At 39.4% G+C, this 57,671-nt stretch carries 49 protein-coding genes (1 of these 49 running past the window's edge); 35 read left to right on the top strand and 14 right to left on the bottom strand.

From position 1 onward, the window contains the following. Positions 1-453, bottom strand: partial view of a phosphoribosylanthranilate isomerase gene (gene trpF, locus OB69_RS05035; protein ID WP_053222614.1) — the 5' portion only. The gene continues 147 nt to the left of window position 1, outside the view; 453 of the gene's 600 nt are visible here — the first part of the coding sequence; it begins with the start codon at positions 451-453; its stop codon lies off the left edge, out of view. A gap of 166 nt (positions 454-619) precedes the next feature. On the opposite strand from trpF, the gene OB69_RS05030 reads away from it, so the two are divergent. The 5 genes from OB69_RS05030 (at position 620) to rpe (ending at position 4,287) form a co-directional block, all read left to right on the top strand. Next, positions 620-937 carry a thioredoxin family protein gene (locus tag OB69_RS05030; protein WP_053222613.1) on the top strand — a complete coding sequence of 106 codons (318 nt, stop codon included), beginning with the start codon at positions 620-622 and terminating at the stop codon, positions 935-937. Position 938: 1 nt separating this feature from the next. Then, entirely contained in the window at positions 939-1,181 is a 243-nt protein-coding gene (locus OB69_RS05025) for a DUF6952 family protein (RefSeq protein WP_053222612.1), read from the top strand. 117 nt (positions 1,182-1,298) lie between these two features. Then, complete coding sequence (locus tag OB69_RS05020; protein WP_157608493.1) at positions 1,299-2,018, top strand: hypothetical protein; 720 nt, start codon at positions 1,299-1,301, stop codon at positions 2,016-2,018. Beyond that, positions 2,011-3,615, top strand: coding sequence for a S8 family serine peptidase (locus tag OB69_RS05015; protein ID WP_053222610.1), 1,605 nt, complete (start codon positions 2,011-2,013; stop codon positions 3,613-3,615). The genes OB69_RS05020 and OB69_RS05015 overlap by 8 nt, the downstream gene beginning before the upstream one ends. Positions 3,616-3,630: 15 nt before the next feature. Further along, the gene (gene rpe / locus OB69_RS05010; protein ID WP_053222609.1) at positions 3,631-4,287 is read left to right on the top strand and encodes a ribulose-phosphate 3-epimerase; all 657 of its coding nucleotides are present in this window, start codon (positions 3,631-3,633) and stop codon (positions 4,285-4,287) included. Positions 4,288-4,295: 8 nt separating this feature from the next. Here the strand turns inward: rpe and OB69_RS05005 are convergent, their stop codons facing one another. Next, entirely contained in the window at positions 4,296-4,643 is a 348-nt protein-coding gene (locus tag OB69_RS05005) for an arsenate reductase family protein (protein ID WP_053222718.1), read from the bottom strand. Between the two features lie 255 nt (positions 4,644-4,898). On the opposite strand from OB69_RS05005, the gene OB69_RS05000 reads away from it, so the two are divergent. The 5 genes from OB69_RS05000 (at position 4,899) to greB (ending at position 11,369) form a co-directional block, all read left to right on the top strand. Continuing rightward, positions 4,899-5,363, top strand: coding sequence for a hypothetical protein (locus OB69_RS05000; protein ID WP_053222608.1), 465 nt, complete (start codon positions 4,899-4,901; stop codon positions 5,361-5,363). 108 nt (positions 5,364-5,471) lie between these two features. Next, positions 5,472-6,587: a hypothetical protein gene (locus OB69_RS04995; RefSeq protein WP_157608492.1), complete on the top strand. Its 1,116-nt coding sequence runs from the start codon at positions 5,472-5,474 to the stop codon at positions 6,585-6,587. A 90-nt stretch (positions 6,588-6,677) separates the two neighbouring features. Further along, positions 6,678-9,224 carry a DNA gyrase subunit A gene (gene gyrA / locus OB69_RS04990; RefSeq protein WP_053222606.1) on the top strand — a complete coding sequence of 849 codons (2,547 nt, stop codon included), beginning with the start codon at positions 6,678-6,680 and terminating at the stop codon, positions 9,222-9,224. A gap of 29 nt (positions 9,225-9,253) precedes the next feature. Continuing rightward, positions 9,254-10,423 (top strand): tetratricopeptide repeat protein, encoded by a 1,170-nt coding sequence (locus tag OB69_RS04985; RefSeq protein WP_053222605.1) that lies wholly within the window; start codon positions 9,254-9,256, stop codon positions 10,421-10,423. A 430-nt stretch (positions 10,424-10,853) separates the two neighbouring features. Then, entirely contained in the window at positions 10,854-11,369 is a 516-nt protein-coding gene (greB, locus tag OB69_RS04980; protein ID WP_053222604.1) for a transcription elongation factor GreB, read from the top strand. Between the two features lie 108 nt (positions 11,370-11,477). Here greB and OB69_RS04975 read toward each other — a convergent pair whose 3' ends face one another. From OB69_RS04975 to OB69_RS04950, 6 genes are all read right to left on the bottom strand, one after another. Then, positions 11,478-14,051 carry a M1 family metallopeptidase gene (locus OB69_RS04975; RefSeq protein WP_053222603.1) on the bottom strand — a complete coding sequence of 858 codons (2,574 nt, stop codon included), beginning with the start codon at positions 14,049-14,051 and terminating at the stop codon, positions 11,478-11,480. Further along, the gene (locus tag OB69_RS04970; protein ID WP_053222602.1) at positions 14,048-14,638 is read right to left on the bottom strand and encodes a hypothetical protein; all 591 of its coding nucleotides are present in this window, start codon (positions 14,636-14,638) and stop codon (positions 14,048-14,050) included. Before OB69_RS04970 ends, OB69_RS04975 begins: the two co-directional genes overlap by 4 nt. 32 nt (positions 14,639-14,670) lie before the next feature. Next, positions 14,671-15,417 (bottom strand): SDR family NAD(P)-dependent oxidoreductase, encoded by a 747-nt coding sequence (locus tag OB69_RS04965; RefSeq protein WP_053222601.1) that lies wholly within the window; start codon positions 15,415-15,417, stop codon positions 14,671-14,673. A 301-nt stretch (positions 15,418-15,718) separates the two neighbouring features. After that, positions 15,719-16,453: a type IX secretion/gliding motility protein PorT/SprT gene (gene porT, locus OB69_RS04960; protein ID WP_053222600.1), complete on the bottom strand. Its 735-nt coding sequence runs from the start codon at positions 16,451-16,453 to the stop codon at positions 15,719-15,721. Beyond that, positions 16,402-17,124, bottom strand: a complete 723-nt coding sequence (ubiE, locus tag OB69_RS04955; RefSeq protein ID WP_053222599.1) for a bifunctional demethylmenaquinone methyltransferase/2-methoxy-6-polyprenyl-1,4-benzoquinol methylase UbiE — start codon at positions 17,122-17,124, stop codon at positions 16,402-16,404. Before ubiE ends, porT begins: the two co-directional genes overlap by 52 nt. Positions 17,125-17,695: 571 nt before the next feature. After that, positions 17,696-18,502: a M48 family metallopeptidase gene (locus OB69_RS04950; RefSeq protein ID WP_053222598.1), complete on the bottom strand. Its 807-nt coding sequence runs from the start codon at positions 18,500-18,502 to the stop codon at positions 17,696-17,698. A gap of 173 nt (positions 18,503-18,675) precedes the next feature. Here OB69_RS04950 and OB69_RS04945 point away from each other — a divergent pair, with 173 nt between their 5' ends. The 7 genes from OB69_RS04945 to OB69_RS04915 all read left to right on the top strand — a co-directional run bounded on the left by OB69_RS04945 (position 18,676) and on the right by OB69_RS04915 (position 25,400). Beyond that, entirely contained in the window at positions 18,676-19,284 is a 609-nt protein-coding gene (locus tag OB69_RS04945) for a fumarylacetoacetate hydrolase family protein (RefSeq protein WP_053222597.1), read from the top strand. Further along, positions 19,271-21,166 carry a M23 family metallopeptidase gene (locus OB69_RS04940; RefSeq protein WP_185096864.1) on the top strand — a complete coding sequence of 632 codons (1,896 nt, stop codon included), beginning with the start codon at positions 19,271-19,273 and terminating at the stop codon, positions 21,164-21,166. Before OB69_RS04945 ends, OB69_RS04940 begins: the two co-directional genes overlap by 14 nt. A gap of 2 nt (positions 21,167-21,168) precedes the next feature. After that, positions 21,169-21,618 carry a thioredoxin-dependent thiol peroxidase gene (gene bcp, locus OB69_RS04935; RefSeq protein WP_053222595.1) on the top strand — a complete coding sequence of 150 codons (450 nt, stop codon included), beginning with the start codon at positions 21,169-21,171 and terminating at the stop codon, positions 21,616-21,618. Positions 21,619-21,642: 24 nt separating this feature from the next. Beyond that, positions 21,643-22,491, top strand: a complete 849-nt coding sequence (locus OB69_RS04930) for a transketolase (protein WP_053222594.1) — start codon at positions 21,643-21,645, stop codon at positions 22,489-22,491. A 9-nt stretch (positions 22,492-22,500) separates the two neighbouring features. Continuing rightward, positions 22,501-23,454 carry a transketolase family protein gene (locus OB69_RS04925; protein ID WP_053222593.1) on the top strand — a complete coding sequence of 318 codons (954 nt, stop codon included), beginning with the start codon at positions 22,501-22,503 and terminating at the stop codon, positions 23,452-23,454. A gap of 149 nt (positions 23,455-23,603) precedes the next feature. Continuing rightward, the gene (locus OB69_RS04920) at positions 23,604-24,170 is read left to right on the top strand and encodes a hypothetical protein (protein WP_053222592.1); all 567 of its coding nucleotides are present in this window, start codon (positions 23,604-23,606) and stop codon (positions 24,168-24,170) included. 117 nt (positions 24,171-24,287) lie between these two features. Continuing rightward, positions 24,288-25,400 (top strand): hypothetical protein, encoded by a 1,113-nt coding sequence (locus OB69_RS04915; RefSeq protein WP_053222591.1) that lies wholly within the window; start codon positions 24,288-24,290, stop codon positions 25,398-25,400. A gap of 1,128 nt (positions 25,401-26,528) precedes the next feature. On the opposite strand, the gene OB69_RS04905 is transcribed toward OB69_RS04915, so the two are convergent. Continuing rightward, positions 26,529-26,978, bottom strand: coding sequence for a ferritin-like domain-containing protein (locus tag OB69_RS04905; protein ID WP_053222589.1), 450 nt, complete (start codon positions 26,976-26,978; stop codon positions 26,529-26,531). A 367-nt stretch (positions 26,979-27,345) separates the two neighbouring features. On the opposite strand from OB69_RS04905, the gene OB69_RS04900 reads away from it, so the two are divergent. The 8 genes from OB69_RS04900 to OB69_RS04865 all read left to right on the top strand — a co-directional run bounded on the left by OB69_RS04900 (position 27,346) and on the right by OB69_RS04865 (position 34,379). Continuing rightward, a complete protein-coding gene (locus OB69_RS04900; protein WP_053222588.1) occupies positions 27,346-28,206 on the top strand; it encodes a poly(ethylene terephthalate) hydrolase family protein in 861 nt (286 codons plus the stop codon). Beyond that, entirely contained in the window at positions 28,203-28,736 is a 534-nt protein-coding gene (locus OB69_RS04895; protein ID WP_245620782.1) for a DUF1648 domain-containing protein, read from the top strand. The genes OB69_RS04900 and OB69_RS04895 overlap by 4 nt, the downstream gene beginning before the upstream one ends. Positions 28,737-28,872: 136 nt before the next feature. Then, entirely contained in the window at positions 28,873-29,412 is a 540-nt protein-coding gene (locus OB69_RS04890) for an HD domain-containing protein (protein ID WP_053222587.1), read from the top strand. Beyond that, a complete protein-coding gene (locus tag OB69_RS04885) occupies positions 29,412-30,104 on the top strand; it encodes an SIR2 family NAD-dependent protein deacylase (RefSeq protein ID WP_053222586.1) in 693 nt (230 codons plus the stop codon). The genes OB69_RS04890 and OB69_RS04885 overlap by 1 nt, the downstream gene beginning before the upstream one ends. A 262-nt stretch (positions 30,105-30,366) precedes the next feature. Beyond that, positions 30,367-31,776, top strand: a complete 1,410-nt coding sequence (locus tag OB69_RS04880) for an MATE family efflux transporter (protein WP_053222585.1) — start codon at positions 30,367-30,369, stop codon at positions 31,774-31,776. 122 nt (positions 31,777-31,898) lie between these two features. Further along, the gene (locus OB69_RS04875; RefSeq protein ID WP_053222584.1) at positions 31,899-33,200 is read left to right on the top strand and encodes a hypothetical protein; all 1,302 of its coding nucleotides are present in this window, start codon (positions 31,899-31,901) and stop codon (positions 33,198-33,200) included. Further along, a complete protein-coding gene (locus OB69_RS04870; protein ID WP_053222583.1) occupies positions 33,197-33,874 on the top strand; it encodes an XAC2610-related protein in 678 nt (225 codons plus the stop codon). Before OB69_RS04875 ends, OB69_RS04870 begins: the two co-directional genes overlap by 4 nt. 13 nt (positions 33,875-33,887) lie before the next feature. Then, positions 33,888-34,379 (top strand): hypothetical protein, encoded by a 492-nt coding sequence (locus tag OB69_RS04865; RefSeq protein WP_157608491.1) that lies wholly within the window; start codon positions 33,888-33,890, stop codon positions 34,377-34,379. On the opposite strand, the gene OB69_RS04860 is transcribed toward OB69_RS04865, so the two are convergent. After that, positions 34,380-35,687, bottom strand: a complete 1,308-nt coding sequence (locus tag OB69_RS04860; RefSeq protein WP_245620781.1) for a M20/M25/M40 family metallo-hydrolase — start codon at positions 35,685-35,687, stop codon at positions 34,380-34,382. A 166-nt stretch (positions 35,688-35,853) separates the two neighbouring features. Between OB69_RS04860 and OB69_RS04855 the strand changes: the two genes are divergently transcribed. Further along, complete coding sequence (locus tag OB69_RS04855; protein ID WP_053222581.1) at positions 35,854-36,741, top strand: dienelactone hydrolase family protein; 888 nt, start codon at positions 35,854-35,856, stop codon at positions 36,739-36,741. A 238-nt stretch (positions 36,742-36,979) separates the two neighbouring features. Here OB69_RS04855 and OB69_RS04850 read toward each other — a convergent pair whose 3' ends face one another. After that, on the bottom strand, positions 36,980-37,561 hold the full coding sequence (locus OB69_RS04850; protein ID WP_221404853.1) for a hypothetical protein: 582 nt from the start codon (positions 37,559-37,561) through the stop codon (positions 36,980-36,982). A gap of 5 nt (positions 37,562-37,566) precedes the next feature. Continuing rightward, complete coding sequence (locus tag OB69_RS04845) at positions 37,567-38,061, bottom strand: RNA polymerase sigma factor (RefSeq protein WP_053222579.1); 495 nt, start codon at positions 38,059-38,061, stop codon at positions 37,567-37,569. A 167-nt stretch (positions 38,062-38,228) separates the two neighbouring features. Between OB69_RS04845 and OB69_RS04840 the strand changes: the two genes are divergently transcribed. Further along, on the top strand, positions 38,229-39,776 hold the full coding sequence (locus OB69_RS04840) for an SDR family NAD(P)-dependent oxidoreductase (protein ID WP_053222578.1): 1,548 nt from the start codon (positions 38,229-38,231) through the stop codon (positions 39,774-39,776). A gap of 73 nt (positions 39,777-39,849) precedes the next feature. Here OB69_RS04840 and OB69_RS04835 read toward each other — a convergent pair whose 3' ends face one another. Together OB69_RS04835 and OB69_RS04830 are read right to left on the bottom strand one after the other, a co-directional pair. Continuing rightward, on the bottom strand, positions 39,850-42,255 hold the full coding sequence (locus tag OB69_RS04835; protein WP_053222577.1) for an ABC transporter permease: 2,406 nt from the start codon (positions 42,253-42,255) through the stop codon (positions 39,850-39,852). Positions 42,256-42,276: 21 nt separating this feature from the next. Continuing rightward, positions 42,277-44,658 (bottom strand): ABC transporter permease, encoded by a 2,382-nt coding sequence (locus OB69_RS04830; protein ID WP_053222576.1) that lies wholly within the window; start codon positions 44,656-44,658, stop codon positions 42,277-42,279. Between the two features lie 224 nt (positions 44,659-44,882). Here OB69_RS04830 and OB69_RS04825 point away from each other — a divergent pair, with 224 nt between their 5' ends. The 8 genes from OB69_RS04825 to OB69_RS04790 all read left to right on the top strand — a co-directional run bounded on the left by OB69_RS04825 (position 44,883) and on the right by OB69_RS04790 (position 57,530). Continuing rightward, positions 44,883-46,253 (top strand): sigma-54-dependent transcriptional regulator, encoded by a 1,371-nt coding sequence (locus tag OB69_RS04825; protein WP_053222575.1) that lies wholly within the window; start codon positions 44,883-44,885, stop codon positions 46,251-46,253. Then, positions 46,243-47,616 carry a sensor histidine kinase gene (locus OB69_RS04820; RefSeq protein WP_053222574.1) on the top strand — a complete coding sequence of 458 codons (1,374 nt, stop codon included), beginning with the start codon at positions 46,243-46,245 and terminating at the stop codon, positions 47,614-47,616. Before OB69_RS04825 ends, OB69_RS04820 begins: the two co-directional genes overlap by 11 nt. Positions 47,617-48,302: 686 nt before the next feature. Continuing rightward, on the top strand, positions 48,303-48,494 hold the full coding sequence (locus tag OB69_RS04815; RefSeq protein WP_053222573.1) for a helix-turn-helix transcriptional regulator: 192 nt from the start codon (positions 48,303-48,305) through the stop codon (positions 48,492-48,494). A gap of 1 nt (position 48,495) precedes the next feature. Beyond that, positions 48,496-51,843: a helicase-related protein gene (locus OB69_RS04810; RefSeq protein ID WP_053222572.1), complete on the top strand. Its 3,348-nt coding sequence runs from the start codon at positions 48,496-48,498 to the stop codon at positions 51,841-51,843. A 1-nt stretch (position 51,844) separates the two neighbouring features. Beyond that, positions 51,845-55,177: an Eco57I restriction-modification methylase domain-containing protein gene (locus OB69_RS04805; RefSeq protein ID WP_053222571.1), complete on the top strand. Its 3,333-nt coding sequence runs from the start codon at positions 51,845-51,847 to the stop codon at positions 55,175-55,177. 11 nt (positions 55,178-55,188) lie between these two features. Beyond that, positions 55,189-56,667 carry an ATP-binding protein gene (locus tag OB69_RS04800; RefSeq protein WP_053222570.1) on the top strand — a complete coding sequence of 493 codons (1,479 nt, stop codon included), beginning with the start codon at positions 55,189-55,191 and terminating at the stop codon, positions 56,665-56,667. After that, entirely contained in the window at positions 56,660-57,070 is a 411-nt protein-coding gene (locus OB69_RS04795; protein WP_053222569.1) for a winged helix-turn-helix domain-containing protein, read from the top strand. The genes OB69_RS04800 and OB69_RS04795 overlap by 8 nt, the downstream gene beginning before the upstream one ends. 13 nt (positions 57,071-57,083) lie before the next feature. Continuing rightward, the gene (locus OB69_RS04790; RefSeq protein ID WP_053222568.1) at positions 57,084-57,530 is read left to right on the top strand and encodes a hypothetical protein; all 447 of its coding nucleotides are present in this window, start codon (positions 57,084-57,086) and stop codon (positions 57,528-57,530) included. Positions 57,531-57,671: the final 141 nt, after the last annotated feature.

Below are 57,671 nucleotides of genomic sequence, written 5' to 3'. Positions count from 1 at the left end.
TGTAAACCCAGAGGCCAATACTACTGGAATATCTTTGGATAAAGTATTAAGCATGGCTTGGTCAATCTCAGAAGCATCGAGAAGTATATAAGCCAATTTTTTACCTGAAGTTTCCCAAGCTGCTTTTACCGAATCCATATCATGGGCTAAAAAGCTTACTGCCAATCCAGTTTCTAGTGCTTCATTAATCTGATCAATATGTTCAACTTGGATGGCGTCCAACTGATAACCTTCAATTACCGCTTTTATAACACTATGGGCTGAGGATATTTCACCTACATATTCTACACCAGAAAGCCATTCAGTAATTTCTTTATATTTCTGAATATCAGTGTAATTAGATGCGTTCTCTTCAATTTCAAATCCAAGCTGATTTACTTCCATGCCTGCACAATAGCGAGCATCGCTCAGGTTATTTATACCGCTTACTTTTACAAAAGTTCTTAATGCCATGCCTATTGAGTTTTTCTATAATCAATTGATTGTTTGAATTCGGAATGCTGGCAAAACTAATAGAATTAATGCTGTTTTGCATACAATTTTAAAGCTTCTGATTACTTTGCAGAGACAGTATCAGAATTCGATTTTTAAGCATATTTAACAAAGAACAATATATCAAATGGCAGTTGTATTAGTAAACGACACGAGTTTTGAAAAGGAAATTCAAGAAAATGAGAAAGTGGTAGTAAAGTATTTTGCTGGCTGGTGTGGTAGCTGCAGATTGTTTTCACCGAAATTCAAAAGACTATCAGCAGATGAGCGTTTTGATGGTATTAAATTCTTAGATGTAGATGCCGAAGAAAGCCCAATTGCTCGTAACCTAGGTAAAGTATCTAATTTACCTACTTTCGCTATTTTTAAGAATGGTGAGTTGGTAGAAACCATTGCTTCCAACAAAGAAGATCAAGTAGTAGAAATGATTTCGAAATTGAATTGAAATGAAGATTCCGGTAATAAAAAAATTAGTTGAGGAAGTAGCCTTAGAAGATTTAAAAGCAGCTGAAGAAGCTTTGATGGAAGAGCAGAAACCAGCCATAGAAATTCAAGGAGATGATGAGGGTGAGCAACTTACACATGTGTTTGCGGCCATTTTCATATTAGAGAAAATGGAAAAAAATGGGGTTGATTTTAAAACAGCCTTGCGTGAATACACTCAAAAAGTGAGGACATCTATAAGCTAAAGCCTTATATTTGTTCGGGTAAAAAGAGAAATGGTAGTGCAATACTTTTTGCAGTACCATTTTTTTTATACTGATTCTATTGATATTTCGTTTGTTTTGAAGTTCTATATTTGTCCTATGTGGAAAAAAGCCTGCTTATCCTTTTTCATTGTCATTCTTGCACTTTCATCTTGCCAAACAGGTGAAGCCCCAATTCCTGCACCGGATGCCGACCAAGGAAAGAGTTATTTCTTTATGGTGGAGAATAAGTATCGCGAATATAATGTACGTGAAATCAGGTATTCAGCAGTAGATATCAGCGACACACTTGTGTACCAATTGAGAGAAGAGGTTCATCAATCTTTTGTCAATAGTCAAGGAGAGGAATCGAGAATCATCCATCGCTTAACCCGCGACAACGATACTCAACCATGGGTTTTAGATTCAGTTTGGACAGCTAGGATAGAAAAGGATAGGGCCGTTTCGATCGAGAACAACATTTCAATCGTAAAAATGGTATTCCCTTCGCAGGCCGAACGCGTTTGGGATGGGAACATTTTTAATACTAAAGAAGCCGATCAGTTTAAGATATTGAACTTTGGGGTGCTCACCAATATAGCGGTGAATAATGACCTGGAGACTACCTCTACCATGACCATAGAGCAAGAAAATGATGAAGATGGAATTACCTTCAGAAACATAAGACGAGAAATTTATGCCGATAGTATTGGTTTAATTTCTAAGCTCTATAATGTAGTGAAGATATGTTCTCGCCAAGAATGCTTAGGCGAAGAAAAAATTGAATCAGGGCGATTTTACAGAGAAACCATTTATGCACATGGTTTTATAAATGAGTAGAAAGACTAAGCTAATTGTAATATTAATCTTTATTGGTTTTAGCCTTTCGGCCCAAGACCGATACATGGTTTTCTTTACCGATAAGTTAAACTCTCCATATTCCATTAGCAATCCAAGTCAATACCTTTCCCAAAGATCAATTCAAAGAAGGGAAAAACAGCGTATCTCTATTGTTGAAAACGACCTGCCCGTAAACCAAACTTATATAGATGCCTTAAGCAACTTAGGCATCAAGGCAATTCACCGAAGCAAATGGATGAATGGCATTTTGGTTGAAATGGAAACTTCCTCTGTGAACCTTGTGGAAGCCTTAAGTTTTGTGGAAAGAGTAGAATATGTTGCGCCAGGCCAAGTTCCCTCTGGTGGCATAGGCGGTAATGAAGCCAACAGTAAGTTTGCTAACGCAGGAGCGGCAGACTTTCAAAACAACATGCTAGGTATCGATGAAATGCATGAAGATGGTTTTGAAGGACAGGGAATGTTAATAGGAGTGTTTGATGGTGGTTTTCAGAACATGAGTCAAATTGCGGCATTGCAACATTTATTTACTTCCAACAAAATTGTAGCACAGAAGAATTATGTTACGAATACAACTACTGTTGAAAACAATGAATCACATGGCACAAGGGTTTTATCCATTCTAGCAGCCAACAACCCAAATGAATATATAGGGGCAGCACCAGCCGCCAATTATATTTTATGTGTTACCGAAGCTCCAGGAGAGTATCGAGTAGAAGAATATAATTGGCTTTTTGCTGCAGAAATGGCTGATAGTGTCGGAGTAGATCTTATCAATACATCACTGGGTTACAGTGTGTTTGATGATGCTACCATGAGTTATACTTATAGCGATATGGATGGCAAAACAGCAATTATCACCAAAGCCGCTAACATTGCAGCTACTAAAGGCATAGCATTGATCAACAGCGCAGGGAATGAAGGAAATAAAGTATGGCGTTTTATAACTGCACCTTCCGATAGTGAAAATGTTCTGTCAGTTGGCGCCATAGATGCTACTGGTTTTAGGGCGAGTTTTAGCAGTTTCGGTCCCTCTGCAGATAACCGAATAAAACCTGATGTAAGTGCATTAGGACAAGGAACAGCTGTTATAACCGCTTCTGGTAATATCTCATTTCAGAATGGAACTTCGTTTTCTGGCCCTGTGGTAACAGGCTTTGCAACATGTCTTTGGCAGGCTTTTCCTGAACTCACTAACCTAGAGTTGTTGGATTTAATTAGAAAAAGTGGTCATCAATTCGATAGCCCAGATAATGAATTGGGCTATGGCATACCAAATTATATTAGGGCTTATGAATTGGCTTTTACCCCAGAACCGTTAGAAAATGAAGTTTTGGCTTACCCAAACCCAACTTCAGATGGCTTTATTAACCTCATCTTTCCAGAGAGTTTCTTGAGCGAATCTGCAACTGTAACATTAATCGATATAAATGGTAAGCAAGTAAATAGCTTTCAAATTGTACCACAAAGGAGCAGTAACCGTATTCAGATTGATTTGAGCAATCAAACGGCTGGAATTTATATTCTTAGAATCAATGGTCAAAGAACCAGTTTCAAGAAGAAAATCATAAAATATTAGCCTTATATTTGGGGCATGAACGCACCCATTATAGCCCCTTCCGTTTTAGCTGCCGACTTTGCCAATTTGCAGCGAGATGTTGAAATGTTGAATGAAAGTCAAGCGGACTGGATTCATGTTGATGTCATGGATGGAATGTTTGTACCGAATATTTCTTTCGGTCTACCTGTTTGCGAAGCCATTTACAAGCATGCTAAAAAACCTTTAGATGTTCATTTAATGATCGAACAGCCTGATCGTTATTTGGAAGACTTTAGGAATGCAGGAGCAGCTACTATTACCGTGCATTACGAGGCTTGCGATCATTTACACAGAACCCTTCAGGTAATTAAGTCGCTCGACTGTAAAGCAGGAGTGGCATTAAACCCTCATACCAATGTTCAGTTACTCGAAGATATTATCTGCGACATCGACATGGTATGTATAATGTCGGTTAACCCTGGTTTTGGCGGTCAGAAATTCATTGAAAATACGTATAAGAAAGTACGTCAATTAAAAGAGATAATTGCCGAAAACGATGCCAAAACCCTAATTGAAATTGATGGTGGAGTAAATGCTACTAACGCACCCTTATTGATGGAAGCAGGTGCAGATGTACTTGTGGCTGGTAGTTTCGTGTTTAAATCACTCGACCCTTTGGCTACCATAGAAGAATTGAAAAGAATAGGGTAGTAGTGGCCTTAGTTTAATAAGGCCTTCAATTCTTCTACCACCTTTTTACTGTTTCCAACAAAAATCTGGTTGTTTACTATAAATACTGGGCGCTTTAAAAAGGTGTACTCTTCTAAAATGTATTTACGGTAATCTTTTTCATCCAAATCCATCTCGTTAAGCCCCATCGACCTGAATTTCATTGCTTTTCTGCTGAAAAGTGACTCATAAGAGCCCGACATCTCCTTCATCTGCTCCAACTGATCAGCAGTGATGGCTTCTGTTTTAATGTCTTGCTTCTCAAAATCTGACAGGTTCAGTTCATCCATTATTCGTTTACAAGTAGAACAAGTGGAGAGATAGTATACTTTTTTCATAGTGCTATTGGGGTTCATATTTCAAATTTCTATTCTAAAAACTAAATGCAAAGCCAATCTAGGTTTTTCATTTGCAATGATTAAGCATTTCTGGCCTATAAACTAAATAGATCGTTAAATAGTGCTAACTAATGGTGGACACAAAAAAAAATATCGGTCAATTGAGTCATTAGGCAATTTTTCTCTTGTATTATTTGATCGAATGCTATTATTTGTAAAATCAAAATTAACACTAAACGACTAAGAGGAGAAAACATGATGAAAAACTTAACTAAAGCTGTATTGGTTTGCTTGATGGTAACTTTGACTTCAACCGCAGTAAAAGCTCAAGGAATCACTGATCAAGACATGAAAGATTATGCCATTATTATGTTGGCACAAAAAGCTATTACGGACAAAATTAGCCCATATGTTAATGATCTGATTGAAAAGCAAGAGGGGATTGATGGAAATAGATACGCTGAGTTAGATGCTGCAGCAAAAGGAGATGTAAATAAATTACCAGCAGATGCTTCAGACTTTGAAAAACAATTCTATGGTATTGTTCAGAAAAGAGTGAAAGACAGAACAGATGCAGCAGGTGTTGTAGTGAATAATTTAGCTAAATATTCTTTAGGAGCTTCGGCATATAATGCGGTAAAAAAAGCATATGCAAGTGGTGGAGAAACTAAAGCTAAAATTGACGCCATGATGGCTGAATTAGCAGCAGAGAAACCTTAATCAACCTTAACATACTAAGTCAGAAAGGTCGCAGTGATGCGGCCTTTTTTATTTGTCTTTGATAATAAATCCGATAGTTTTCCTTTATTAGTCTAAACATTGCAAATCTTGAAAAACGGACGCTTACTTATCCTTCTGATACTACTTTCATCATTAGCTTCTAATGAGGTGAATGCGCAATTTTGGAAAAAGAAAAACAAAAGCGATGTACAGGCTTTTGCCCCAGGCGAGGCTACCGAACCCAAAGAGGCAAAAATGGTAAGCCCTGTACGGGTAATGCTAAATAAATTCAATCTACAGTTAGAAAAGGGCTATGGTTTTTTTCTGTATCAAAATGAATTGACAGATGTTTCTGTAGTTCGCAACCCAAGAGGAGATCAGTTATACATCATGCCCATTGGTCAAGAATCTACCTCAGGCCCATATAATGCCTATTCTAACTGGTTCAATGATTTGACCCCAACAAATATTTATAGAGTTGATGACGATTCTCAAATTGTAAGAACCGATACAGCTTCGGTGATTTATAAAAATAGTGGAAGAATCAATCCTCTTACTTTAAGAGTTTCTTTCTCTTTAAATAAAGTAGATAAGCTGAGGTTAAAAACAACAGGTGAGCGCGTAATGTCTGAGAAAGAGATGCTACGTATAGGTTTAGGAATAAGTACAGGTGCATTAAAGTTTACAAATAAAGTTCATTATCAAGAGGTGGACGACAGACTGAGGTACTTCAATGTACCACAAACTAAAATTTCTACCACAAAGCTCTTTGGGTCATTAACCTACAATGCATATACTTTTATGGATTTCTCTTTTATGATCGATGCCAGTGGGGGAGTTTGGAAAACTAAATCATCTCATCTTAATCAAGACTTGGTCACCTATGATCCTTTCTTTAATGTGGGGTTTATCATTGAAAAGAAAGTTTCGAAGTATTTCAAGCTTTATATGCGCCCTTCTTTCGAAATGAGGAAATACAGTCTATCTGATGAATTCATCACCACAGCACACTCGCTAAGCCTGTTTACCATTGATATTGGGGCACTGATAAAATACCCAACATATCCTAGAAATAGGCATGGGGCAAACCGGGTACAAATGGAGCATATTTTCAACGGTAAAATCTATCGTGGAAGGTCTATATTCCAACCGCAAAATCCACGTACTGGCCAGTTCGGTCAAACCAAAAAGAAGAAAGTGAAATATGGCGGAGGAAACGATTAAAAACCGCCATTTTTAGTCTTCATTTTACCCTTTTACTCTAACAAATTTTAGTATCTTGCCACATTATATTTCGAACTATTTTTAGACTAAATGGCAGAAGGAACGAACGAAACAATCATCCCTATCAATATTGAAGATGAAATGAAGGGAGCCTACATCGACTATTCCATGTCGGTGATTATTTCAAGAGCTTTACCAGATGTAAGAGACGGCCTAAAACCCGTTCATAGAAGAGTACTCTATGGTATGTTAGACCTTGGAGTAAACTGGAACAAACCATATAAAAAATCGGCCAGAATTGTAGGAGAGGTGTTGGGTAAGTATCACCCACACGGTGACTCATCAGTATACGACACGATGGTGCGTATGGCTCAACCTTGGTCTTTACGTTATCCGCTGGTTGATGGGCAAGGAAACTTTGGTTCGGTAGATGGTGATTCACCTGCGGCCATGCGTTATACCGAGGCCAGACTAAGGAGGATTGCAGATGAGCTATTAACTGATATCAATAAAGAAACCGTTGATTTTCAATTCAACTTTGATGATTCCTTAAAAGAACCATCGGTGCTTCCAGGTAAGCTTCCAAATCTATTATTGAATGGTAGTTCAGGAATTGCAGTAGGTATGGCTACTAATATGGCTCCTCACAACTTAACCGAGGTAGTAAACGGAACCATTGCCTATATAGAAAATAACGATATATCTTCAGAGGAATTGATGCAGCATATTACTGCACCAGATTTCCCAACGGGAGGGACTATTTATGGTTATACTGGAGTAAAATCAGCTTTTGAAACCGGAAGAGGTAGAGTTGTTCTGAGAGCAAAATCAGAAATTGAAACCATGCCTTCAGGTCGTGAGCGAATCATCGTTACGGAGATTCCATACATGGTGAATAAGGCCAGTATGATTGAAAAGACGGCTGCATTAATTAATGAAAAGAGAATTGAAGGTATTTCGGATTTACGTGACGAGTCGGATCGTAATGGAATGCGCATTGTTTATGAACTGAAGAAAGATGCTATTGGAAATGTAGTGTTGAACAATTTGTTTAAATACACTCAGCTACAGTCTTCTTTCAGTGTAAATAATGTGGCCCTTGTAAAAGGAAGACCGCATACACTCAACACCAAAGACTTAATCAAGTACTATGTAGAACATAGACATGAAGTAGTTATTCGCAGAACTCAGTACGAACTGAATGAAGCCGAAAAAAGAGCCCACATTTTAGAAGGTTATTTAATAGCCTTAGATCATTTGGACGAAGTAATTTCATTGATCAGAAATTCAAGAGATCCTGAAATAGCCAAAAACGGCTTGATGGAGAAGTTTGAACTCTCTGAAATTCAAGCAAAAGCCATTTTGGAAATGCGTCTCCAAAGACTGACAGGTCTGGAAAGAGATAAAATTCAGAAGGAATATGATGAGATTATGGAGCTGATTAACCACCTAAAGGAAATTCTTGAAAAAGAAGAGCTTAGGATGGAAATCATCAAAAATGAATTGATTGAGATTAGAGATCGCTATGGCGATGAACGCAGAACAGACATCATTCATTCATACGAAGATTTTAGTGCGGAAGACATGATTCCGAATGAGGAAATGTTAATCACTATTTCTCACTTGGGTTATGTAAAAAGAACACTGCTGTCTGAATATAAAACTCAAGGTAGAGGAGGAGTTGGCTCTAAAGGTGCTGGCTCAAAAACAGATGACTTTACCGAATACCTTTTCACTGGAATGACTCACGATTACCTACTCATATTTACAGAGTTTGGTAAAGTGTTTTGGAAAAAAGTTTGGGAATTACCTGAAGGTAATAAAACTGCTAAAGGACGACCGGTTCAAAACCTTATCAATATAGAACCAGGTGATAGAATCAGAGCAGTAATCAATGTTCAGAACCTAAAGGATGAAGACTACATTAATAACAATTATGTAGTGATGTGTACCGAACTCGGAACCATTAAAAAGACTTCTTTAGAGGCTTATTCTCGTCCACGTACCAATGGTATAAATGCGATAACTATTAACGAAGGAGATCGCTTACTTGAGGTCAAATTCACAAACGGTGATAATCACATCATTATTGGAGCTAGGTCTGGTAGGGCAATTCACTTCCACGAAAGCGATGTTAGGCCAATGGGTAGAACAGCAGCTGGAGTAAGAGCGTTTAGGCTTGCTGGAGATGACGACAGAGTGATTGGCATGGTATGTGTAAACAGAGAAGAAGCTAACCTATTAGTTGTGTCTGAAAACGGATATGGGAAGCGCTCACCAATAGATGATTACCGAATTACCAAAAGAGGAGGTAAGGGTGTAAAAACCATTAACGTTACTGAGAAAACCGGTAACCTAGTGGCCATAAAAGAGGTGGTCGATAGCGATGACCTTATGATCATAAACAAATCAGGAATTACCATTAGAATATCGGTGGAATCACTTAGGGTAATGGGAAGAGCCACCCAAGGTGTTAAACTTATTCGCTTAAACGAAGGTGATGCTATTTCATCAGTTGAGAAGATTCAAAAAATAGAATCGGAAGATGAGGTAGAAAATGTAGAATCAATTGAAGGTTCTACTGACACACCAGAAGTTGAAGGCGAAAACCAAAATGAAAATAAAACAGAAGAGTAAATTTTAAACTAAACAAGAGACTAGAAAACATGAAAAAGCTATTTTTTACCGCCTTGCTATTGTTTTTTGTAGCGGGGGTATACGGACAAAAGAAAGTGCTAAAAAGTGCTGAAAAGGCGCTGAAAAAAGGCGAATACGCAGAAGCACTTACATTGGCCAAACAGGCCTCAGAAAATGCTGAAACCAAAGACGATGCAGAGGTGTATGTAATCCTTGGAAAAGCGAAATTATATCAGTTTAAGGCTGATATGGAGAACATTGACCTTGCTAGAGAATCATTCGCTTACTTTAACACTGCGGTGGAAAAGGGAGATGAAGACCTTAAGGAAGACTTATATTTTCCTCCAGTAATGAATTCTAATAATGACTTTATTGGTGGTGGTGAAGGTTTTATCTTTCTTCAAAACCTAGTCAACAAGAAAGGAAACGAATACTTCGAAGTTGACGATTTCGAAAATGCATATAAGTACTTTAGTTTATCGGCTGATATTAAAGCAGATGTGATTATGAATTTCTATGCGGGTTATAGCGCTTATAATGCAGATAAGGTAGATGATGCGATTAAGTATTATACCAGAGTAGTAGAATCAACTGAAGAGTTTGAGAATACTAATTTCGCTTACAACGGTCTTATCGACATGTATCTTACTAAAAAGGATTTTGATAACGCTTTGAAGTATGCTAGAATGGCTCAAAAGGCATTTCCAGATGAAAAGGTATACAGAGACTTCGAAATTGATATCTTAATTCAAGGTGATAAATTAGATGAGGCGATTGCTGGAATTCAAAAGAATATCGACAATGGCGATAAAACTGCGATTCTTTATTATACGCTTGCATTCTTACAGTATAATGCCGGAGATTATCCTGCAGCTTTAGAATCGGCTAACAAAGCTTTAGAATTACAGCCTGATTACCCAGATGCTTCTTATGTTGTAGGTAGTGTGTATTTCAACGAGGGAGTTGAGATCTTAAAGGCTGCAAACGATATTACTGACAATGCAGAGTACGATAAGAAAAGAGAAGAAGCTTATGCTAAATTTAGATTGGCATTACCTCATTTCGAAAAAGCAGAAAAGTCTAAGCCGAATGATATTTACATTCTTAATCCTTTAAGTACTGTATATGATCAGTTAGGAATGGACGCAAAAAGAGATGCAATTCTAGCAAGAATAGAAGCCCTAGACGGAGGAGAATAATTTTAAGATTGAGAGGGAGGTTTAACAATCTCCCTTCTTCTTTAATATACTTATTTAACATAATATAAATTATATAACAATCATAGTGTTTTGCGTAATACGGAGCTTGCGGAGTATTTAACATAAGAACAGTTCTCGGACTGCGTGGCTGTACGATAACGACAGTTCTTATGTTAAGCGAAACACGGCCTTCACCACCAACCGCCTGATATATAATTCTATATTATATTAACCACGCAGTGGCGTGGACCGAACGCGCCTATTTTATTTTCTACTCACCCGCTGTGCCGTGCCGGCAGTTCCCTGCGCTATGCATAAGATTTAAAGGCTGTCTATTTTCTCATGTACCTCCATCTATAGATTATTCTTCCCAAACAAACTCTACATCATTTATTATCTTGCGGAAATTTTTCAAAACAAGGCATTTATTATGAGGCGAAAAATCCCAGAATCAACGCTACCAAAACTCAATCGCTCGCAATTGATTACTTCCGAAGGTTTAGAAAAATTAAAGGAAGAACATGATCACTTGTGGCGAGTTGAGCGTCCAGACGTTACTGCTAAGGTTACATGGGCCGCCAGCTTGGGAGATCGTTCAGAAAATGCTGATTACCATTACAACAAAAAGCGTCTACGAGAAATTGATAATCGCGTTCGTTATTTGCGTAAGTGTATTGATGATTTTAAAGTGATTGAATACCATCCCAACCAAGAAGGAAAAGTGAATTTCGGGGCTTGGGTAGAAATTAAAAATAAAGAAAAAGGGCTTCAAAACCGTTTTCGTATTGTTGGTTACGAAGAACTAATAGGTAACAAAAATTATATCTCTATGGACTCCCCTATGGCTAAAGCCCTTCTTGATAAAACGGTTGGAGATGAAGTAATCGTTAAAACCAAAATGGGTGATTTTATATGGGAAATCCTTAAAATTGAGTATCAGAAATAGATTTCAGGCTGTTCAACTCCATTATTTGTTAACTACTTTCTAGCTTAAATGAGTAAGGTATTAGTATAATTGGGTTACTTACTTAGATTGCTAGAGTTTCATAAGAATTTACTTCTGCTGTAAACTCTCCTTCCCTCCTAGAATTCTTTCTGAACGGAAAAGATTGTCTGATGCTTGCAAAATCTTCATTTTCAACTGGGCATTATAATCAGGGTTATCCTTTAAGAAATCGCGCACTGTTTTTACTGCCGAAGCCGAATTGTAATTGCCTAAAGTTTGATCTAACCAACGCGTTGGGAAGAAAATATCGCCCGTTTCTTGAATCTCCTTTAGCAATTCTAAACTTGGCAGAATGTACTTTTCAGAAGACTCTTTTCTCAATGGATGATGTAAAGCAGCCAAAGCAGAAAGCACCCAAGACTCGGTCTGTCTGTTTTTCTCATCCTTCAACGACTCAAAAAATGCATCACGCACTTGTTTTGAATTAGAAAGCGCAGGCATCACAAATTCGAATCTACGTTTGGTGTCAGGGTTTTTAATGGAATCTAATTGCTGTTTTAAAATAGCATCTGCTCTATCGGGTAAACGGATGGCCAATTGCGAAGCCAGCCCCACCAAATCGTTTTCAGAAAGATTCAAGCCTTTTACTTTGGCACCATTCCAAATGTCATACAAACGTCCAACGTTGTTTTGGGTAATGGTAATGTTTCGGAAGGCATTGAAGTAAATTTTCTTTACACTTGGCTTTTCAGATTTGGTTTCCATTAAAAAGTATAAGGTACGTTCCAAATCAGGTGCTACGCTGGCCCTTTCATCTTCCGTTAAATACGACCAATAAATATTGTTGAGTTGCCCTAAAACCAAATTCAGAATCAATTCATTTTCCTCTTTCGCAATCACCCATTTCACCATTTCTATATAGCCAACACGAGGAACTCTACCATCGAGGAAATTCTCGTAAAGGTTCACAAAAGTGGTCCCTTTTTCCACATCGGTCATGCGTGAATACCGCTGAGTAACCATATTGATGTCTGCTTCAAAAAGACCATAGCCTCTTCCGTCTGCATTCAAAACAAGGTCTCCTAATCGTAGAATAGGTAGATCAATATCTAAAACCGCCTGCTTTGAAATGATTTTCTTATACACTTTGGTTTGATCGAGCCAAGCTGCCGCACTGAATACCTGAGGCCATACTCGGTTTTTTCCTAATGGGTCAAACTGACTCAATCGCATCTGATTTAACATTCCTTGCTCACGAACAAGTTCTAACTGAAACTCTGGGCGACCAGGCGTATTTACCCAAACCTCACTCCAAGTTTTTAAATCCTCAGGTGTTTTTTTGTCCAGAATATTGATCAAATCAGGCCAAGTGGCGTTGGAGTGCGAATAGGTTTTTAAATATTCTTGCATACCTTCTTGAAACAATTGTTCTCCTATCAGCATTTCTAGCTGACGCATCATAATTGGTGCTTTATTGTAAATAATGGCGCCATACATTTGACCAGCCTCATTCAGGTTGTTCAGTTCTTGTCGGATTGGATTGGCACCTTCGGTTCTGTCTACCCCATAAGCGGAAGGATAATGGCGCACCAAGAAATTCAATTCATGATCGATTTCAGGGAAACTTGGATTTACCATTTTGGCGGCCATAAAATTGGCAAATACTTCTTTGGTCCAAACATCATTGAACCAGTCCATTGTGACCAAATCGCCAAACCACATGTGGGCGGTTTCGTGTGCAATCAAACTGGCCCTGCTCAACAACTGAGATTGCGAAGGATCTTCATCTAACAAGAGGCTATTCGCTTGGTACTGAATAGCGCCAACATGTTCCATGCCTCCGTATTGGAAACTAGGAATTAGCGCGAAATCGAATTTTTTAAAGGGATATGGAATGCCCGTGTATTCTTGTAACCATTGAATTGAAGCACCATGGAGGTAAAAAATCAAATCGAGGTTTCTAGCTACTTTTTCGCTGTCTGTTTCTCTATGGAGCATGGTCATTTCCATACCTCCCACATTTCGAGTTTCGGTTTTGAACTTGCCCGCTACAAAAGAGAACAAGTAAGTACTGATCAAATCAGACTTTTCAAACTGAATGTTTTTTCTGCCATCTTTCACACTTAAAAGTGCCACAGGCCCGTTGGCTATGGCTGTCCAGCTTTCAGGTAAGTCTAAAGTTAAGTCGTAGGTCGCCTTTAAATTTGGCTGATCGAATGAAGGAAAAAGGGTTCTTGCTCTATCGGGAACGAGCAAGGTGTACATAAACTCTTCCTTTCGGTTGAGCGAGGTTTCTCCTGCAAAAAAGTTGATTTCAATGATGTTCTTCCCTCTTCTCAATAAATCCTTACTGATAATGATGTGCTCATTCTTAAAATTGATTTCAGTGGATTGATCGTTGACAATAATGCCTTTAAGCTTATCGGCTGATTCTCTAAAATCTAAAAGCAGGTCTTTAGAATTGTCACTTAGGTTAAAAGTCAAAGTTTCCAGCGACTGAATGGGCTGAGCTAGCGCTTCTGGTACCCTGAATTCGAGCGTATAATTGATATTAGAAACAATGGCCTTTCTGGATTTGGCCAAGACCAAGGAAACGCCATTTTCAATGCCTTCAAATTCATTTTTGCTGTTACACGAAAAGATTAAAAAGGGAAGCAGGCAGAATAAAAGTAGTTTTTTCATATCAGAATAAAGTCTTTTCTCAATTCAGGAGGAATGCCAAAATGCTGGTCAATAAATCCGTCCATGTCTTCTTTGGTTTCTTTTGAAAGCAAACCGTTTAATTCTTCTAAAGCCAAACCTCCAATCATATAAGGAGGCATAAAATTCGTCATCAAACGATCACCTTTAAAGGAAGCCGCTACCTGATATTCAGTCATTTCTTCTTTTGGGGTACCGTGAATCATACAATGCGACATCCACTTCTCAGGATCTTCTGGGTTTTCTTCAATACGCTGCTGCATGGCCGAAAAATCCATGTTGTTCATCATGTAATTGGAAAGGTTCTGCATGCTTTCTGCGGACAGGCTGTCCTTCATTTTTTCATAACAAACGCTGCACATACCGTACTCAAAAAGCACTTGGGTGGAATCAAGGTTTGGGTATCTTTTAAATACCTTTTCGATCATATAAGACCGATCGCCTTTAAGTAATTCGTAATCGCATTGAATACAGTGCGTGATATAACCCTTGGTGTCGGAATTTCTAAATATTTCTGGAATGGGAAGGCCTTCTTGTGGCACTTTGTCATTGAATTCTTCTTCGTTCATCGTGTTTCTTGTTCTTTCCTAGAAATTAGAGCTCAGTTTCTATCCACCAAAGTTGGGGAAGCCTGTGCAGCAGGTAAAATGAGCGTGTCGGCAATATTTACATGTGCAGGGCGAGTGACTATAAAACGAATAAGGTCTGCAATATCTTCGGCACGAAGTGCTTCAAAGCCCTCATAGGCCATTTTCGCTCTGTCTTTATCGCCTTTAAAGCGGACCAATGAAAACTCGGTTTCTACCAAACCTGGGCAAACCTGAGAAACCTTCACACCTGTTCCGTTCAAGTCCATTCGCATGCCGGTATTAATAGCGTCTACCGCATGTTTAGAACCGCAATATACGTTTCCTCCCGGGTAAGCTTCTTTTCCTGCAATAGACCCGATATTCACCACATGACCTTCACCTCGCTCTACCATATTCGGCACAATGGCTTTGGTGACATATAACAGGCCTTTTACGTTAATGTCAATCATGGCATCCCAGTCATCAATATTTCCTTCGTGAATTTTGCCCAAACCATGTGCATTTCCAGCATTATTGATCAACACATCGATCTGTTTCCATTCCTCTGGAAGCGAATTAAGGGCTTCTGCGACTGCAGCTCTATCACTCACATCAAAAATGAGTTCTAGGGTTTCTACGTCCACTTTCGCAGACAATTCTTGAAGTCGTTCCTTTCGCCTTCCACAGATAATCAATTGATAACCTTCCTTGGCCAGTGCTTCGGCAGTAGCCCAACCAATACCAGAGGTAGCTCCGGTAACCATTGCTATTTTGCTCATTCCTGTTCTAAATTCTTGAGGTTCGAATTTAGAAGAAATATGGGTAAGTATGAAGGTATTATTTATGATGTGAGTTGTAGCTTATTTTCAATTGGTTAAGATACGCCACTAATCCTCGTTTTTGTAACTAGGATTGTCTCATGCTCAAATAGGTTGAAACGATTATACACCTTCAAGGAGGGAGTACTTCGGTGGTCATTATTGAGATTTGACTTCAAACACCTGAAATTAGCACTGGTCAATTCCCTTTTATTAAGAAGATTTAGGAAATGTTTTGTCAACCTATTTCAGGACGATACAACTAATCCGTAAAGTGGAAATAGATAGAGAAGTTGTGCGTGGTAATTTGGCCTATGCCATTCGAGTAGAAGTTGTTCGAAGGGTTAAGCACATTCGTCAAGCCTCTGGAGTAGCGTATTTCAGGTTCAAGCTTGAAGAACTCAAAATAATTTTCGAAGCCAAAGCCAATTTCAGCTTTCAAGTTTCCTTTCCTTATTTCCAACTTATCCACACCGCCCAAGTCTTCAGCCTTACCCGAACGCATGGAAGCACTTACACCTGCAATCACGTACACCCTAAGGTTGTCGCGTCTGATAGAGCGGTATTTAAGAAATAAGCCAGGCTCTATTCGGGTGCTTTCAATCAACTGTTCATCCACTGTGCCATCTGTCATATTGTATTGCACCATATGTTGGTACAAACCAATTTTTACCGGCACAAACCTTAGGGTAAATTGATCGGCAAGCCTAAAATTCACCATGAAACCCAAGTTAAACCCAGAGTTTTGTTTAGACACAATAGAGGTTACATTGTCGTAATCGGGGCCTTCAAAGGCATCGGAGTATTTTATTCCGTAGTAGTTCTGATGATAGCCCAAAAAGAAGCCATAATTTGCTTTTTTATCATCACTGCCAATCCTATTCAGCTTTATGGGTGCTTTTTGCCCCAATGCTAAATTGGCAATGAACAGTGCTAAAAAGAAAACTATTTTTGACCGATGTATATTGAGCTTATACCAAAAGTTAGTGGCTTGCATTCAGTTTTGTTAAATCCTACTTCCCCTAAAATATTCAAAAATCTTTCGCCATCAGGAAAAGCAGCTACTGATTCTGGCAAATACGTATAAGCCGACTGATCTTTAGACACTACTTTACCAATGACAGGTAAAATCGACTTAAAATAAAAATTATAGAGCTGCTTCATGGGGAAAGTTCTTGGTTGCGAAAACTCTACAATGACTACCTTCCCTCCTGGCTTCAATACGCGGTGCATATCGCTCAAACCTTTCTTTAAGTTCTCGAAATTCCTTACGCCAAAAGAAACGATGACGGCATCAAAGGTATTGTCTTCGAAGAGTAACTTCTCTGAATCGCCCATCTGCATATCAATGATATGATCGAGCCCCTTCTTCTTCATTTTCTGCTTACCTATTTCTAGCATTCCTGCAGAAATATCGACCCCTACTACCCTGTCTGGATTAAGGGCTAAAGCCTCAATAGCGAAATCACCTGTACCAGTGGCAATGTCTAAAATCTGCTTCGGCTGATGCGATTTTAGCATTCTAATGGCTTTTTTTCGCCAAAGAATATCTATGCCTAGGCTTAAAAAATGATTCAAGAAATCATACTTGTGGCTTATGTTGTTGAACATTTCAGCCACCTGTTCTTTTTTACTCGCTTGGTTCTCTTTGTAAGGTACAACCGCCATTTTTTCGAATTTGGGTGCAATAATACGAAGGAAACAGGGGGGATAAGAGTTTTGTTGCGATTAATTACAGTGAAAATTGTGAGTGATCGCAGATTTTTAGGAGTTGAAGGATTACGCGGATTAGATTGCTTTACCAATTCAATGAAATCATCAGCACTAACTTCAAGGCTAAGTTATGCTGTAAGCCTCGAAGCTTTGGGTTTTTTCAGTAATATAAAAAGTTCTGCTCCTGTTTGGTGCTTTCCCCAACAGACGACTGGAGCTCAATTCTTTTTTCATTAGCCTTCCTACCGCACCCACAGGGCTAAATCAAACTATCCAGAACTAGGGATGGGTTGCAGCCCATCCCTATCATATTACGACCCGTTGGTGCTTTCCCAACATGCCAGTCATGAATTGCCCTGAAAGGGCTATATATCAAAACGAAGGGTAAAGCCCTTCGAAACACCCAATCCCTATTCTTATACAGTCCTGAAAGGACAAAACAACCTTACCCACAAAAAAACGGAGGACAAAAGCCCTCCTCATAACTACCTGACATATTCAAAAGCCCCGAAAGGCTGAATATTAATTACTTCAATGTACTCTTATTATAGTACTCCATAGCCTTAGGCAAAGCAGCATTCAGCCTTTCAATCCTAGTTTCATGACTTGGGTGTGTAGAAAGAAACTCTGGTGGTGCTTGTCCACTACTTCCTGCCGACATTCTTTCCCAAAACTTGGGTGCTTCACTTGGGTCGTAACCCGCAATGGCCATAAATGTCAAGCCCAATTCATCGGCTTCTGATTCATGCGTTCTTGAAAATTTCAACAGTCCAATATCGGTACCAATACCTACTGCCTGAAATACCATTTGCTGAGCTAAAGTTGGATCCTGCCCTAGTGCCACCGCACCAATACTTAATCCCACTTGTTTAGCATAGTTCTGATTCATTCGCTCCTGACCGTGCTTAGCAACTGCATGCGCTACTTCGTGCCCCATAACTACAGCTACCCCTAGGTCATCTTTACAAATAGGAAGGATTCCTGTATAGAAAGCCACCTTTCCGCCTGGCATAGCCCAAGCATTTACTTGATCACTTTCAATCAGGTTAAACTCCCAATCAAAACCATCCAAAAGCCCTTCATAACCATTATTATTCATGTATTGCTCTACAGCTTTTTGAATTCTGGTCCCCACTCGTCTGATCATGGCTACTTGCTCTTGATTAGTCGATAATTGTACCGAATCAATCACTTGCTTGTAAGCATCAGCACTCATGGCAATCACTTCTTCACTACCTACCACTCCAGTAAGTTGTTTTCTACCTGTAATCGGCACAGTAGTACAACCAATTACTAAGGCTACTATAAAACTCAGTGCTATTAATTTTCTCATCACTAAAAATTCTCTTTTATTAAAAATCTATCTTCCTGAACAACAAGGTATACTGGCATATTCTTTCGTTACACAAAATTGATCATAAATGACAGGTTGTCAAATCAGATCGAAGTTTTAATTTTGTCCATTGTTACCTTTATAGTTATCCAACCCTAACTAAACTTATCCGAATGAAGATTGTTGCTATTGGCCGTAATTATGCAGAACATATTGCAGAATTAAACAATGAACGCCCCACAGAACCAGTAGTGTTTTTAAAGCCCGATACCGCTGTATTGAGAAATAATGCACCATTCTATCATCCCGATTTCTCAAATGATATTCATTACGAAGTAGAAATCCTTTTAAAAATAAGTAGGGAAGGAAAACACATTGAAAAGAAATTCGCCCACAAATACTATGATGAAATTGGCGTGGGAATTGACTTCACCGCCAGAGATGTTCAGCAACGCTGCAAAGAAAAAGGCTTACCTTGGGAAAAAGCCAAGGCCTTTAATGGCTCTGCCCCTATTTCTGAATTTGTAAGCAAAGACAAGTTTGATTTAAACAACTTGAATTTCAGTTTACAGCAAAATGGCGAAGTAAAGCAAAACGGAAATACCAATATGATGCTTTTCAGTTTTGACGACATCATTGAGCATATTTCGAAATACTTTACGTTGAAGAAGGGAGACATCATTTTTACTGGTACACCTGCGGGTGTTGGTAAAACGGTGATTGGCGATACACTTACTGCTTATATAGAGAATGAAAAAATGTTGGAAGTTGAGGTTAAGTAGACTCTTATTATTACCCATTTTATTTATTACGGTTTCGAGCTTTGCCCAATACAGCAAGATCGAAAAAGGCTATTATCAATTCCCCATTCAGCCAGAACGCACCAATTATTTGGCTGGAAATATGGGTGAATTGCGTTCCTCGCATTTTCACGCTGGGCTCGACATTAAAACCAATGGCGTAGAAGGGCTCAATGTTTATGCAGCTGCCGAAGGCTATGTAAGTCGTATTGCGGTATCTACCGGAGGCTATGGAAATGCTGTATACGTGGTTCACCCCAATGGCACCACAACGGTGTATGCCCACTTACAGCGATTTAATGATGAATTGGCCAAATACGTATTGGAAAGTCAGTACAAGCAAAAGTCATTTACTGTAAACCTATTTCCTGATCGCGGAAGATTTAAATTGAAGAAAGGAGAAGTATTGGGTTACTCAGGTAATTCTGGTTCATCTACAGGTCCACACCTTCATTTTGAAATTAGAGATGCCAATCAAGAGGTGCTCGATCCTCTTCGAATCGGCTTCACCGAAATCAAAGACAATATCGCCCCTATTGCTGAAAGAATTGCCTTGAAAACCATGAACATCAACTCAAGGGTAAATGGGCAATTCGGTAGGTTCGAATTCAACCTAGAAAAGCGAGGAAATGAATATGTGATTACCGACACCATTCGCACCGCAGGCAAAATTGGTTTCGAAATTTGGGCACACGACAAACTCGATGGCGCTGCTAATAAAAATGGTGTTCCGGAAATTGATGTGTATCAAAATCGAGAATTACTGTTCAGTCAGAGAATTGACTCTGTCAATTTTTCTTTACAATACAATATCAAGTCATTCACAAATTACCAAGCTGAGCAAGAAACAAGAAGGCGCTATAATAAGCTTTATATTGATGATGGTAATAGTTTGGGCTTTTACAACGACATGGAAGACCGTGGATTCTTTTATCCACAGCAAGACTCGATTTACCTTTTCCAAATTCTTTTGGCCGATGCCTATGGCAACCAACGTAGGGTGTCATTCAATGTAAAAGGAGAAAAGGCTGCTCCCACCGAGCTTACTCAAATTGACCGTAGAAATCATTCTTACTTATTAGACAATACGCTACAAATTCACAGAAAGCGTAAAGACGAACTCAACAACATTACTGTGTATACCCAACAAGGTTCACACATTCTAGAACCCGCCTATTCTGATAGCGAGGAAAACGTTTACTTGATAGATTTGAATAAAGGTCTGCCAAAAACTATAGATTTCGGAGACGATCAAGAGGAAATGGACTTTATAGATATGATTCCTTCAGAAAAGGAACACTCCTATCTTTCTGAATCTTTTTCTGCAGCCTTCGGCAAAAACACTCTGTTCGATACGCTTTACCTAAAAGCGAGGCACTACGTAAATGAAGAAAAGAAAATAGAAGTACTACAGATTGGTGATGAAATTTCTGCTTTACGAGGAATTGTTGAAATAGAGCTAGTTCCACTTTTGGAATACGATACACTTGAACAATATAAAGCTTATGCGCTAAGTAATTCGGGCAATGCAAGCTTTGTAGGTGGAAATTGGAACGAGGGTAAAATCAGGTTTGCCATTTCCTCCTTTGGTAACTTCACATTGATGAAAGATGTAATACCCCCTACAATTAAGCAACGCGCATCAAGCAACGGAATTCTCTACTTCAATATTGACGATGAACTTTCGGGCATTAAAGAATACGAGGCCACCATTAACGGAGAATGGCTTTTAATGAACTACGACTCCAAAAGAAAATTAATTTGGTCAGAAACTTTAGATAAGAGCAAACCATTAAAGGGAGATTTTGCTTTAACAGTTACAGATTACGCTGGAAACAAGAAAACCCTAACATTAAAACTTTAATTATGGCATTACAAGCAGGCGATAAAGCCCCAAATTTTGAAGGAATCGATCAGGACAGTAACCCAATTAAGCTTTCTGACTTTTCTGGAAAGAAATTAGTTCTGTTCTTCTACCCAAAAGACAACACCCCCGGCTGCACAGCAGAAGCATGCAACCTTAGAGATAATTATAATGCCCTTTTAGAGGCCGGATACGCAATTGTTGGGATTAGTTCGGATTCGGCAAAGAAGCATCAAAATTTTATTAATAAATTCGCACTTCCATTTCCGCTAATTGCCGATGAAGACAAAAGCATTCATGAGCAGTTTGGAACATGGGTAGAAAAATCGATGTATGGCAGAACTTATATGGGAACCGCCCGCACAACATTTATAATTGATGAAAACGGAGTGATTGAAGAGGTGATTGCGAAAGTAAAAACCAAAGACCACACCGCTCAGATATTGAAATAATTTTTAACCAATCATAAATACAGCGTGAATAAACCTAGTATTGAAACCCTAGAGAAAACAGCTTCTCAGGTAAGGCGTGATATTGTACGAATGGTACATGCCGTGAACTCTGGTCACCCAGGTGGTTCTTTAGGATGCACCGATTTCCTTACTGCTTTGTACTTCAACATTATGGACATCAAAAAGCCATTTGATCCAGATGGAAGAGACGAAGACATGTTCTTTTTATCGAACGGGCACATTTCTCCAGTTTGGTACAGCATTTTGGCCCGTAGCGGTTACTTCCCGGTATCCGAACTTGCCACTTTCAGAAAATTGGACTCTAGGCTTCAGGGCCACCCTGCTACTGAAGAAGGTTTACCCGGAATTCGAGTAGCGTCAGGTTCATTAGGCCAAGGCCTTTCTGTAGCCTGTGGAGCAGCCCAAGCTAAAAAACTGAACAAGGACGACAAGCGCGTGTATGTTTTGATGGGCGATGGAGAACTTGACGAAGGTCAGGTTTGGGAAGCAGCAATGTATGCAGCTCACCACAAAATTGATAATCTTATTGCTACTGTAGATTATAACGGTCAGCAAATTGACGGCCCTACTTCTGATGTAATGGACCTTAAGGACTTGAAAGCCAAATGGCAGGCCTTTGGTTGGGATGTGATTGAAAGCGATGGTAACGACATGAAGTCTGTGATCAACGCGATGACTTTGGCTAAATCACTTTCTGGTAAAGGAAAACCCGTAGTGAACCTTATGAAAACCGAAATGGGTGCTGGTGTAGACTTTATGATGGGGTCGCACAAATGGCACGGTGTAGCGCCAAACGATGAACAATTGGCTACCGCTTTGGCCCAGTTAGAAGAAACCCTTGGAGACTATTAATAAGCAGCAATGACGAAATTTACATATACAGATCAAAAAGATACGCGTTCTGGCTTCGGTGCTGGTTTATTGGAATTAGGACGTACCAACCCTGAAGTGGTGGCGCTTTGTGCCGACCTTGTGGGTTCTTTAAAAATGCAGGATTTCATCGATGAATTTCCTGAAAGATTTTTCCAAGTAGGTATTGCTGAAGCGAACATGATGGGTGTAGCAGCTGGTTTAACCATTGGCGGCAAAATTCCTTTTACAGGTACTTTCGCAAACTTCTCTACGGGTCGTGTTTACGATCAAATCCGTCAGTCGATTGCCTATTCTGGTAAAAACGTAAAGATTTGTGCTTCTCACGCAGGCTTAACTTTGGGTGAAGATGGCGCAACGCACCAGATTTTAGAAGACATCGGTTTGATGAAAATGTTACCGCACATGACGGTGATCAACCCATGTGATTACAACCAAACCAAAGCGGCTACCATTGCCATTGCTGAATTTGAAGGCCCTGTTTACTTGCGTTTTGGAAGACCAAAAGTGCCTGTATTTACACCTGCCGATCAGAAATTCGAAATTGGTAAAGCCCTTAAAATGATTGAAGGAAATGATGTAACCATCTTTGCTACGGGTCATTTAGTATGGGAAGCCATTGAAGCAGAAGCCGTTTTGGCCAAAGAAGGCATTAGCGTAGAAGTGATTAACATTCACACCATTAAGCCTTTGGATGTTCAAGCAATTATTGAATCAGCCAAGAAAACAGGATGTGTAGTAACTGCCGAAGAACACCAAATGAACGGTGGCTTGGGCGATAGCGTAGCACAGACTTTAGCGCTTAACCTCCCTACCCCATTAGAAATGGTAGCGGTGAATGATTCTTTCGGAGAAAGCGGAACACCAGAGCAACTGATGAAGAAATACGGTATTGATGCTGAAAACATCGTGAAAGCCGTTAAAAGAGTAATGAAGAGAAAGTAATTTCACTTCACACCCTAAAATACTGAAAGCCCGATTCGAGAGAATTGGGCTTTTTGTATTTAAGAGTAGATCTTTGTTAAAGTCAGAAGTTTTTGACAACTTTCTTATGTACCATAAAAAATATATAAGAACTTAACCCTTCCTTAATTATGGAAACATTATTATCCTACTTAGAGAGTAATTGGCCAAATATTTCATTCTACATAGTACTTATTATTTCAGTTATCCTATCATTCAAATGGGTTCTAAAAAATGTACTTGATGAATACAAAGCATTATTAAGGGAAACAAGAGAAAATAATAAGAACTCTATTGATGACACACACACTATTCTTAATCAGTATAAGGATTGGAACACACAAATAAATTCAGAAATAAGAGTACTTTATGATAGAATTGAGATTTTAAAAAAACAATTATCTGAAAGAGATTTAGTGATAGAAAACCTTCAAAGTACCACAAATAAAATGCAAACTGAGTTTGAACAGTATAACAATAAAATTAAAGAGTTTTTTTCTAGCGAACTTTCAAGAGAAGATTATTCGGATCTGAGGATAAACATCAAGGCTCTATTTTCAGAAAGAGATAGAATATTGGAAGATTTAGAACTAGTTTGGAAAACTTTATTGAGGTTTTCAGTCGTTGATGAACAAATTGAGAAAGAACTAGTTGGAGCCAAAACTCAAAGGGACAGTAGAATTAAAAAAGACATATAATTAGCATTAGAAGAATGGATTAAAGACAACTCTTAATCACTATTAAATACACCTTAAGATGTTTAAAAATACTAATGCATAATTTGTAATAATATTAAATAAATCTAATATTTCATTATGGCCTATTTAGACAATGATAACTTTGCATCAGAAGACAGGCGAAACCATGCATTTCAGGCTATTAACGCAGTAAGAGAGGCCGTAACACTTGCTAAAGGAACTTCCCTTCCAATAACATATGAAAGAGCATTTGATTTAATCGAGGATCTTGATCCAAAACTTTATGAATCGATTACTAAATTATTGACTAGTAAAAATGAGAGTGAAACTGTAAAATATTACAAGGAAATGGCTGAAATAAAGTCAACCCCAGAAAAAAAAATTGAACCAAATGATTTGATTCAAAAGGATATTGACTCACATGAGGAATTAATTGGAGATACCAGTTTTACTAACAATCGATTTATCGCAAAAAAGATTTTTGAACTAAGATCGGCAAGAGAATATTTTAAACCAAGACAAATAAGTGAGCATAAAGTCCTAAACCAAGACTTTTATTTACGATCTATTTCGAGCTTTGACGAGCCAATCTATAAAAATGACAACTATAAAGATTACAAAATTGGAAAAAATAAATTTTTAAGATTGAGGTTACTTCATCCTGACAAAGATGAAGAAGTTCTAGGGGTCGATTTAGTATATGAGCAATTTGATCTTCAAAGAGAACAAGTTCGATTTGTACATCTTCAATATAAAATGTGGAATGCTAATACTCTTTACTTTTCTCAATCAAAAAACTTATTACCTCAGCTTGATAAAATAGAATCCAACCTATGTAAATCTGGATATTGTAGAGGGCCAGAACATGGTAAACGAGATAAATATAGATTCCCCTATTGCTCTGGTTTTCTCAGGCCAACTTCTCGTATAGCTCAAGAAGATAGCAAATTAATTTCTACGGGTCTTCACGTTCCTATCTGCCTAGTAAGAGAAATCCAACAAGCAAATACCAAATTGACTAAGGATAATTGTGCTGAAAAGAGCTTAAGCAGTAAAATTTTTGAAGAACTATTTAACTCAAACCTTATAGGCTCTCGATGGATACCTATTTCAGAGTTAGACCAATTTTATGAACAGAAAGGCCTCAATTCATATAGTAATCGAATAAGAGTTCACGCCCAAGAAGTAGATGTGGAATATGATATTGATAAAAAAAGAGATGAAAGTTAGAAAATGAAATTTATAATTAAGCCCCCTTGTCGCGGGTTCTCCGATTTATCTGCCATTAGGTAGAACCTGTGACCAGCTATTAATCAAGGACGCTGTCCGGTTTAATTAGCGCAAATCCCCCACCTACCGCCCCCGAGGGTGGACATCCGTGCGAGTTTCAAGTTTTTGCTGTTTACCTGAATAGCAAACGGATCCTAAGACTCTATGAAACTTCGGGATCAGGATGACTGCAAGGCGAGGATTTCGGAGCGTCATTCTGATTACGAGGTACGAGGAAGAAAGAATCTGTCCGTCTTTAGCGCTGTCCCTCCGAACAAACAGACTCTCGCGGTTTCGCTTTTCAAGCTTCAACCTCAGAGTGACGGTTATTTATAGTCCCACTGCGCGAGTTCTACGATTTATCTGCCATTAGGCAGAACCTGTCCAACTATTCATCAAAGACGCTGTCCGTTTTCTTTTCATCGTGAACCTTAGAGCAAGGCGACTGACTTGTTTGTCCATAAAAATGTATTTCGCCCTTACAGGGCTAAAATTAATTTCCACTGAATTAGGAACGGGCTGCACCCATTCCTATGTTATTTCGCCCCGTTGGGGCTTTAGGTCATCAATCAGCCCATCAATATCCCTTGTAGTGAGTATTTCATTCCCATTGCCCTGAAAGGGCATAATATCATAACGAAGGGTTTCACCCTTCGGAAAAACGCTACAACAAACACTACTTGAGTCCTGAAAGGACAGGATAACGGTCATCTATAGGTTAGTCAGGCGCCAAATTACTCTGTCGCAGGTTCTCCGGTTTATCTGCCATTAGGCAGAAGTGCGAGTTTCAAGTTTTTGCTGTTTACCTGAATAGCAAACAAATCCTGAAACTTCCGAGACTTCAGAATCAGGATGACTGCAAGGCGAGGATTTCGGAGCGTCATTCTGATGACGAGGTACGAGGAAGAAAGAATCTGTCCTTCTCTAGCGCTGTCCCTCCGAACAAGCAGGCAGACTCTCGCGGTTTCGCTTTTCAAGCTTCAACCTCAGAGTGACGGTAAGCTGTAAGTTCTCCATAAATAAAAAACACCGCATTTGATCTATTAGTATCAAGTGCGGTGCTCTAAACAAATAAACTACTCTAGTATCTTAAGCTACTTTTTCCATCATTTTCAGCTTAACTACTGTTGCGTCAATACTGGCTTTGTGGCTTCTTAGCATGTTAGTTACACTTGGCGGAAGCGAAAGATCACTTTCTAAAATGTCTTTATAGTCTTCACTAGCCGTTTCTTCTCCGCGAATACACTCCTGCAAAACTTTTTCTGCGTTATTAGAGGCTATTGAAGATTTCAAATCCATCCATGCCCTGTGTAAAGCTGCTTTAAAGCTACTCTCAGTTACTGGCTCTCCACCTAAAGCCGTTATTTCAGAAGCCAATTCTCCAGCAAACCTAGTTCTTTCCATTACTTGGTTTTTAAAGAAGTTTTTCAATTGGGCATCGTTCATGTCATCAATAGCGTTTTCATACCCTTGAATCGCATCATATGAACGTCTTAAAACATCATTTAATTTGTCGACTAATTTTTCTGTATAATTCATGTTTCTATATTTTAATTAAAAGTTACCTAGCCTTTTGAAAGAACTATGCCAGTTCTATAAAGGCCTCTCAATTAAGTCTATATGTGATTTTGATCAACATATCAATAAAAAACAGTAGAGTGAATTCCACACTAGTGGTGAAAGAAGCTACAGGTTAAAAAGTCCAATATATTTGCCATCCAAATTCAATTATGTACTTCCCAAATACTTCCTTTAAAATCAGTCTGGTTGCCACGGAATGTGATGACTACCCTTTAAATAAAAAAGGTTAAAATTTGAGGGATAGCATGGCTACAGAAATAATTTTGTAAAAAGTATTTTTATCTTCATTACACCTAATCAAAAATACCATTAACCATCACCTATTATGAAAGTCAGAACCTTATTAGTATTGTTAATATGTGTGTTATCGCATTCTGTTTACGGACAATGCGAATCTATAACAGTAAAAAGTGTTTCAACCTACACACCATTCTCCTTGGATTCACTGTATGAAGCTGATGGATTGCGAAATGGTGATGATTATGATGGTGCCACTTTGTACTTCCCAACCAATAGCGAAGCGAATTTAAAAAGTATCGTATTGGTACCTGGCTACAAAGCCACACAAAGGTCTGTAAGCTTATGGGCAAGGTACCTTGCCGAACGTGGTTATGTTACTATGACAATTGGCACAAACGCTCTAACCGACAGCCCCGCATTAAGGGCCAAAGCACTTGTAGATGGTATGGAAACCATTCGACAAGAAAATAATAGAACGGATTCGCCCTTATTCCATAAGCTAGACACTAAAAACATCGCTGTGGGCGGCTGGTCTATGGGAGGCGGTGGCGCACAATTAGCCGCAGCGCTCGATAAAAGAGTGAAAGCCGTGATTGCGATAACACCCTGGTTATACCCTAAAACACTTGTGGAAACGGATTTAAACCATACCGCACCAGTATTGATCTTAAGCGGACAAGTTGACCCTACAGCCCCTCCAGCAAGTCATTCGAATGTGCATTATGACTACACTCCTTCAAACACTAAAAAAATGCTTTTTGAAATTACAGAAGGAAATCATTCTACTCCGCTTTATCCAAACACAGGAAACGGAGATTTAGGTAATGTAGCCTACGCTTGGCTCGAACTGTTTGTACGTGGAAACGGCTGTTATAGTCAATTACTAAGTACCAATGCACTTAATCAAAACTCAACGGCTTCAAAACATCAAAGTAATTTAAATTGAATTCAAAAAAGGATAAAAACGGTCGCCCAATATTGAGACTTAAATTGTCGGGTTTAGATGTTGCCATGGAGCTTTTTGGCTGGCTGATCTTGATTGGACTTTGGGTTTTAGTATTCATTAATTTTCAGGATTTACCTGAAACCATACCCATTCACTTTAATGCAGCTGGAAAAGCAGATGGCTTTGGAAACAAATGGAACATGTTAACATTACCAATCGTTGCTTCGGTGCTGTATATTGGCATGACGATTCTGAACAAATATCCTCATGTTTTTAACTATCCTACTGAAGTATTAACTGAAGAAAATGCCCTAAAAAACTATACAATGGCTACCCGATTATTACGTGTGTTGAAGTTAGTGTTAGTGATAATCTTTAGCCTGATTGTATTTAGAACTATACAGAATATTAACGGAACGGCTGAAGGCTTAGGGGTTTGGTTCTTACCTTTAACATTAGGAATGATCTTTATTCCAATGACCTACTACATCATAAAATCCATAAAGCTGGGTAAAACGAAGACTAAGTAAGCGACTACCACTCCGAACAGACAGACTCTCACGATTTCCCTTTTCAATATTCAAACTTAGAGTGATGGTAAATTGCTAAGGTTAGTTATTTGCATTGCGATTTTTAAAATCAGGGTTTTGCTCGTATTTTGACACTATGACCAGAGAAGAAGCACGAAACATTCTAGAATCCATGACCAAAGGGGAAAGTCTATTACGTCACGCCAGAAGTGTAGAATTGGTAATGGAAGCTTACGGAAAGCATTTTGGAGAAGATTCTGAGGAATGGGCTATAACAGGCATGCTCCATGATGCCGATTATGAGGCTTATCCCGAAGAACATCCTAATCGAATTGTAAATATGCTCAGAGAAATGGGGGAAGAGAAAATCGCTCATGCCATTTCTGCCCACTACACCAAATGGGGCGTTGAATATGAAACCAAACTGGACAAAGCCTTACTCGCCTGCGATGAATTGACAGGCTTTACCATTGCCTGTTGCCAAGTTCGACCAGAAAGCATTGAGGGTTTAACAGCTAAATCAGTAAAGAAAAAGCTCAAGCAGAAAAGCTTTGCGGCCAAAGTAGAGCGCGATGAAATAGAAAAAGGAGTTGAACTCTTAGGTGTTGACCTCACCGAACACATTGAATTCATTATTAAAGTGTTGGAAGAAAACAGAAAAGAGTTGAATATTTGATGAAAAAGCTAGTTGTACTTTCAGGGGCAGGCATAAGTGCCGAAAGTGGTTTAAAAACCTTTCGCGATGCAGACGGACTTTGGGAAGGCCATTCCGTAACCGAAGTAGCCACACCCGAAGCTTGGCGCAAAAATCCGGAATTGGTATTGGAGTTTTACAACCAACGCAGAAAGCAAGCCTTAGAGACTAAACCCAACAGGGCACATGAAATTCTGAAAGAATTAGAAGCTCATTTCGAGGTAAGTATCATTACCCAAAACGTAGACAATTTCCATGAACAAGCTGGTTCAAGCCAAGTAATTCACCTACACGGTCAGCTTTTTCAGAGTCGTAGTGAAAAGAATGACTCATTAATTTATGAGATGGACCATTGGGAGTTAAAGCTGGGAGATCTTTGCGAGAAAGGTCATCAACTTCGCCCCAACATTGTTTGGTTTGGAGAAGCCGTACCCATGATGGACGTAGCAGCCGAAATCACAGAGCAAGCTGATATTCTAGTGATTGTAGGCACTTCTCTTGTGGTGTATCCTGCTGCCAGTTTGGTGCATTATGTAGGTAATCATGCGCCTGTGTTTATTGTAGACCCACATCAACCAGAAATTAGCCGTAGATCAAACCGTCATTTTATTCAGGAAAAGGCAACTACTGGAATGGCATTGCTCAAAGAAATTTTGCTGAAAGATTACGTTTAATTTAATGATCCCTGAAGCCTATAAACCACAGCTGCAAAACCTTCCCCTTTGGGGAAGGCATGGATGGGGCTTAAGAAATCTTACTGACAGATTACACTTGAATTTTGAGAAAAGAAAAAAAACTTCCACATTTGCGTCATCATGAAGTTATGAGAATTGTGTTTACCATAGTAGCCGTCCGTGCACTGGTCGCAGAAGCGAGCAAGTAAAATAGCTCGTCCCCCTATTACTCATATTTTTACATTTATTTTTCAAGACAACAATGACAGATTTTTCAAAATCTTCTATCAAGAAGTTTATACGCTATTTTAAAATAGCCATTACCGGTAAAGAAGAAGACTTCACTACTGGTAGCATTCGCAAAGCCATCTTTATGCTTTCCATCCCAATGATTTTGGAAATGCTGATGGAATCTACTTTTGCTTTGGTCGACATGATTTTCGTGTCTCAGGTAAGCACCAATGCCATTGCCACAGTGGTACTCACAGAATCCGTAATCACCTTGGTATACGCCTTAGCGATTGGCTTGAGTATGGCCGCCACCGCTGTTGTAGCGCGTAGAACTGGCGAAAAGGACATGGAAGGTGCTTCTAAAACAGCAGTGCAAGCCATACTTCTCGGTACAATTATCGCTACAGTGATTGGCGTTTTCGGTATCATTTATCCCAAGGAGATTCTTGGTTTAATGGGTGGAGAACCCGATTTAATCGAAGAAGGCTATCGCTATACCCAAATTATGATTGGGGGAAATATTACGGTAGTACTCCTATTCTTAATCAATGCAGTTTTTCGTGGGGCGGGCAATGCCTCTATCGCTATGTGGACCTTAGTGCTTTCCAACGGCATCAACATTATCCTTGACCCGATGTTCATTTTCGGCTTTGGCCCTATTCCAGCTTATGGCGTGGAAGGTGCAGCCATTGCCACCAATATCGGCCGTGGAGTGGCGGTAATCGGCCAGCTTGTGGTGCTCTTTATGGGAGGAAGTCGGATTAAAGTTGGGCTTAAGGATTTAGTATTCAGAGGCAAAATCATGTGGGGATTAATCAAGGTTTCTTTAGGAGGCATTGGTCAGTTCATTATTGGAACTTCTTCTTGGGTAATTCTCACCAGAATTATTTCTGAATTTGGCAGCGATGTATTGGCGGGTTATGGTATTTCCATTCGCGTAATGATGTTTACCATGATGCCCGCTTGGGGAATGAGCAATGCTGCAGCAACCTTGGTTGGCCAAAATTTGGGTGCAGGCCAACCTGATAGAGCCGAGAAATCGGTATGGACAACGGCTAAATACAATGCCATTTTTATGGTGAGTATTTCTGTAATCTACCTACTCTTTGCCAAAACCATTGTGAGTTGGTTTAAAGGTGATATTGCCGTTGTTGAAGCCGGAGCCTTGAGTTTACAGGTTATTGCTGCTGGTTACGTCTTCTACGCCTATGGAATGGTATTGACCCAGTCTTTCAATGGAGCAGGAAACACCAAAGTACCAACGGTAATTAACTTCTTCTGCTTTTGGCTGTTCCAAATTCCAGTAGCTTATGTTGCGGCCTTAATCCTCGGTTGGGGGCCATTGGGCGTTTATTTGGCCATTACGCTTTCCGAAACCTTAATTGCTGCGGTGTCGTGGTATTGGTTCAAAAAAGGAAAATGGAAAACTTTCAAGGTTTAGCCTACTTCAAATTTTAAGGAGCGCCTTATGTTGAATTTTCAGCATAAGGCGTTTTTTTAATACCCATTTTAAACCAATTTACAAATCACTTACATTTGAGTTTCGTCATAATATTTGAAGCAATGAAAAAGCCAACTTTATTATTCACCCTATTCATTTTCTTCTGCCTTTCTTGCGGAAAACCCAGTGAATCTGATGTAGAAATGAATTCAATTTCCGAAGCCTATGTAAAGCTGGTATTAGAAATTGGCCAATACGATTTAGACTTTGTGGACGCTTATTATGGCCCTGAAGAATGGAAACCAAAAGGCGAAAAACTAGCGGTATTTCCTTCCACAGATTTTAGAGAAAGAGCTTTCTTGCTACTCATGCAGCTAGAATTAGTGAATAGTGACGGATTTACCGAGCTTGAGCAGTCACGCTTAAATATGATGAAAAAGCAGTTGACAGCTGTGAAAACCAAAGTGGAGATGATGGCTGGAAAATCGTTCACTTTCGATGAAGAAGCAAAACTATTATACGATGCCGAACCGCCTCATTATGACTTAGCACACTTCGATAGTTTATTAAGCGATCTTGATCATGCGCTTAGCGGAGAAGGCTCTATTTCAGAGCGGTATGCAGCTTATGCGAGTCAGTTTGTGATCCCTAAAGATAAATTAGACGCTGTGTTCAGGGCCGCCATTACCGAAGCCCGAAAGCGCACCGATTTGCATTTCAACCTACCCGAAAACGAAAACTTTGCTTTAGAATATGTGAACGATAAATCTTGGTCGGGTTACAATTACTATCAGGGCAACAGCCAAAGTTTAATTCAGCTCAACACCGATTTTCCCATTTATATTGAAAGGGCCATCGATTTGGCTTGCCATGAAGGTTACCCTGGGCATCATGTTTTTAATGCTTTGCTAGAGCAAAACTTAGTGAATGGAAAAGGCTGGAAAGAGTTTTCGGTGTATCCGCTTTTCTCTCCTCAGTCGCTTATTGCGGAAGGAAGTGCCAACTACGGCATTAACGTGGCTTTTCCGGGTGCAGAAAGAATCAAGTTTGAGAAGGAAGTGCTTTTTCCTTTGGCTGGAATTGACCCGAACAAGGCAGAGCAATATTATGAAATTCAAGAGTTGCGTGCCAAGCTAGACTATGCCGGAAACGAAGCGGCTAGAAAGTACTTGAACAAAGAAATCAGTAGAGAAGAAGCCGCCAAATGGCTAGAGAAATATTTGCTCTACGAACCTGACCGTGCTTTGCAACGCACCCGCTTTTTCGATCAGTACAGAAGCTATGTAATCAATTATAACCTCGGCAGAGATTTGGTCGCGAATTATATTGAAAAACAAGGCGGTACGGCAGACCAGCCTGAAAAGCGCTGGGAAGTCTTTAAGGTTTTATTGAGCAATCCGCACACTGCAAGTGGGTTGAAATGAAACTTCTCAAGTATAAGATATCGATTCTATTCATTTTAGGATGTTCTCCCATACCCTTGCTAGCGCAAGATTTTGTTTGGGACACTACTTATATGGTTTCAGGGAACAGACTTGAGTTTAATGAAGAACACTATAGTCCTACGCACTCATTTCTGAAATTCTCTAAGAATGGAAATGTTATTTTCCTTGACTCCATGGATTATACTGGTCCTAGTGGTGGTAGAGAATTCGTTGATTTTAATCAAGATGGATATATAGACTTAAAAATAACGTGGATAAGTCAAGTTGCATACAGTCGCTTATACTTGTATGATCCTGAATCTCATAATTTCAGATTTGTTGATGATCTCAAGCCTTATCTATTATCATCTATTTTTGAGAGTGACAAGAGCTACTATTATTCGTATAGTAGAGCTGGATGTGCAGATAATTACTGGATAAGCCATCTTTTCAGAATTGATAATTTTAAAACTGTTAGGGTAGCTACCATTTATGGGGAAGGTTGTTCGGAGAACGATAAAGATTGGCAAATCAGAATAGTTAAATATTTACCTGACAATAGTTCCACGGAAATAGACACTCTCCCCTATTCTATCATTGATACCTACAAGGACAACAAATGGGGTTTTATCGAAGATTATTGGAATAGGAATGTCAATAAATTCAAAAATTGACTTGAAGACAATAATGAACTCCCGCCAAAAACTTCTAGCTATTGGTTCACCCATTAAAACCAAATTAAAAGGTAGCACTAGTTATTATGTGAAAGAGATTCAAAGCCATGATGAGGCCTTGTTACCAAATGATATTCTAAAAAGGAAAGCCGTTTTTGAAATGTATACCAAAGGGATACTGATGCATACTTTTTACGTTTCAAATTCTATTGCAATTCCAATTCCTTTCGAAGAAATTAAATCAATTCACTTGATTAGAGGAGAAGAGCAAATAACACCAATCCCATTTTCTCTTATGTGGATTTTACTCAAGTTTAAAGTCAGAATTCAAATTGCTCGATGTTTTAGACTCAGGTATTCGGAGTATTATATTGCTGAAACTGAGCTCAAAATTGAAACTTCATCTTTCTCTGCATTATTAACTTCTGGTGGCTATACCTTTGAAGGGCAAGAGAAATTCTTCAACAAAATAAAGTCAAACATAAACCTAACTATTAATAAGTAATCACTTATTACTGATCTTTCTATTTTTATCCAAACCAGCTTCGGCCACAGTTACTAATAAGGCCAATTTAATAGCATCAGCGCCATTTTTGTTTAACCACCATTCTGTCAATGAATGTCCGTCTGATCCTACACCGCCACGTCCTAAGGTAACTGCTGGAATGCCCAACGATATAGGAATATTAGAGTTAGTAGAACCTCTGGTCAATGAAGGTTCTTCACCAAAGAACTGAGTAGCGGCCATGGAACGCTGCACCAAAGCTAGGCTTGTCGGCAGTTCGCCACTGGGCCTATCTCCTATTTGCTCAAGCTCTAAAGTGAGCTTCTCGCCTTTAATGCCGCTGTTGTTGTAATCTACCAATGCACGGTTCATGGCGTCTTTAAAAATCTTATCAATTTGATTTAAACGATCTGGGCTTACTGAACGCATATCTACTTCCATCCATGATTCAAAAGGAATAGAATTCACAGAAGTTCCTCCGCCCATCCGCCCCACATTAAAGCTAGTTCTTGGCCCCTCTGCTGTGAATTTAGAAGCTTCTTGAACGAAGTAATCAATCGCTTTTCCAATGGCATGATGGGGATTCCCCAAACCAAAAGCACCCCAAGAGTGACCACCTGGCCCTTTAAAAATGGCCTTGTACCTTTTAGACCCCAACGCTTGATTATTGACACGACCAATAGCACCTCCATCAATCGAAATCCAAGCGTCAATTTTAACTTCGCCCGACTCGAATAAGTGACGAACACCTCTTAAATCGCCCAAGCCTTCTTCGCCCACAGTGCCTACAAAAAGCAAGTCGGCTTCAGTTTGAATTTCGGCCTTATTCAAAGCCCTTAAGGTGGTTAGCACTACCACCAAACCTCGGGTATCGTCTCCGATTCCGGGTGCGTACATAGTATCGCCTTTGTATTTTACTTTTACATCAGTTCCCTCAGGAAAAACGGTATCTAAATGTGCATCTAAAGCGACAGTTCTACCACCTTTCGTACCCTTCTTTAAGGCCAATACATTTCCCACTTCGTCAATCCATACCCGATCAGCACCGGCTTCTTCCAGCATTTCTTTATACTTTAAGGCCCGTTTGGTTTCCTTAAACGGAGGCGCTTCAATTTCTGTAAGTAACACCAAATCACTTTGAGATTGAGGCTCAAGCTCATCTATCACTTGGAAAGCCTTTTCAAGCTGTTTCTCCAAAGTAAGGTTCTTAATTTCTTTGGTATAGGCCTTGTCAATCTCAGCCTTTTGGGCAAAAAGGTTAATGCTTAAGAAAGTCAGGAAAAGTATGGCGGTAAATCTCTTCATCATTTAGGTCTTTATTCGGAATGAAGATAGCGTTTAAATTTGAGTTGATTAAAGGCTTTCTGATGAACGTTTTATGTTCTTCACCATAAAACACCTCTTGTCTCGCCTTAAACTTTCAGCTATATTCAACAGTCAATCAATAAGTTAAACCCACCAAATCTATACTCACATGAAAAAGCTAACCAAAGAAGAAGTCAATCCGGAAATTTTTGATCTGTATGATGATTATGCCCATAGTAAAATTGACCGAAGGGCTTTTATGGAAAGGCTTTCCATTTATGCGGTTGGTGGAATAACCGTTGGTTCTCTTATGAGCTTTATGATGCCCAATTATAAAGACACCATGCTAGTAGCCCCAGACGATGAAAGAATTAGTTCAGATTATATCAATTATGAATCGCCAAAAGGTGGAGGCACCATCAAAGGTTTGTTATCTAAACCCAACAATTCGAGCGGTAAACTACCGGGGATAGTTGTGGTGCATGAAAACCGTGGGTTAAACCCTTATATCGAAGATGTAGGACGCAGAGCTGCTGTAGATGGTTTTATCACTTTAGCACCCGATGCACTCACTCCGCTGGGTGGCTACCCCGGCAATGACGATGAGGGAAGGACAATGCAAAGCAAGCGCGATAGAAACGAGATGCTAGAGGATTTCATTGCTGCTTATGAGTATTTACGCAATCACCCCGATTGTAATGGTAAAATAGGCGTGGTTGGTTTCTGTTTTGGTGGTTGGATTGCCAATATGATGGCAGTGAAAGTCCCTACTTTAGGCGCAGCAGTTCCTTTCTATGGTGGTCAGCCTTCAGCAGAAGATGCTGCCAAAGTTGAGGCTCCTTTGATGTTACAATATGCTGGTTTAGATACCCGAGTGAATGCGGGATGGCCTGCTTACGAGGAAGTACTAAAGGCCAATAATGTGAAGTATGAAGCCTTTATTTACCCTGATGTAAACCATGGTTTCCACAACAACACCACTCCTCGTTATGATGAAGCTGCTGCTACTTTAGCCTGGTCAAGAACCATCAAGTTCTTTAAGGATAATTTGGTTTAACTCGTATTTATTTAGTCTAAAATAAAAATCACTCTACCTATTAGCCCTGAAAGGACGTAATAACTAAACGAAGGGTGTAACCCTTCGACATATACAATCTAATTTCTTCAAAAGCCCTGAAGGGGCTAGATACAAAACACATCAATCCTTTCAGTGGACGTTTCCAAATAGTTCGTAATCATAAAAAAACGGCTTCACTATTCTCTAGAGAAGCCATTTTATTTATAGAAGATTGAAATTACATTTCGAATTCGTTGATCAGTTTTTCCTTTAGGTCTAGCAGTTGCTTCTTTTTTCCGAGGTTAAATCGCTTGTGTTCCCAACGGCTCATAATAAAGCCTAAAATAAAGAAAGCCGAGATCAAGACAATGTTAAACACAGATTGATCGCTATTGAGTACAGTAAACATAGTGAGTGCAATCACAATCAAGCAGAACCAAATCATGGATTGAGAAAGCTTAATTCGATAGTTGATGTTCTCAATCGCATTCTCTAAGTCTCCCAAAATAGAAACATCCGTTTGCTGATCTCTTTTGATTCTTTGTGAGCGCAGAAACAAAATATATACCCCAACAAACATCATCATAGCTCCCATAGTAATTGCAGCTACATTGCCACTATTTTTCAGTAAATGTGATATAATTACTACGCCTCCCGCACAAAGGTTAGAGGCAATAAGTACCACTTCTGAAAAACTGGTTCTTCTTTTTGTACCTACTTTCTTCGCTTTAATTCTTCTGTGCAGTGCATCTTCATTAATGACATAAAGTGCCTCATCGTTCTGCGTATCCCATATTTTTTTCATTTCCTTAAATTCCATGGCGATCATGATTTTTCTGATTTCGTGGTTAAATGTTTTTTGATTCGGTTGATCTTCACTCCTACGTTGCTTTCAGAAATTCCCAAAATCTTGGACATCTCTTTATAGCTGAACCCATCCAATAATAAGAGGGTGAGTGAACGATCTACCTCATTGAGTTGGGCAATTTCCTCATACAACCAAGCCAACCGATCGTCTGGCGGTTGATGACTTTCAATAATGTGCTGACTAACATCAATCGACTCATGTCTATCTTGGTGCTTTCGCTCCTTGGTAGTCCATTTGATGGCCGTGTTTAACGCTACACGATAGAGCCAAGTGGTTACCGCTGATTGTTGCTTAAAGCTCGCCACAGACTTCCAAACCTGAATCGCGATTTCTTGAAAAAGATCATCTCTGTCTTCTTCGTTAAAGGCATAGGACCTCACTATTTTAAATAGTAAAGCTTTATGCTGCTTTAACCAGGTTTGAAAAATGTGATTGATTTCGTTTTCCGTCATTTTGCCTTATTCTCAATTTACTAGTACCAACAGGCAATGGATTTCTTACACAAGGACGTAAATTTTTAGAATTTCATCCGTAGCACTTCGGTGAGTTACTTCATTTATAAAGTTGAAATCAGGTTTAATGTATACCTTTGCAGCCATAATTTCCAATCCTTTGTTTTATGAAAGAAGAGGCCGATAAACAGCTAAGTCAGGAAGAAATACAACGCTGTATTGAAGTAATGGAACGCCTTGTTGGCGATACCAACCAACTCTTTGAAATGCCTGAGGAACAACGAGTAGCCTTATTTATGGCGGCTGGAAAATTAACCCGTCCCGACCGAGATGAGTTTGCAAGGCGCAGAAAGGACGCCAAAAAAGCTGCCAAACGTAAAATGATTGAACGCGATAAACATGCTCGAAAAACTACTGGTATTCGAAGTGCCCGAGAGCAAGTTGTTTTTGAAGCACCAAAACTCATTTCTTTGGTGGAACCAGAAATGCTGGATACCCCAGAACTAGAATCGCCAAGAAACTGCTATGTCTGCAAAGCAGTATACACCAAAGTACACCATTTCTACGATGCCATGTGCAAAGATTGCGGTGACTTCAATTATGCCAAAAGATTTCAAACTGCAGACCTTACCGGCCAAGTGGCCTTGGTTACTGGTTCCAGACTTAAGATTGGTTACCACATTACCTTAATGCTCTTAAGGGCTGGCGCTACCGTTGTAGCCACTACCCGATTCCCTGTGGATTCAGCCATTCGTTATTCGAAAGAGGCAGATTATGCCGACTGGGGACATCGTTTGAAGATTCACGGTTTAGATTTAAGGCATATTCCGAGTGTAGAGATCTTCTGCAATTACATAGAGCAGAAATACGATCGACTTGATATTCTGATTAATAACGCGGCACAAACCGTAAGAAGGCCTTCTGGTTTTTACCATCACCTGATGGAGAACGAGGAAAAACCCATTGAGAAACTCACGCCTTATATGAAAGATCTTTTGGCCGATCACCATTACTGTTTGCAGGAATTGAGAACGCTTTCTTCAGGTGTTTCAGACAAGAAGAATAATGCCCTTTCGGTCACTTGGCACGCACCAGAACCCGGAATTGGAATTAGGGCTTCTGCACAATTATCGCAGATTCCGTATAGTTTCGATAATTCTCTTCCTACTAAAGAAGTATTCCCTGAAGGGCAATTAGATGCCGATTTACAGCAAGTTGACCTAAGAAAGACCAATAGCTGGCGTTTGAAGTTGGGTCAAATTGAAACACCAGAAATGGTGGAAGTGCAACTCGTAAATGCCGTTGCCCCCTTTGTTTTGTGTAACCGCCTTTCGAATTTAATGCGAAAAGAAAACACGGGCATGAAGCACATCATTAACGTTTCGGCCATGGAAGGCAAGTTCCATCGTTTCCATAAAGAAGACCGACATCCGCATACGAACATGGCCAAAGCTGCCTTGAACATGATGACGCACACTTCTGCTTCTGACTTTGCGAAGGATGGAATTTATATGAATGCTGTAGATACGGGTTGGGTGACTGATGAAGACCCAGCGGAGCTTTCTAAGATGAAGCAAGAGGTACACGACTTTCAGCCACCGCTGGATATTGTAGATGGAGCCGCCCGAGTTTTAGATCCTTTGTTTGACGGAATTAACACTGGAAAACACTGGTGTGGTAAATTCTTAAAAGACTACAGACCAATAGATTGGTAACCTAAACTTCACTTAAAAAAACAGCCCTTTAATGGATTTCATTAAAGGGCTGTTTTGATATAAAGGCTTGCTGTTACTCGCTTCTTAACGCATCTACTGGATTGGATTTGGTGGCTAGTATTGACCTATAACTCACTGTCAATAATGCAATCACCATCGTCATCAATCCCGCCACAATAAACGAGATTGGGCTCATGTTTACATGATAGACAAATCCATTCAGCCAATTTTTCATAATCCAAAAAGCAAAGGGGCTAGCAATGATAAAGGCCAAAAACACCTGCTTTGCGAAAGTGGATGAAAGTAAATAGAACAAGCTCAACTGACTGGCTCCTAACACTTTTCGGATACCCAATTCCTTGATTCGTTTTTCAACAGTGAACGAAGCCAAACCAAATAAGCCCAAACAAGCCACGAAAATACTGAGTCCAGCCCCTACCTTGTAAATTACACTGGCCTGCTGCTCTGCCTGATAAAAATTCGCCACTTGACTGTCTAAAAAGTGTGACTCCATGGCCGTAGCTTGATCGAACTTATTGTGCACTTCCGTAAGCCCCGCTACCACATTCGCCATATTACCCCTGGCCTTTACGGTAAAATAATCTATTGAGGCCGCAGGGTTATTCCAATAACCAAGAATCATTGGTGCTACTTTATTGTGTAGCGACTGAAAGTTGAAATCCTCTACCACACCAATGATCTGTACTCGTATACTTCTGCCTTGTGAAGTTAACTCTATGGTTTCCCCTATTGGGTTTTCTAAACCAAAAGTGGCCACAGCTGTCTCATTCAATAATATTTTAGTGCTATCAGTAGCATCAACGCCAGTAAAGCTCACTCCGTCCTTTAATTTAAAACCGAAAGTCTCAATCAGATTTTCATCAAAGCCCATATAAAAAACATCCACCGAATCCCGAGTCTGTTGATTTACATTGTTGGTGACTGCTGTAACTTCATCAATATTTTTCCATTCGCCTGGTACGCGAGTGGAAACAGATACCGATTCTACTCCGGTCACTTTAGCCAATTCGGTACGCATGGCTTTAAAGTTCTTCCTAACATTTCCATTGTTAATATCAATTACTACCAAATTACTATCATCAAACCCAAGATTTTTATCGTTGATATAGTTCATTTGCTGGGTTACCACAATGGTTGAAATGATCATGATAATGGAAAGGGCAAATTGCGCGATCACCAATATTTTACGCAGAGCAAATGGACTGCTCGTTTTACGTTCACCTTTTAGTACATCTACTGTTTTAAAACGGGTCATGAAAAAGGAAGGGTAAATTCCAGAGAGTAAAGCAATAATAGCGGTAAGCCCTAGTAGCATCGGTAAATATTCCCCTAAAGTAGCCCAGCTAAAGTCGAAATTCTTTTGCGTAAGATCATTAAAGAAAGGCATGCTGAGGTCGGTAAGACCAATGGATACAATGAGGGAGATTAATGTGATTAGCAAAGACTCCATTAAAAATTGAGCGACCAACTGCTTTTTAACGGCTCCTACTACTTTTCTTATTCCAATTTCTTTGGCCCTAAAAACAGCCCTAGAAGTAGCCAAATTCATGTAGTTTACCGAAGCAATGACTACTAAGAATATAGCAATGGAAATGAAAATAAGGATATAACTCTTATCACCACTGGTTTGAGCTATGCTTTGCTCAATATTGGCCGATTCGAAATGGATATCCTTAAGGGATTGCAATTCAAAATCAACCATATCTGCCATTGGCGCCCCCATTCTTTCATTGGCAATGGCTTCGGCTTTCTTTTGCACATCGGCAATGTCTGCTCCCTTGGTTAGCACTAAATAGGAACTAGGGCCAATTTGTTCCCAACTGGTGAGCATCTGTTGCCATTGCGGGTCAGAATAATTTTGTGAAATCAGTACGTCAAATTTAATGTGCGAATTGGCGGGAGTATTCTTCGAAATGCCTGTTACTTTAAATTCTCCGGCAAATGGCGAGGTAATAGTTTTGCCTAGCGCATCGGTTGTGCCAAAATAACGAATGGCTTCATTTTCACTCAACACCACAGAATTTGGTTCAGCCAATGCTGTAACCCTATCTCCTTCCAAAAACTCAAAATCAAATACTTCAAAAAATGAAGGGTCTGTAATGAAGTAATTTCGTTGTGCAAAACGGACTCCATCAATGGTGAAATTCATATGTCCACCCCGCATAAACAAGGTAGTGGCCTTGGTTACCTCTGGCAATTCTTCTACCAAAGTAGAAGCAAAAACAGCAGCGTTAACGGCAAACTTCCTTGGTGCTTCACCAGTTTTATCTACTGCAATTATCCGTACAATATCATCGGCCTTGCTGTGGAACTGATCAAAAGAAGTTTCATCTTTTACATAGGTGAGCAAAAGCGTGGCTCCTGTAATACCAATGGCCAAGCCAAGGATATTGATGAAGGCGTAGCCCTTACTTCTGGCAAGGGTACGAAAGGCAATTTTAAAATAGTTTTTGAGCATGATGTGTTGTTTTTGTTTGAGTTATTCGCTTTTCAAAGCATTTATTGGGTTGGCTTTAGCGGCTTTAATGGCCTGTAAACCAACGGTAATCAGTACAATCACTAGAGAAATAACCAACGCGACCACGAAGGGCATTATTCCAATATTGGTAGTGTAAGCAAAATTTGAAAGCCACTCTTTTCCAGCACCAAGCGCCAAAGGAATTGAAATGCAAGCCGCAATGGCCAACACAACCAAAAACTCCTTTAGAATAATGAAGTTGATATTAGTACCAGAAGCCCCCAACACTTTACGAATACCTATTTCTTTCAATTTTCGCTCAATCACGAAAGTGACCATGCCGAATAAACCTAAAGCAGTAAGCACAATACTCACAATAGAAAAGAAGCTAATGGCCTTCAATAACCTTGTTTCGCTGGCATAGAACCGTGCAAACTCATCGTTCACAAAACTGTAGGTAAATGGTTGATCTGGTTCAAATTCGGCCCATTTACTTTCTATGAATGCAAGTGTCTCTGGAATATTTTCGGCCTTAATGTTCACCGATAGGTTCCATAAATTTCTGTTGGCAATTCTAAAAGCTACCGGACTGATTTTCTGATGAAGCTTTTGAAAGTGGAAGTCCTTCACTACACCTATAATTTTCATTCCTCTGTTATTGGGGTTATAAAGCGTCACTTCGTCTTCCATCGGATTATCTAAGCCGAGTTGAGCAATAAAAGCTTCGTTTACGATAAGCGCAGTGGAGTCTAATGAAGATTGTATATCGAAATCTCTACCGTTCACTAACTCCAAATCATAAGTTTTTAAAAAGTCGAAATCTACTCCAAAAATGGTGGTGACTGCGCTCAAGTCTGGATTGGTCTTAGACATCATCGGCCCAGAGTTATTTGTATAACCATTCCCCAACACATCTGTGCTTATCGATGAAGCCACCACACTCGGATAAGCATCAATTTCACTTTTGAATGATCTATAATTTCTACTTAAGTTCTTGGTGGAAACACTAAAAGTAATGACTTGGTCTTTGTTGAAACCTAAATCTTTCTGATGTAAAAACTGGTTTTGTTTAAAGGCAATTACGGTAACAGCGATCAAAAATATAGAGATCACAAACTGAACAAACATCAATGTTTTACGTGCCCTTCCTCCTTTTAAAGATTCACGTGCCGAAGCTTTAAGCGCCTGAGAAGGCTGGAAAGACGACAGCACTAATGCAGGGTAAAGCCCTGAAAACAAGGAAGTAAAAAGAACAACCCCCAATAAAACAGGTAGCAAACCTTCATTCATTAAAGTAGCCGTGGTGAATTCTTTACCCGTCAGCTGATTGAATGACGATAAACCTACATCAATCAACAAAATGGAGAACACCGCAGAAATGATCGTAATCAAAACGGCTTCGCCTAAGAACTGACGGATCAGTTGGCCTCTGTGCGCACCCATTACTTTCCGCACGCCAACCTCCATCGATCGCCTCGCTCCTTTTGCAGTCTGTAAATTGATGTAGTTGATACAAGCCACCAACAAAATAATAATGGCAATAAATAAGAGCGTTTGAATGGCCGAAGCGCTTCCTGAAGAGAAAGACATAAATTGAATGTCTCCAGATCTTAAATACATATCCGTTACGGGTAGAAACTCATAGCTGAAGTCTCCATCAAAATCTGGTTCCTGGGCTAATTTTTGATTTTTAAGTGTTCGTATTTCATCAATACTAGCGCCTGATGCGGTTTTTACATAAGTGTAAAGAGAATAGGCTAAGCCTTTTGTGGGTTGCGAACCATCAGGAAAAGTCATTTCCCAAGGAATAATCGCTTTGAATTTGATATGCGAATTCTTAACATCAGCCGCAATTCCACGCACCACTAAGGCTTTGTCAGACGAAACCCCAGCCATGGTCACTGTTTTTCCAATGGCATGGGATGTACCAAACAAGGCTATGGCCGTACTTTCTGTAATTACAATGGAAGAAGGGTCACTCAATACTTGAGCTGCGTTTCCTTCGATTAAAGGAAAACCAAAAAACTCGAAGAAATTACTGCTCGCATACCAATAGTCGATATTCAGTTTATTGGTTGAATTATTTTCTGGGTAAAAATCACTGCTATTGTTTCTGATAATCGCAGTTTCTTTAATTCCGGCATAATTGCTCGATAAATCTTTGTAGTCATTCTCAATGGAAAGCCCCACTTTTCTTGCATTTACACCCGTCTGAGTTCCATATAGAAAATAAGTATTCTCTTTCTCTGGAATGAAGTCATCCATTCTGTATTCATACTGAACATAAAGCAGTAGAAGTAAGCTGCATGAAATCCCTAAAGTAAGGCCAATCAGGTTGGTGCCAGTTACCAGCTTGTTTTTCCAGAGGTTACGAATAGCGAGTTTGAAGTAATTTTTAATCATAGCTTAAGTATTTGACACTTCTCCAATGACCAATTTTGAACCAATATTAAATATATCTGAATATCAGGAAGTTACAGTCGATTACTTTCATTTAAGCTGTTCCTTTTGTCCATCAGTAAAACAGAAGTGCCCAAAATTGGGCACTTTTCAATACATTCATATTACTAAAAGTAAATGAATCAGCATATTGTAAACTTGGTATAAATTTGGTGTTTTAGGCAGCTATGAAAAACAAAGGTCGAATTCTAATTGTAGACGATGACAATTATGTGATGCTTTCCATCCGTATTTTATTGGAGCAGCATTATGAGGATGTTCGGGGCATTAACAATCCGCTTCAAATTGAAACCGCATTGGCCGAAAATAATTACGACCTTGTTATTTTGGACATGAATTTTAAGGCTGGCGAAAGCTCTGGAAATGACGGCTTACACTACCTCAATCAAATTAAGACCATTTCCCCAGAAACTTCCATTGTACTGATTACGGCATATGGAGAGATTAACTTGGCCGTAGAAGCTATAAAACTGGGTGCCTTCGATTTCATTACCAAACCTTGGCAAAACGAAAAACTACTCAGTACTATTTCCGCTGCTTTTCAATTGAACAAATCAAACCAAAAGGTCAAGGAATTAAGTTCGAAACAAAGCGTATTGAATGACATGCTCGATGCTCCCTTCACTGAAATTATTGGTGAATCGGAAAAGATTAAGCAGGTTTTTCAACAAATTGAAAAGGTAGCACATACCGATGCCAATATTCTAATTACAGGCGAAAACGGAACAGGAAAAGAACTGGTTGCTCGGGCAATTCATCGGGCTTCAAATCGCTACAAATCCATTTTTGTGAATGTTGATATGGGCGCCATTACCGAAACCCTTTTTGAAAGCGAACTCTTCGGGCATAAGAAAGGTGCTTTTACCGATGCTAAAACGGACCGCATTGGAAAATTTGAAGCGGCCAATGAAGGTACTTTGTTTTTAGATGAAATCGGCAACCTGATTCTTCCGCTTCAAGCCAAAATGTTACGCGTTATTCAAGACCGACAAATTGTGCCTGTTGGGTCCAATGATGCCAAAGCCATTGATGTTCGTTTGATTTGCGCCACCAATGCCAATCTACCACAAATGGTCAGTGAAGGCGAATTCAGACAGGATTTGCTGTTTAGAATCAATACCATCGAAATCCACCTTCCTGCCCTACGCGAACGCAAAGAAGACATTCCTGTATTGGCCAAGCACTTCATCCATTTGTATAAAACCAAATATGGAAAGAAAGGGCTTTTCGTACCTGACTATGTCATTACCAAGCTTGAAAAATACGATTGGCCGGGCAACATCAGGGAGCTTCAGCACAGCATTGAACGTGCGGTAATTATGAGTGACGGCAAACAACTTCATGTTCAGGATTTCAACTTAAGTAGCCAAAACACCAGCGATAACGCACAAATAGAGAGCTTTAACTTAGAAGAGCTAGAGAAATGGGCGATAGAAACTTGTATTAAAAAGCATCAAGGAAATATTAGCAATGCAGCTGTAGAACTGGGGCTGAGCCGTGGCGCCTTGTACCGTAGAATGGAAAAATATGAACTCTAAGCATTTCCAGATTCAGATTATTATAAGACTACTCCTTATCACTGTGGGGCTGGCCTTTTTGCTGTTCTACATTTTTGAGGACCTCAATTACATTCGCTTATTCTTTATTGTCATTTTCATTCTGTCGGTTCTGATTGAGCTTTTCTATTATATCAACCGAACGAACAAAGACACCAAGAACTTTCTGGAAGCTATTCTCCATAATGATTTCACCCTAAAGTATTCAGCCGATAAAAAAGGCAAGAGTTTTAAAAAACTCTATGACAGTTTTAACCAAGTAAACCAAAAGTTTATCGAGGCTTCACAGCGCGAAGCCAACGAATATCAGTACCTGTCGGTGTTGGTGCAGCAGCTCGAAATTGGTGTGCTTTCTTATGACGATAAAGAAAGAATTCATTTAGCGAACAAAGCCCTCAAGCAGTTATTGGGTAAAGACGAACTGATTACATTGAACAGTATAAAAACAATCAGTTCAACACTTTATGATTCTATACTTCAATTAAAAATTGGCCAAAATGAATTGCTAAAAGTAACCATCAACGGTAAAGAATTTCAGCTTTCTATCAAGGCTTCTATTTTCAAATTGAGAGGAACCAAATACACTTTGGTTTCCATTCACGACATCCATACCGAACTGGACAATAATGAAATGCTGGCTTGGCAAAAGTTGATTCGTGTGCTGACTCATGAAATTATGAATTCAGTAGCGCCTATTACTTCACTGTCTGCTACGCTCAACCATTTTGTAAACCAATCAAGGATATCGGGTCAAGATTTAACCGAAGCGCAGCTCCAATCCTTACATGAAGGACTAGATGCCATACAACACCGCAGTGGCGGACTGATGGCCTTTACCGAAGCCTACAGAAGTTTAACACGCGTGCCACTACCTCAAATCAAACCTGTTGAAGGCCAACTTTACTTCCAGCGCATTGCCTCGCTTTTTAAACCTACACTGGCCCAAAGCAATATTCAGTTCCATATGGAGCTGCCTAAAGAAACCTTCACCTTACACATTGACCCAGACTTAATGGAGCAAGCGCTGATTAACTTGTTGAAGAATGCCAAAGAAGCGGTGGAAGCCAATACGGGTACTATCCGTTTAGTCGTGAAGCAACCTACCCTGATAGAAGAAAAATCTGGTGGTTTTCAAATTTCGATTATGGATAATGGCGGAGGCATTCCCCAAGAAATTCAGGAAAATATTTTCATTCCGTTTTATACCACTAAATCCAATGGTTCTGGGGTTGGGCTCAGTTTAGTCAAACAAATTGTACAAGCCCATAAAGGCGAAATTAACTTTAGTGTAGACGGAAGCAAAAGAACTACTGAGTTTAGGATTAAGCTGGCTGGCAGCGTTTGAGTGTAGTGAGGATGAACAAATGTTAATTCGGAGCCGTCATTGCGATGAATTAGTAGCCGCTAGGCAAGAATTCAGAAGCAATCTTAATAATAAGCTACATGTACGTAGCTCAATTCGCAGTGTGTACATTTTGTAATCTTTGCGAAGCTTTGTGCCCTTTGCGGTTAAAGAATCATAGAGATTGCTTCACGTAAACATCATCACTTCGAAAAGCTGAAGCAGGTTCGCAATGACGATGAACGCAGATATATTCGGTTAATAACAGCCTCAATCACACATTATTCTTGAATGCAAATCACCACAAACGCTCAATCGGATCGCCATTGCGAACCTGCCAAAGTCTAACTATATAAAGGAGCTTACGTGAAGCAATCTTATCTAACAGAAGTAGAAATCCTTATCTCTACCATTATTTGGTGTGCAATAAGAAAGTTTTGATAAATTACATGAAATATATACGCAACTAGTTGCGTATACCGACACGTTGTGCAACATGCTGAAAAAGCCAACGCGCAAATAGGCACATTTGGTTTTTGCCGACCCACAAGCCAAACGCAAAAGAACCAAAAGAGCCTATTTTTTTGCCCTCGCTCGGACAGACCAACAAGGAAACGAACGAAATGTATATTGAAAAACGAGATAAATGGAAAATTTGGGCTATTTTAGCGACTTAATTTTATGCGGACATGAACCGAATAAAGGAAGTACTTGAAGAGAAAGGAATTAAGCAAACTTGGTTGGCTGAAAAGCTTGGAAAAAGTTATAACATGGTTAATGGATACGTGCAGAACCGACAACAACCAAGATTGGAAGTTCTTTTTGAAATAGCCAAAATACTTGACGTAGAAGTTAAGGACTTGATTAAAGAAGATAGATAATATGCCAACAATATTCGACAACATTGAGAAACACCTTGAGGAAGGACTTAATAAAACCTTAGAAAAATCGCTGAGAGCAGATTTTTGTATTGGCTACTTCAATTTAAGAGGTTGGCAAAAAGTTGCAAGTGTGATTGATAAACTTCCCGGTGGGCATTTACCGGAAGAATTCGATGATGAGAGCAAATACCATTGCCGAGTATTGATTGGGATGCAACGATTACCCGAGGAAGAAATTCGTGACTTCTTTTCAAGCGAAAAAAGAGCTTTAGACAATAATATTGCTCTTGAGCTAAAAAAGAAGATTGCAAAGGAGTTTAAAGAGCAATTAATCATTGGTAATCCAACCAATCAAGATGAAATCTCATTAAAAAAACTCTCTAAACAATTAAGAGAAAAGCGAGTAGTTGTAAAGCTTCACTTAAAGCATACTCTTCACGCTAAATTATACCTTGCCCATCGTGAAGACTATAATAGCCCAACTATTGGTTTCGTTGGTAGTTCTAATTTAACTTTTGCAGGAATTACCAAACAAGGTGAACTGAATGTGGATGTTGTTGAGGGTGATGCCGCAAAGAAACTATCTAAATGGTATCAAGACCGTTGGGAAGACAGATGGAGCATCGATATCACAGAAGAGTTGGCTCAAATCATTGATGAAAGTTGGGCTACTGAAAAACTGTACTCCCCTTATCATGTCTATTTGAAAATTGCCTATCACCTTTCAAGAGAAGCAAGAGCAGGAATCTCAGAATTTCAACTCCCAAAGGTTTTTGAAAAATCACTGCTTCCCTACCAACAAAGCGCAGTTAAAGTAGCTGCTCATCATTTGCATCATCGAGGTGGTGTTATCATTGGTGACGTAGTTGGTTTAGGAAAAACCATAACCGCAACTGCCTTAGCCAAAATGTTTGAGGACGATTTTTTCTTGGAAACTTTAATCATTTGCCCAAAAAACTTGGTGGAAATGTGGCGTGATTATGCCCACAAATACCAATTGAGGGCAAAAGTAATTTCAGTTACTCAGGCTCAAACAAAATTAGCCAACGAGCGCAGATACCGACTGATTATTGTTGACGAAAGCCATAATCTCAGAAATCGGGACGGGAAACGATATCGTGCGATTCAAGAATATATCCATTTAAATGATAGTAAGGTTATCTTGCTAACAGCAACGCCATATAACAAGACGTATCTCGATTTAAGCAATCAACTGCGATTGTTTTTAGACGAAGAGTACAATTTGGGAATTAGCCCCGAACAATACATTGAAAGCATTGGCGGTCGAGTTCACTTTTTAGCCAATCACCAAGTATCAGAAACATCAATCCCAGCATTTGAAAAAAGTCCGTTCTCTGACGATTGGGCAGAGTTGATGAGACTCTTTTTGGTCCGTAGAACACGTAGTTTTATTAAATCCAATTATGCCATTGACGACCCTGAGATGGGTCGAAAGTATCTTGAATTTCCCGATGGTACACGATCCTACTTCCCGGACAGATTACCCAAAAAAGTAGAATATGTTTTCGACCCCAAAGATCCCAAAGACCAATATGCTCAATTATATTCCAATAAGGTCGTAGATGCTATTGATGATTTAATTCTTCCTCGCTATGGTTTAGGACAAGAGGGCTATGAAAACAAAAAACCAACGATAGAAATTTCCAAAGAAGAAATTATCATCAAAGAGAACCTTGGTCGTGCAGGTACAAGGTTAATTGGTTTTGCTAGAACCAACTTATTCAAACGCTTGGAAAGTAGCGGTTACTCATTTTTACTTTCCATTAGCCGACATATTCTTAGGAATTACCTATTTATATATGCCATAGAAAACGACTTACCTTTTCCTGTTGGCAAACAGGAGGCAGGTTTGATAGATGATTTCATGTATTCGGATTCGGATAATGAAGATGACGACAATACCGAAATATTGACCACTCAAAAGCAATATCTTGAAAGAGCTGAAAAATATTATGATTCACTGTTCGCAAAGAAATCCAAATACCAGTGGATTAGAAGTCAATTGTTTAATGAGAAATTAAAAAATGATCTCATTGGTGACAGCAAAGAACTTATGAGTGTGCTGAAACTAGGTAAAGATTGGCATCAAGAAAATGACCGCCAGCTAAATGCTCTTTACAACCTTGTTACCAAAAAACACAAGGACGAAAAAATATTGATTTTCACTCAGTTTTCCGACACGGCCAACTACCTCTATCAATCCTTAAAGAAAAGATGTCTTGATAAAGTAGAATGTGTAACAGGCGCTAATGAAAATCCTACTGCCTTTGCCCATAGATTCAGTCCTAGAAGCAATGAAAAGGATATTCCGAAAGGGCAAGAAATTCGTGTACTTATCACGACTGATGTATTGAGTGAAGGTCAAAACTTACAGGACGCACACATTGTGCTCAACTTTGATTTGCCTTGGGCAATCATTCGCTTGATTCAACGTGCAGGGCGTGTGGACAGAATTGGCCAAAAGCACCACGAAATTCTTTGTTATTCCTTCTTGCCTGAAGATGGTATCGAGAACATCATCAACCTGAGAGGCAGATTGTCGCAACGCATTCGTGAAAACGCTGAAACCGTAGGCTCTGATGAAGTATTCTTTGAAGGCGATCCGGTTAACATTGCTGATTTATACAACGAAAAATCAGGCTTATTAGATGAGGAAGAAGATATTGAAGTGGACTTAGCTTCTTACGCTTACCAAATTTGGAAAAATGCCATTGATGCCGAACCTGAATTAGCGAAAACTATTCCCGATTTACCCGATGTGATTTATGCCACCAAGAAAGGAAGTGAAGACCAAAAGTTAAACGGTTCCATTGTTTACACCAAAACACACAATGAAAATGACATCTTGGCTTGGGTGGACGAAAAATATAAAATCGTTACTCAGTCTCAGTTTCAAATTCTCAAAGCGGTGAAATGTGGCCCTGATGTTGAACCTTTAGAGCGCTTTGAAAAACATCATGAATTGGTAAAATTCGGACTCAATCACATTAAGGAAACGGAAGCCAAAGTAGGCGGACAGTTGGGCAAAAAAACAGGTGCTCGTTATCGGGCTTACAATCGATTGGAACGTTATGCATCACAAAATGAAGGTACGCTTTGGATAACCGAAGAACTCAAGCGTGCTATTCAGGATATTTACGATTACCCTATGCGCGAGTTTGCGCGTGAAACCATCAACCGCCAATTGAAAACGGGCATTACCGATGAAGAATTGGCAAACCTTGTGGTGTCTTTGCGGGAAGATGTCAAGCTAAGTTTGATTGGTGATGATGATAGCAAGCAAAAAGAGCCACAAATCATTTGTTCCATGGGATTAAAAATCAAGTAGTATGAAGAAACAGACATTTACAAACTACATCAAGGATTTTGATTTCGAAACGCTCTTCAATGAGTTAGGATGGGACACATTTGCCAACCAATTGCCTGTTGCCGTTAATAATGATGCCTTTATGCTCAAAGGCGTGGCGCAGAAAAAAGGTTTTGTCATTCTGCTTTGTCCGCCACTGCCTAATGGAAAAATTCCCGTTAGCAACATTCGTAAACAGATTGAAAACAAAGTCTCGAAAAACTACTTTGAACACTTAATCATCTATGCTGACCAAGACCAAAAGCACCAAATTTGGCAATTAGCAGTTAAGGAAGAAAACAAACCGAAGCAAGTACGTGAGGTAAGTTGGTACAGCCACCAAGATGTGGAAGGTTTATTCCAACGAATGAAAAACCTACTGTTCACTTTGGATGAAGAAGAAACGATCACCATTGTTGATGTCGGTATCCGCATACGTGAAGGGTTTGCCAAAAATTCAGAGCAGGTCACCAAAAAATTCTACACCGAGTTTAAGAAGCAGCATGTTGCTTTTCTCGATTTTATTGAAGGCATTGACGACCACATTGGCAACAAGGAAAACCAAAACAAACAATGGTATGCTTCTTTAATGCTCAACCGCTTGATGTTTTGCTACTTTATCCAAAAGAAAGGCTTTTTGGATCAGGACTTGAATTACCTGCAAAACAAGCTCAGACGATGTGAAGAACTCGAAGGACAAACGAATTTCTACAGTTTTTACCGCAGCTTCCTGTTGGAACTATTTCATGACGGTTTGGGCAAACCAAAAATCAAACGTAAATCTGAATTGCCAGTTGATTTGGGTAAAATCCCCTACCTCAATGGTGGTTTGTTTGATGTTCATGAATTGGAACGCCAATTTGATCAAATTGAAATTGACGATGATGCCTTCAAGAAGATTTTCAACTTCTTTGATCAATGGAATTGGCACTTAGACAGCAGCATTGAAGCCACCGGCAAAGACATTAACCCCGATGTAATTGGGTACATCTTTGAAAAGTACATCAACGACCGGGCTGCTATGGGTGCTTATTACACCAAAGAAGACATTACCGACTACATTGGCAAAAACACCATCATTCCTTTTCTATTTGACGAAACCGAACGTCATTACAAGAAAGCTTTTAAACCAGAAGCTGAGCTTTGGCAATTCTTAAAAGAAAGTGGCAATACATATATCTATGATGCAGTAAAACACGGCATTCCCGAAAGCGATGATTTGTTTGCCGATTTGCCCGAAGAGGTGCAAGAAGGCATTAATCACCCTTTGGAAGACAAAGTGGTGGAAGCTACTACTCAACCCCATTTGTGGGAATTGCGCCAAGCGTGGAACCAAAAAACCCCTACCGAAATTGGTTTGCCAACCGAGATTTACCGTGAATTGATTGAGCGCAGAAAACGCTATGCAGACATCAAGGCCAAAATAGAAAAAAGCGAAATCAACCACATCAACGATTTTATTACTTACAATCTCAATATTCGTCAGTTTACCCAAGACTTTATTGAGAATTCAGAGGATGCTGCTTTTATCCGTCATTTCTACAAAGCCATTAATAAGATTACGATTCTTGACCCTACTTGTGGCTCAGGTGCATTTTTGTTTGCAGCACTCAATATTTTAGAACCGCTTTATGAAGCTTGTATCATTCGCATGGAGCAATTTGTGGCGGAGCAACCGGGCAAACACAAATTCTTTGAAGAAACATTGGCCGAAGTTAAAAGCGACCAACACCCCAGTTTGCAATACTTCATTTTTAAGAGCATTATCCTGAACAACCTCTATGGTGTGGACATTATGAACGAAGCAGTAGAGATTGCCAAGCTTCGTTTGTTCTTAAAATTGGTAGCCACCGTAGATGTAAACCCACGCAAAGACAACTTTGGTTTAGAACCCTTGCCCGATATAGACTTTAACATCCGTGCAGGAAATACCCTCATTGGTTTTGCAACAGAAAACGAGTTACTGCAGACCATACAAAAGAAAGAGCCCCTTTTTGCTGCCGATAAATTAGAAGAGTTTAAAGAAGAATTTGAATTGGTAAGCAAAGCATTTGGCCACTTCCAAAATAGCCAATTGATTAACGACCAAGGGAGTGACAGCTTTAAACAAGCCAAAGCCCAATTAGTGAGTAAACTGAAAGAACTCAACCATAAGCTCAACGTCTATCTCGCAACCAACTATGGTATAGATGCCGAGCGAAAACCAAAAGATTTTGAAGCATGGCTGCATAGCCACCAACCCTTCCATTGGTTTGCTGAATTTTACCAGATTGTAGCGGCTAAAGGTGGCTTTGATTGTATTGTGGGGAATCCGCCCTATGTGCAAACTAGTGATGTTGAATATAAAATTCTCTTTGAAGGTTCGAGACATTCTAATCTTTATGCATATGTTCAGCTACGGTGCAACATGATTTCTAATGAGAAATCTTACAGCGGACTTATCGTTCCAATGAGCATAAGTGGAATTAGGGATTATTCGGAATTGAGAACCAAATTATCGAATACTTATGGCGCAATTTATATAACCAATCATGCAATCAGACCTCAATCATTATTCGAGGGGATTTCTCAAAGAGTTTCCATCGTGCTCACCTTTAATAAAGGCTGCCAGTCTAATAAAATTCACTCAACCAAATATTTAAGAACGAAGAGCACTAAAGTCCTTTTTGAACAGTTAGAGTACTCTTTCATTTCAGCAGACTCTCAGCGAGAGGGGTTATTCCCAAAGCTTTCCTCTGACATCGAAGTTAGTGTGTGGAATAAAATTAATTCATCGGATAAATCATACTCTAAAGTTGCTTCGAAAAAGGAAGAAGTGTTTTTCATCAAGGACTACGGTGAAACTTATTGGGTTTTCCCTTTCAAGTTTTCTCCATACTTAACGCCTCTGAAGTCATTCAAAGAATTAAGAATATCCAGTGATGGAATTAATTCAACTTTTTGTTTTTTCAATTCTACCGCTCATTACTTCTTTTATTCAGCAATATCAGATTGTTGGCATTTTGGCATATGGCATTTGAATGAGTTTCCTTATACCACTGCAAGGGAGTCGCAGCTTTCCGAACTATCAAGAAATCTTGAGGAATCCTTTAAAGAAAATCGTATTACACGATACGATAAAAGAGCGAATGGGAATATCTATGAGTACAAAATCTCAAAATCCAAACCCATCATCGACCAAATCGACACGGTATTGGCGGAGCATTATGGTTTTACGGAGGCGGAGTTGGATTTTATCATCAACTACGATATCAAGTACCGCATGGGCAAGGCTTTGTTTGGGGAGGCGGATGAAAGTGAGGAGGACGAGGATTAAAAAAGATATCTATGGCTAAAAAAACATACACAGATAAGGAATTGATGCAAATGGCCATTGACGTAATGAACAAAAGCGTCAATGAACCAAGACCAGATGGCAAAGTGCCACCTAAGGTAGGTGCCGTATTGCTTTTTCCTGATGGCCGAATTGAAACAGCCTACCGTGGCGAGTTAAGAGAAGGCGACCATGCCGAATTCACTTTGCTTGAGCGTAAATTCCCCAATGAAAATTTAGAAGGCTGCACCCTGTTCACCACCCTTGAACCTTGTGTGGAAAGAAATCCACCAAAAGTGCCATGCTGTCGCAGAACCACCAATGCCCGTATTAAAAAAGTATTTGTCGGTATAGAAGACAGCGACCCAACTGTAGACGGAAAGGGAATTAAGCATCTCGAAAATCATGGTGTAGAAGTCAAAATGTTTGACAGAGAGTTTCAGCGCATCATAGAAAAAGAAAACGAAGCCTTTTTAAAACAAGCTTTAGAAAGAAAAAGAGAAACCGAAGAAGAGGATTTGCGCACGCCTATTGAGCTTCCTGTTACCAATTACGATAGCAGTAAATTTTCGGATATAGCCCTTGAGAAATTCATCAAAGAATCAAGTCTAGACTTCAAAGCTTCGGATGAAACCTTCCTTGAATACTTGGCAGACTTTGGAGCTATGGAGTGGAACAAGGAAAAGAAACAGTTTGTGCCTACAGGTTTTGGCGTCTTGCTTTTTGGTAAAAATCCGCGTGCCAAATTCAAGAATGCGGTTTTAAAGGCACATGTTACCTACGGCAACCAAAAAATTGAACCCAAAGATTTTGCTGATGCTTTGGTTCTTCTTCCTGACCAAATTGAGGAATGGTTGAAGAAAGTATTGCCACTATCAAAAGACACAAGTGGTTTCAAAAGAAAAGATGTTCCTGATTTTCCCATCGAAGTTTTGCGTGAAGCCATTGTGAACGCATTGGTTCATAGAGATTATGAAATTGAAGGCGCGAAGTGTGAGATTAAGATTGATGAAAACAAAGTGATTGTAACCAGTCCAGGAAAACCATTGCCAGCCATTTCATTGGATGAACTCAACACCTTTGAAGCTCCATCGTTAAGCCGTAACCCAATCATTACTTACGCTTTCAGCTTGATGGATTATGTAGAAGAAAAAGGCTTTGGAATGAAAACCTTTAAATCACTAAATAAAGAATATGGCTTACCTATTCCAAAATACACATTTAAAGAACCTTTCTTAACCTTGACGTTTCCTAGGACAGTTGAAGGTGTTAAAGAGACTATTGGAAAAGAAACTATAGATAGTTTAAGTTCAGAAGAATTACAGAACTTCGAGATTTTCCGCGAAAAACGACCAATATCTAAATCTGATTTTGTTGAGTTCACGGGGTTGGCTACTCGAACTGCAGAGCGTTATTTAAAAGAATGGACTGATAAAGGCTTACTTATAAAAGTAGGATCAGGTCCGAGCACGAAATACCAGATGTATGAATAATTATCTCGCCATAACCCCGCCAAAGTGGCGAGACAAAACTACTCGCAGCCTGATATTTTTATCTATCTCGCCAAAATCTCGCCAAAGTGGCGAGATAAGAATAAGTTCAAAAACGAATTACCATTGGACTTACAAAGGTCTCAATGAGGGAATAACTGAGGGAGTAATTGAGGGAATAACCGAGGGTGTAAAAGAGTCCATGACACAGATCTTTTCAATAATTCTCACGGAAAAAAGTATTAGAGCTTCTGAAATTGCTGAAAAGCTGAACAAGTCATACAAAACATTAGAACGCCACATCGCAATCTTGAAACAGTTGAATGCTATTGAATACAAAGGCTCAAATAGAGCAGGCGGCTATGAAATAACTAAAAAGTTTTCTGCTTTGCTAAAGGATAAATAGACCTCGTTATAAAATGGAGTATTTCGGAAACAAGGACATACTGAAACATCACAAAACAGGCTTTCTAAGCTCTAGAAAATGCCCGGCAGAAGTCGTCCTCAAAAGTTACGAATGGGCAAAACTTCAAAGGCATAAAGGAAACTGTGTGGTTTGCGGTAATCACTCTCAAATAGAAAAAGATGTTTTCGATATTCTATTGAAAGGTGCACAGCCGCTTGTCTTGGTATTACCCAGGGGACTAAAAAAACGTTGGGACAAAAGTTTGCTTGAAAATATAGAGAAGAAAAGATTGTTGATTATTTCACCTTTTGCGATAGACATTACAAGAGTGACGAGAGAAACTGCAATTCATAAGAATGAAACAATTCTGAGCCTAAGCGACAACATAGTGGTTGGGTACAAATCACCCAATGGGCAACTAGACAGATTATTAACGAACTTAAAATTTGACCATGTTTAATCCCCCGCTTCAAAGCCACACACATTGCCAAGCCGCTCAAGCCAAACGCACCAGCCAATGCTTGTCAAAGAGTGTGTCTTTCCCTACGCACGGACGAAAGAAAAAAAGCACGATTACACAATCGAGTAGACGGCCGTGAGC

Source organism: Roseivirga seohaensis subsp. aquiponti (assembly GCF_001267955.1).
Classification (GTDB): Bacteria; Bacteroidota; Bacteroidia; order Cytophagales; family Cyclobacteriaceae; genus Roseivirga; species Roseivirga seohaensis.
Note: the sequence above shows the minus strand (reverse complement) of the source record. Positions and strands in the feature narration are given on the sequence as shown.

Excerpts from the sequence above, each read along its gene's own strand:
- OB69_RS05020 (WP_157608493.1), top strand. The coding sequence starts at position 1,299 with ATGTGGAAAAAAGCCTGCTTATCCTTTTTCATTGTCATTCTTGCACTT.
- OB69_RS04815 (WP_053222573.1), top strand. The coding sequence starts at position 48,303 with ATGAACCGAATAAAGGAAGTACTTGAAGAGAAAGGAATTAAGCAAACT.
- OB69_RS04875 (WP_053222584.1), top strand. The coding sequence starts at position 31,899 with ATGAAAAAGCCAACTTTATTATTCACCCTATTCATTTTCTTCTGCCTT.
- OB69_RS05015 (WP_053222610.1), top strand. The coding sequence starts at position 2,011 with ATGAGTAGAAAGACTAAGCTAATTGTAATATTAATCTTTATTGGTTTT.
- OB69_RS04970 (WP_053222602.1), bottom strand. The coding sequence starts at position 14,638 with ATGAACGAAGAAGAATTCAATGACAAAGTGCCACAAGAAGGCCTTCCC.
- OB69_RS04800 (WP_053222570.1), top strand. The coding sequence starts at position 55,189 with ATGGCTAAAAAAACATACACAGATAAGGAATTGATGCAAATGGCCATT.
- OB69_RS04920 (WP_053222592.1), top strand. The coding sequence starts at position 23,604 with ATGGAAACATTATTATCCTACTTAGAGAGTAATTGGCCAAATATTTCA.
- OB69_RS04835 (WP_053222577.1), bottom strand. The coding sequence starts at position 42,255 with ATGCTCAAAAACTATTTTAAAATTGCCTTTCGTACCCTTGCCAGAAGT.
- OB69_RS04855 (WP_053222581.1), top strand. The coding sequence starts at position 35,854 with ATGAAAAAGCTAACCAAAGAAGAAGTCAATCCGGAAATTTTTGATCTG.
- gyrA (WP_053222606.1), top strand. The coding sequence starts at position 6,678 with ATGGCAGAAGGAACGAACGAAACAATCATCCCTATCAATATTGAAGAT.
- OB69_RS04790 (WP_053222568.1), top strand. The coding sequence starts at position 57,084 with ATGGAGTATTTCGGAAACAAGGACATACTGAAACATCACAAAACAGGC.
- OB69_RS04840 (WP_053222578.1), top strand. The coding sequence starts at position 38,229 with ATGAAAGAAGAGGCCGATAAACAGCTAAGTCAGGAAGAAATACAACGC.
- OB69_RS04820 (WP_053222574.1), top strand. The coding sequence starts at position 46,243 with ATGAACTCTAAGCATTTCCAGATTCAGATTATTATAAGACTACTCCTT.
- OB69_RS04795 (WP_053222569.1), top strand. The coding sequence starts at position 56,660 with ATGAATAATTATCTCGCCATAACCCCGCCAAAGTGGCGAGACAAAACT.
- OB69_RS04860 (WP_245620781.1), bottom strand. The coding sequence starts at position 35,687 with ATGATGAAGAGATTTACCGCCATACTTTTCCTGACTTTCTTAAGCATT.
- bcp (WP_053222595.1), top strand. The coding sequence starts at position 21,169 with ATGGCATTACAAGCAGGCGATAAAGCCCCAAATTTTGAAGGAATCGAT.
- OB69_RS04825 (WP_053222575.1), top strand. The coding sequence starts at position 44,883 with ATGAAAAACAAAGGTCGAATTCTAATTGTAGACGATGACAATTATGTG.
- OB69_RS04890 (WP_053222587.1), top strand. The coding sequence starts at position 28,873 with ATGACCAGAGAAGAAGCACGAAACATTCTAGAATCCATGACCAAAGGG.
- OB69_RS05000 (WP_053222608.1), top strand. The coding sequence starts at position 4,899 with ATGATGAAAAACTTAACTAAAGCTGTATTGGTTTGCTTGATGGTAACT.
- OB69_RS05030 (WP_053222613.1), top strand. The coding sequence starts at position 620 with ATGGCAGTTGTATTAGTAAACGACACGAGTTTTGAAAAGGAAATTCAA.
- OB69_RS04885 (WP_053222586.1), top strand. The coding sequence starts at position 29,412 with ATGAAAAAGCTAGTTGTACTTTCAGGGGCAGGCATAAGTGCCGAAAGT.
- rpe (WP_053222609.1), top strand. The coding sequence starts at position 3,631 with ATGAACGCACCCATTATAGCCCCTTCCGTTTTAGCTGCCGACTTTGCC.
- OB69_RS04915 (WP_053222591.1), top strand. The coding sequence starts at position 24,288 with ATGGCCTATTTAGACAATGATAACTTTGCATCAGAAGACAGGCGAAAC.
- OB69_RS04810 (WP_053222572.1), top strand. The coding sequence starts at position 48,496 with ATGCCAACAATATTCGACAACATTGAGAAACACCTTGAGGAAGGACTT.
- OB69_RS04985 (WP_053222605.1), top strand. The coding sequence starts at position 9,254 with ATGAAAAAGCTATTTTTTACCGCCTTGCTATTGTTTTTTGTAGCGGGG.
- OB69_RS04950 (WP_053222598.1), bottom strand. The coding sequence starts at position 18,502 with ATGAGAAAATTAATAGCACTGAGTTTTATAGTAGCCTTAGTAATTGGT.
- OB69_RS04925 (WP_053222593.1), top strand. The coding sequence starts at position 22,501 with ATGACGAAATTTACATATACAGATCAAAAAGATACGCGTTCTGGCTTC.
- OB69_RS04905 (WP_053222589.1), bottom strand. The coding sequence starts at position 26,978 with ATGAATTATACAGAAAAATTAGTCGACAAATTAAATGATGTTTTAAGA.
- greB (WP_053222604.1), top strand. The coding sequence starts at position 10,854 with ATGAGGCGAAAAATCCCAGAATCAACGCTACCAAAACTCAATCGCTCG.
- OB69_RS04965 (WP_053222601.1), bottom strand. The coding sequence starts at position 15,417 with ATGAGCAAAATAGCAATGGTTACCGGAGCTACCTCTGGTATTGGTTGG.
- OB69_RS05025 (WP_053222612.1), top strand. The coding sequence starts at position 939 with ATGAAGATTCCGGTAATAAAAAAATTAGTTGAGGAAGTAGCCTTAGAA.
- OB69_RS04900 (WP_053222588.1), top strand. The coding sequence starts at position 27,346 with ATGAAAGTCAGAACCTTATTAGTATTGTTAATATGTGTGTTATCGCAT.
- OB69_RS04865 (WP_157608491.1), top strand. The coding sequence starts at position 33,888 with ATGAACTCCCGCCAAAAACTTCTAGCTATTGGTTCACCCATTAAAACC.
- OB69_RS04975 (WP_053222603.1), bottom strand. The coding sequence starts at position 14,051 with ATGAAAAAACTACTTTTATTCTGCCTGCTTCCCTTTTTAATCTTTTCG.
- ubiE (WP_053222599.1), bottom strand. The coding sequence starts at position 17,124 with ATGGCGGTTGTACCTTACAAAGAGAACCAAGCGAGTAAAAAAGAACAG.
- OB69_RS04845 (WP_053222579.1), bottom strand. The coding sequence starts at position 38,061 with ATGACGGAAAACGAAATCAATCACATTTTTCAAACCTGGTTAAAGCAG.
- OB69_RS05005 (WP_053222718.1), bottom strand. The coding sequence starts at position 4,643 with ATGAAAAAAGTATACTATCTCTCCACTTGTTCTACTTGTAAACGAATA.
- OB69_RS04805 (WP_053222571.1), top strand. The coding sequence starts at position 51,845 with ATGAAGAAACAGACATTTACAAACTACATCAAGGATTTTGATTTCGAA.
- porT (WP_053222600.1), bottom strand. The coding sequence starts at position 16,453 with ATGCAAGCCACTAACTTTTGGTATAAGCTCAATATACATCGGTCAAAA.
- OB69_RS04870 (WP_053222583.1), top strand. The coding sequence starts at position 33,197 with ATGAAACTTCTCAAGTATAAGATATCGATTCTATTCATTTTAGGATGT.
- OB69_RS04830 (WP_053222576.1), bottom strand. The coding sequence starts at position 44,658 with ATGATTAAAAATTACTTCAAACTCGCTATTCGTAACCTCTGGAAAAAC.
- OB69_RS04880 (WP_053222585.1), top strand. The coding sequence starts at position 30,367 with ATGACAGATTTTTCAAAATCTTCTATCAAGAAGTTTATACGCTATTTT.
- OB69_RS04945 (WP_053222597.1), top strand. The coding sequence starts at position 18,676 with ATGAAGATTGTTGCTATTGGCCGTAATTATGCAGAACATATTGCAGAA.
- OB69_RS04850 (WP_221404853.1), bottom strand. The coding sequence starts at position 37,561 with ATGGAATTTAAGGAAATGAAAAAAATATGGGATACGCAGAACGATGAG.